The organism is Mycobacterium sp. NGS45, assembly GCF_059812645.1.
Map to the genome: position 1 here is coordinate 56,693 of NZ_JCALDB010000014.1, position 53,978 is coordinate 110,670.

Consider the following 53,978-nt stretch of genomic DNA (forward strand, 5'->3'; position numbering starts at 1 on the left):
CTCGTTGTGCTTCTCGTTGTAGGACACCAGATCGGCCAACGTGAAACCGTCATGGGCGGTGACGAAGTTGATCGAGGCCACTGGCCGCCGCGCGGTGTGCTCGTACAGATCGGCCGAACCGGTTATCCGGGACGCGAATTCGCCGAGACTGGCATCCTCGCCGCGCCAGAAGTCGCGCACCGTGTCGCGGTACTTGCCGTTCCACTCGGTCCACTGCGGCGGGAAGTTGCCGACCTGGTAGCCGCCGGGGCCGATGTCCCACGGTTCGGCGATCAGCTTGACCTGGCTGACCGTCGGATCCTGTTGCACCAGTTCGAAGAACGTGCTCAGTCGGTCCACATCGTAGAACTCGCGCGCCAGCGTGGCCGCCAGGTCGAAGCGGAAGCCGTCGACGTGCATCTCGGTGACCCAGTAGCGCAGTGAGTCCATGATCAGCTGCAGCGAATGCGGGTGCCGTACGTTGAAGCTGTTGCCGGTGCCGGTGTAGTCCATGTAGTACCGCTTGTCGTCGTCGACCAGGCGGTAGTAGGCCGGGTTGTCGATGCCGCGCATCGACACCGTCGGGCCCAGGTGGTTGCCCTCGGCGGTGTGGTTGTAGACCACGTCGAGGATCACCTCGATGCTGGCTTCGTGCAGTGCGCGCACCATGGTCTTGAATTCCTGCACCTGCGCACCCGGGGTGCTGTTGGAGGCGTACTTCGAGTCGGGCGCGAAGAAGCCGATCGTGTTGTAGCCCCAGTAGTTGGACAGGCCCTTGTCGATCAGGGTGGAGTCGTTGGCGAAGTGGTGCACCGGCATCAGTTCGATGGCGGTAACCCCCAGTGAGGTCAGGTGATCGATGATCGCCGGATGCGCGATCGCGGCGTAGGTGCCGCGGATCGACTCCGGGATGTCCGGGTGGGTTTGGGTCAGGCCCTTGACGTGCGCCTCGTAGATGACCGAGTCGGCGTACTCGTGCCGCGGTGGCCGATCCACACCCCAGTCGAAGTACGGGTTGATCACCACCGACTTCGGCATGCTTTCAGCGGAGTCGTCGTCGTTGCGGCCGTCGGGGTCGCCGAACGGGTAACCGAACAGTGACTGGTCCCAACCGAAGATGCCGTCGATGGCCTTCGAATACGGGTCGAGCAACAGTTTGTTCGGGTTGCAGCGCAAGCCGTTGGCCGGGTCGTGCGGGCCGTAGACGCGGTAACCGTAACGCTGGCCCGAAGCCACTCCGGGCAAGAAACCGTGCCAGACGAAACCATCGACTTCGGGTAGTTGGTAGCGGGTTTCGACTCCGTCGGCGTCGAACAGGCACAACTCCACCCGGTCGGCTACTTCGCTGAACACCGCGAAGTTGGTGCCCGACCCGTCGTAACTGGCACCCAGCGGATAGGCCTTGCCCGGCCAGACCTCGGTGGTCACCTCTGCTGAGCTGGTCACTGGCGGTCTTGGTTCCTTTCGTCGGGCCGCGTCCCGGGGGAACCGGCGTTGACTCACGGTAGCGACTTCCCGGCGGGGCCGCCCGCCACCGGCTGAATCCGCGCCAGTGAGTCACTCGGCTGTCCGCTGCGGCGGGGCGGCCACGCAGGGTCGGCCGTCCGACGTGTTTGACAACGGCGTCAAATGTGCATGCATGGCAACAGCAATGGGCGCACGATCGAGGGATCGTCGAGCACGAAGGTGGAGCAGGTGAGCGATCCGGAGATTTCGAAGTGGGATCCGGACTTCATCAAGAGGGTGATCTCCGGGCTCGATCCGGTGGTGCGCAGGTGGCACCGGCCCGAGGTCCGCGGCATCGAAAACATCCCGGCCGACGGTCCCGCACTGATGGTGGCGAACCACTCCGGTGGGATGTGGACCCCGGACGTCTTGGTGCTGGCGCCGGCGTACTACCGGCGGTTCGGTTACCGGCGGCCGCTGCTGACCCTCGCGCATTACGGCGTGTTGATGGGTCCGATGTCATCGATCATGAACCGGCTGGGTGTCATCGAAGCCCATCCGGACAGCGCGGCCGAGGCGCTGGCCGACGGGGCCGTGGTGTTGGTGTTCCCGGGCGGGGACTACGACGCCTACCGGCCCACGGCCGAGGCCAACACCATCGACTTCAACGGCCGCACCGGCTATGTCCGAACGGCGCTGCGTGCCGGTGTGCCGATCGTGCCGAGCGTGTCGATCGGCGGCCAGGAGACCCAACTGTTCTTGAGCCGCGGGCATCGGCTGGCCACATCGCTGGGGCTGAAGAAGATTCGGATGGAGATCTTGCCGGTCAGTGTGGGCTGGCCGTTCGGGGTCAGCATGTTGATCCCGCCGAACGTGCCGCTGCCCGCCAAGGTGGTCACCGAGGTGCTCGAGCCGATCTATCCCGAGGCGCAGTTCGGTCCGGATCCCGACGTCGACGAGGTCGACTTCTACGTCCGCTCGGTCATGCAGACCGCGCTGGACCGGTTGGCGCGGCAACGCCGGTTCCCGGTCTTGGGTTGATGACCGAACTACGGCTGCCGACCATCCCGCTGCGGCAGCGCGACGGACGTAGCTGCGGTCCCAGCGTGGCCATCGTCGGCGCCGCGCTGCTGGACCCGGACTACCGCGCGGCTCTGACCGACGCCGACTGGTTCGACGACGAGCAGACCCGGCTGCATCGGCGGCTCAACCGGATCTGGCCGCGTGCCCTGGGCACCACGCCGTGGGGCATGGTGCGGGCCTTGTCGCGGCACAGCGCGGTGGGCTACCGGTGGCGGCGGGCGGCCTGCCGCGGTGACCGATTGCTCGACGTGCGCGAGGCCGTGCTGTTGGGGTATCCGGTGGCAATGTTGGTGGGCCGCGTCATTCCGCGGCACTGGGTGCTGCTGATCGGCGTCCAGAACGCCGAATTCAGCTGCTATGAGCCATCTTCCGGGCAGCGGCGCCGGGTTTCGACGGCCGCGCTGCGCCGGGCCGAGCTGACCGGGGTGGGATTTCCACGCGCGTTCGGGTTCGTGCTGCCCAAGCTGCCCGGACCGCGGCGCTGAGCTGGTCTCGGTCGGACTCAGTCGGGTACCGGGCCGCTGCCGGTGATCAGGCCGATGCAGGCGGCGATCGCGGTATCGGTGATCTCGGCGATCTCTTCGCCGTCCTCCATGGTGTGCGCGGTGAGTTCGCGCAAACCGCCGAGCAGGATCAACGCGGTCGGCCGGGACACCGTGGTCAGGTTGGCGCGGCGGAAACCGGGGCTCGATGTGATGTCGACCAGCAGGTCGGTGAACCGGGCCATGCCGCGGCGCTGCACCGGCCGGGCCGCATAACCGAGCGCCGGAAACTCCCGGATCCAGGTCAAGGTGATGGCCGGCCTCGCGGCGATGGCGGCGACATAGGCCTGTACGGCCCGCTCGATCTGGGTGCGCCAATCGTCGTCGGGGTCGACCGCGGCCCGGATCGCCGAGATCATCCGCTGATTGTCCAGATCCAGCAGTTCCAGCAGGCAGTCGTCCTTGCTGGTGAAATGCGCATAGAAGGTCCGTTTGGAGGTCTTGGCCTGCCGAACGATGTCGGCGACGGTGGTGTCGCGATACCCGCGTTCGCTGATCGCCGCGGCCAGGCCGTCGAGCAACCGGGTCCGGTACGGATCTCGTGGCAGCGCCGGTTGCGCTGCCTCCGCGGTGCGGGCCGGGACCGCCATGGCACCTCCTCATCCACCCTTGCCAGCTGCTGGTACCGAGGAGTACCGTACTCCGCATGCGGTGGTACGTGCTGGTACCACCTTGCCGGAGTGATGGAGGCCTGCCCATGACTGAAACCGACCTCCCTCGGACCGAGCCCGCCGCGGCGCCGTCGGCACCCGCGCTGCGCATCCCGCCGTCGCCGCGGCTGCCCGCCCTGGTGCAGGGCATCGGGTATGCGCTGTGGCGACGGCAGATCGTGGGCCGGATGACCGCGCGCTACGGCGAGACCTTCATCTTGAGGGTTCCGGTGTTCGGTCGGATGGTCGTGGTCACCAGTCCGACCCTGGCCAAGCAGGTGTTCACCGCCAGCACCGACGACCTGGGCAACATCCAGCCCAACCTGAGCCGGATGTTCGGCCCGGGCTCGGTGTTCGCGTTGGAAGGCAACGAGCATCGGCGGCGACGCAAGTTGCTGACGCCGCCGTTCCACGGCAAGGCCATGCAGAAGTACGAGCAGATCGTCGAAGAGGAGGCGCTGCGCGAGATGGCGTCCTGGCCGGAAGGCCGGGAATTCGAAACCCTCGAGCCGATGATGCGGATCACGCTCAACATCATCTTGCGGGCCATCTTCGGCGCCGACGGTGCCGAGTTCGCGACGCTGCGCCGGATCCTGCCGCCCTGGGTGACCCTGGGCTCCCGGCTGGCCGTGTTGCCGTCGGCGCCGCGTCGGTTGGAGAACCGGGGGCCGTGGGGACGGCTGGCGCGCTACCGCAGCGAGTACGACGAAGTGGTCGGCACGCTGATCGACACCGCGCGCGCCGATCCGCATCTCGACCAGCGCACCGACGTGCTGGCGCTGCTGCTGCGCAGCACCTACGAAGACGGAACACCGATGTCGCGCAGCGAGATCGGTGACGAGTTGCTCACTCTGCTCGCGGCCGGACACGAGACCACGGCGTCCACCCTGGCGTGGGCGTTCGAGCGGATCTCGCGCCATCCCGAGGTGTTGGCGCGGTTGGCCGCTGAGGCCGACACCGACGGCAACGAGTACCGCGCCGCGACGATTCTGGAGGTGCAGCGCAACCGCACGGTGATCGACTTCGCCGGCCGACACGTGCTGGCGCCGGTGTTCGAGTTGGGCAAGTGGCAGATCCCGCGTGGCTACTCGCTGACCGTGGCGATCGGCCAGGTGCACCAGAACGCCGAGGAGTTCGTCGACCCGCAGCGGTTCGACCCGCAGCGTTTCATCGGCACCCGGCCCAATGTGTATGGCTGGATCCCGTTCGGCGGCGGCACCCGCCGCTGCGTCGGTGCCGCCTTCGCCAACATGGAGATGGACGTCGTCCTGCGCACCGTGTTGCGGCACTTCACGATCCAGACCACCGACGCACCCGGGGAGAAGTGGCACTCCCGAGGTGTGGCGTTCACGCCCAAGCGCGGCGGCCGGATCACGGTGCGGCGGCGCAAATAGCCCGTGGCAGGATCGACGTCGTGACCGATTCGATCCTGGCCATGATGAACGAGCGCATGGCGACCACCATCCCGACCGCGCACCAGATGGGGGTGCGGATCGTCGAAGCTCGCCCCGGTTTCGCCGCGGCCACCGTGCCCGTGGAAGGCAACGGCAACCACTTCGGCGTGATCTACGCCGGCGTGCAGTTCACCGTCGCCGAGATCCTGGGCGGCATCATCGCGCTGTCATCCTTCGATGCCGGCAAGTACTTCCCGTTGGTCAAGAAACTCGACATCAAGTTCGTCGGGATGGCGACCACCGAGTTGCGCTCGGAAGCCACGCTGGACGACGAGTCGATCGCCCGAGTGGCCGCCGAGGCCGCCGAGCGCGGCAAGGCCGACTACGAACTCGACGCCGTGGTGACCGACGCCAACGGCCAGGTGGTGGCCACCACGCACGGCCTCTATCAGTTGCGCGCCCACCCGAAGTAGACCGGCTGGCGCTCAGCTGGTTTCGGTGAGCAACCGGTCGAGCTTGGCGTAGCCCTGGCACACGCCGTCCTCCATGCCGGAGGCCAGCCAGGCGTCGCGGCCCTCGAAGCTGTCGACCAAGGATTGGGCGTGCAGACGGGTGCGCCCGTCGCCGAGGTCTTCAAACCAGAGAGTCTCCAGCGCTACATCGTCGGGCATGCCCTCGAAGGTGAAGGTCTGCACGATCTTGTCCTCGCCGACGGTGTGGAAGCAGCCGCGGAAGCTGTAGTCCTCGCCGTCGCGGCTGGCCACATACCGCCAGGATCCGCCGTTGCGGACATCCCATTCCAGGATCTTGGTGTCCATGCCGTCGGGTCCGACCCAACGGGCGAACAACTCCGGATCGGTGTGGGCGCGCAGCACTTGTGCTGGCGTGGCTGCGAAGTCGCGGCTGATCCGGATGATCGGCAGTTTCTCGTCGGCGACGATCACGGCTTCGGATGCGGGGGTGGAGGTCATGACGCTTGTTCCCTTCCGGTTGACGTGGTGCGGGTCTCGGTTTCATTCAGTTCAGCCAGAACGGCGTCCAAACGGCGGTAGCGGTCCTCGGCCTGGCGGCGGTAGCGCTCAATCCATTTCGTCATCAGGTCGAAGACCTCGGCCCGTAGGTGCACCGGGCGGGTCTGGGCCTCGCGGCTGCGGGTCACCAGGCCGGCGTCCTCGAGCACCTTGAGGTGCTTGGACACTGCCTGGAGGCTGACGTCATAGGGCTCGGCCAGCTGGCTCACCGTGGCGTCGGCCGCCGTGAGGCGGGCGACGATGTCGCGGCGGATCGGATCGCCGAGGGCGGCGAACACCTTCGACAACTGGTCGTCCATCAGACTCCTCAACCGTTCGGTTGAATACAGCCTGCGCGCCAGCGGACATCGTTGTCAACCCTTTGGTTGAATTCGTGCCAACTGCTGCCGCTCTTCGGCCACTTACCCGCTCTGCGGGCCCGAAGATCGGAAAGGAGACGGCAGAGCGAAGACGGGCGCGGGTGGGAGATGGTAGAGCGGGAACCGTTTCGAGGGGAGGCCGTCGAGCGAAGACGGGCGCGGCCCGGCAGGCTCAGGCGCTGGCGCGCTTGGGCAGCTTCCAGTTCGGCCGCGGGTAGTGGCAGGTGTAGCCGTTGGGGATGCGCTCCAGATAGTCCTGGTGCTCGGGCTCCGCTTCCCAGAAATCGGTGGCCGGGGTGACCTCGGTGACCACCTTGCCCGGCCACAGTCCGGAGGCGTCGACGTCGGCGATGGTGTCCAGTGCGACGCGCTTTTGCTCCTCGTCGAGGTAGAAGATCGCCGAGCGGTACGAACTGCCGATGTCGTTGCCCTGCCGGTCCGTGGTGCTCGGATCGTGGATCTGGAAGAAGAACTCCAGGATGGCCCGGTAGTCGGTTTGACTTGGGTCGTAGTGGATTTCGATGGCCTCGGCGTGACCCGGGTGGTTGCGGTAGGTGGGATGGTCGTTGCTGCCGCCGGTGTAGCCGACGCGGGTCGAGATCACGCCGGGTTGCTTGCGGATCAGGTCCTGCATACCCCAGAAGCAGCCGCCGGCCAGGATCGCGGTGTGGCTCTCGGTCATCTGCACATCCCTTCCGCTGAACTTCTCTTCAGGTGCCGTGTTCCATTGTGCACGCCGGGCGCGGGGCCCCGGGGTCGCACAGACCTGAGACATGCTCGACAACACCTTTAGAACGTGTTCTAGTTTCAGGATGGGTACCGGGCACTTCAGCCGCGATGAATTGGCCGCGGCATTTGAGCAGTTCGAGGCGACCGTCGATCGGGCGGCCCGCGCCAAGGACTGGGACATCTGGGTCGAGCACTACACCGATGACGTGCTCTACATCGAACACGCGGCCGGCACCATGCGTGGCCGCGACGAGGTCCGGCCCTGGATCCAGCGCACCATGTCGACGTTTCCGGGCAGCCACATGACGGCGTTCCCGTCGCTGTGGCATGTGATCGACGAATCCACCGCCCGGGTGATCTGCGAACTGGACAACCCGATGCGCGACCCGGGTGACGGCACCATCATCAGCGCCACCAACATCTCCATCCTCAGCTACGCGGGTGACGGCAAATGGTGTCGGCAGGAAGACGTCTACAACCCGCTGCGGTTCGCCTCGGCCGCGGTCAAGTGGTGCCGCAAGGCCGCCGAGCTCGGCACCCTCGACGACGCCGCCGCGACCTGGCTGTCCAATTACGGAGCCGCCAAATGAGTCCGGTGCTGGTGTTGGGCGGCAACGGTTTCCTGGGTTCACACGTCACCCGGCAGCTGGTGGCGGCCGGCCACGACGTCCGGGTGATGGTGCGTGCCACTGCCGACACCACCAGCATCGACGACCTGGACGTAACCCGGTTCGTCGGCGACATCTTCGACCTGGACACCGTGCGCAAGGCGATGGCCGACTGCGACGTCGTCTACTACTGCGTGGTCGACACCCGGGCCTGGCTGCGCGACCCGGCCCCGCTGTTCCACACCAACGTCGAGGGTTTGCGCGGTGTGCTCGACGTGGCCGTCGAGGCGGCCCAGACGGGCGCGTTGCGCAAGTTCGTGTTCACCAGCAGCTACTCGACCGTCGGGCGCAAACGGGGCCGCGTCGCCACCGAAGACGACGTCGTCGACCCCCGCGGTTTGACCGCCTACGTCCGCTCCCGGGTGCAAGCCGAGGAGCTGGTGCTGCGCTACGCGCGTGAGCGCGGACTGCCCGCGGTCGCGATGTGCATCTCCACCACCTATGGCCGCGGCGACTACGGCATGACGCCGCACGGCGCCCTGATCGCCGGCACGGTGTTCGGCAAGCTGCCGTTCATGCTGGACCGGATCGAGTTGGAAGCCGTCGGGGTCGAGGACGCCGCCCGCGCGATGCTGCTGGCCGCCGAGCACGGCCGGAATGGGGAGCGCTACCTGATCTCGGAGCGAATGATCAGCAACCGCGAGGTGATCCAGATTGCTGCCGACGAGGTCGGTGTGCCGGCGCCGCGGCGCGCCATCCCGGTCCCGGTGCTGTACGCGATGGGCGCGTTCGGCTCGCTGCGGGCCCGGCTGCGCCGCACCGATGAACACCTGACCCTGCCGTCGGTGCGGTTGATGCGCGCCGAGGCGCCGGTCGACTGCAGCAAGGCGCGTCGGGAACTGGGTTGGCAGCCGCGCCCGGTCGAGGAGTCCGTGCGGGAAGCGGCCCAGTTCTGGTCGGCGCGCCGACGGGCGCGCAAACAGAAGTAGGTCAGTGCGCCTCGGCGCGGGCCTTCAGATTGGCCAAGGTGGCGGCCATGTGTTCGGCGTTGGCGGCATCCCGGTCCGGGACTCCGGTCAACAGGTGACCGATCTTGCGTAGCCACCACGGTCGCCGGTCCCACATGCTTTCGGTGACCTGGCAGCCGGTATCGGTCGGCGAGATCTCATAGCGCCAGTGCGCAATTGGGACCACCGTGCTGCTGACGTCCCAGGCGAACACCCGGCCCGGCTGCGCTTCGGTCACGGTGCAGGTCGTGGTCCAGGTCTTGGTGCCGTTGCGGTTGTCGCCCTTGAACACCGCGCCGGGCCGGGCGGTATCGCCCTTGGACCAGCGCATCGCGAAGGTCTCCGCGGCCAACTCGGCCAAGGTGGGCAGGTCGGTGATCAGCCCATAGACGGTGTCCGGGCTGGCAGCGATGTCGACTCCGGCCGACGTGGTCGGCGACGTTTGAGAGGCCATCAGGGCATCGTAGGGAATGCCCGGCTCGGTCCGCTGTTGCACCTCTCATGACCGAGCGTCCAGTACGGGAGCCTTCCGCCGAACATCCGATCACCGTCACGCCCACCGCAGGCCGGGTCGTGGTCACCGTGGCCGGTACCACCGTCGCCGACACCGTCGCTGCCTTGACCCTGCAGGAAGCGAGTTATCCAGCGGTGCAGTACGTTCCGCTCACCGACGTGCGGCGCGAAGTGATCACGCCGTCGTCGACCAGCAGCTACTGCCCGTACAAGGGTGAAGCCGGCTACTACTCGGTGCTGAGCGAATCCGCGACGGTGCCGGACGCCGCCTGGTTCTACGCCCAGCCCTACCCCGCGGTGGCCGCAATCGCCGGCCACCTGGCGTTCTACCCGGACAAAGCGCAGATCGAGGTCATCACGGAGTAGGCCCGAACGCCTCGGCCACCAGTCTGGTGTCGCCGTATTCGCGTAGCGACGTGATCAGCCCATCGCGGGTTTCGAACACGAACGCGATCGGGGTGTCATAGCGCACGCCCTCGGCCGTGACGCCGTCCGGGCGGGCTTCGATGATGACGTTCTCGCCCTCGTTGGTGCAGTGGATCAGGTCGAAGGTCAGGGTGATCCGCTCTTTGAGCCACTCGCTGAGCCGACGCAATTCGGCCTTGTTGCAGGTGCGACGGGACCAGTTGTTCCAGTAGGTGAAGTCGTCGCTGAGCAACTCGAAGCCCTCGTCGAGGTCGCCGTCGACGGTGAGGTTCTGCAGGAACATCCACCCAAGCTCGGACTGGGGATCGTCGAACGGCGTCGTCACGTATCCCATCCTGTCCCGACCGCAGAGCAAACGTCAACGAGGCGCGTCGGTGCCGGCCGCTAGCGTGGCACGGGTAGACACCACCGAACCGCTCACCCGCACCGTCACGTTCAGCGGGCCCGCCAGCCCGGGCGTGACGTTGGCCCCGCTGCGCCGCGGTCCGGGCGATCCCACCTTTCAGATCACCGCGGACCGCGCGATCTGGCGCACCAGTCTGCTCGACTCCGGACCCGTCACCGCTCGCATCGTGCGCGCCGGTCCGGCCGAGGTGCTGGTGCAGGCCTGGGGTAGCGGGGCGGGCGAGTTCGTCGAGGCCGCGCCCGCGCTGCTCGGGGTCGACGACGACTGGTCGGATTTCGCCCCGGCGGATCCGACGGTGGCTGTCGCCGCGCGCCGGGCCGCGCATCTGCGGTTGGGCCGCACCGGTCGGGTGCTGGAGGCGTTGATACCCGCCGTGATCGAGCAGCGAGTACCAGGTGCCGACGCGTTCCGGTCCTGGCGGCGGTTGGTCGGCACATACGGGTCGCCGGCTCCCGGCCCGGCGCCCGAACGAATGCGGGTGTTTCCGTCCGCGCAGACCTGGCTGCGCATCCCGTCCTGGGAGTTCCACCGCGCCAACGTCGATCCGGGCCGGGCCCGGACCGTGCTGGTGTGCGCGCGCCGAGCGCAGTCCCTGGAAAGACTCGTCGAGCGGGGCTCGGCGCAGGCCCAATCCGCGTTGACGGCGCTGCCGGGGGTGGGCGTCTGGACGGCGGCCGAGGTGGCCCAGCGGGCGTTCGGGGACCCCGATGCGCTCTCGGTCGGCGACTACCACGTTTCCACGATGATCGGCTGGACGCTGCTGGGCCACCCGGTCGACGACGCCGAGATGGTGCGGCTGCTCGAACCCATGCGGCCGCACCGGCACCGGGTGGTGCGGCTGCTCTACGTCAGCGGCCTGGCTCGTGAGCCGCGCCGCGGGCCGAGGCTGCCGGTGCAGGACATCGGCGCCAGGTAGCGGCCGCGGCGGCGGCACAGACCGCCCCGGGCCACATTGCCGTCCGGGAGTGACCTTCACCCCAGGCGTCGGCCGAGGAGTTTCGGGTGCCGATCGCTGGGTACACACCCCAGCATGTCCACCAATCACTACACGATTCCCGGCCTGACCGACAAGCAGAGTGCGCAGGCGGCTGAACTGCTGCAGCACCAGCTCAGCACGTACAACGACCTGCATCTGACGCTCAAACACATACACTGGAACGTGGTCGGCGCGAACTTCATCGGTGTGCACGAGATGATCGACCCGCAGGTCGAACTGGTCCGTGGCTACGCCGACGAGGTAGCCGAACGCATTGCCACACTGGGCTTCTCACCGGAAGGAACCCCCGGCGCGATCGTCCGCGACCGCGACTGGGACGACTATTCGGTGGGTCGAGACACCGTGCAAGCACATCTGGCGGCGCTGGACCTGGTCTACACCGGCGTCATCGAAGACGTGCGGCGCGGCATTTCGGACACCGAGGAACTCGATCCGGTCACCCAGGACATGCTGATCGGGCACGCCGCCGAACTGGAGAAGTTCCAGTGGTTCGTGCGCGCGCACCTGGAGAACAAGGGCGGCCAGCTCAAGCATGCGGGGAAGAAGACCGAGAAGTCCGCGGCCAGCAAGGCTCGCTAGGCCCTTGAGGTTCGCAGTACCCTGACCGCCGCAGCCCCGCTGTGGCGGTCAGGGTGTCTGGCGGTGTCCAGCTCGTCGCGCACCGCAGGCTCAATCCGTCGGTTTAGCGTTACAGCCAGCCCACCTGCAAGGAGGATTCGGATGCGGATACCTGATCGCGCGGCCGCAGCCGGCGCCTGGCTGCTGGAGAACGGCCACCGCGCCCTGCTCGCGCTCACCGGCGGCCGCTATCCACGCACCGTGATGGGCATGCTGACGTTGGAGTTGCACACGGTCGGCCGCAAGTCCGGCAAGCCGTACGCCAACCTGCTGACCAGCCCGGTGCACGACGAACACCGGATCGTGGTGGTCGCGTCCAAGGGTGGGCATCAAGACAATCCGGATTGGTACCAGAACGCGGTGGCCAACCCGGAGGTCACGGTGACCATCGACGGCGTCGAGCGGCCCGCTCGCGCGCGCACCGCCACGCCGGCCGAGCGGGCCGAACTGTGGCCGCAGGTGGTCGCCGCCTATTCGGGCTACGCGGGCTACCAGCGCAACACCGACCGCGAGATCCCGCTGCTGATCTGCGAGCTCTAAGGCGAGCTATTCGGCGTCCAGGTCCTGTTCCACCAGCGCTGCCACGGTGTCGACAGCACCGGCGTCGTCGGAGGAGACCGTGACCTGGGCGCCCTTGCCGGCGCCGAGGGTCATGATCATCAGCGCCGAGCCGGCGTCCACCGGGTCGCCGCCATCCATCGCCAAGGTGACTTCGGCTCCGGAGTTCTCCACCGCCTCGGCGATGATGGCCGCTGGACGAGCGTGCAGACCGACGGCCGAGCCGACGGTCACGGTCTTGCTGGGCATTACTCGAGTTCTCCTTGGCTGTCGCGGACGGTTGGGTGAAATTGCTGGCATCTAGATGTCTACTCGATCTGGAAGGCCCAAACCTTGGTTTGGGCCAGGTCGAGATCCTCGGGGTGCGGGAGTGCGGACCCGGGCAGGGCCGCGGCCGCGCTGCCGTAAGCCACCGCCATCTGCAGCCGTTCGGCGGGGTCCGCGCCGCCGATCTCGGCGCGCAGATAGCCGGCCAGCGAGGAATCCCCGGCACCGACTGTGCTCTTGGGCACGATCGGCGGCGGCGTCGCCAGCCACGCCCCGGTCGCGTCGACCAGCGCAGCCCCGGCCGCACCCAGGGTGACCAGCACGCTGTTGACGCCGCGGCGGACCAACTCGCCGGCGGCTTCCAGTACTGGACCCGGATCACCTTGCGCGAACGCATCTTCCAGCGCGGCCGCGGAAGCGCCGACCAGGCCGGCCAGCTCATCGGAGTTCGGTTTCATCAGATCGGGTGCCGCGGTGTCGAACCCGGCGGCCAACGCGGCCAGTGGGCCCTCGGAGGTGTCCACCGCAACCCGGCAGTCCAAGTCGGCCAGGTGTGCTACCAAGTCGGCGTAGAAACTCACCGGCAGACCGGGGGGCAGCGAACCGGAGAGCACCACCCACGCGGCGGACCTGGCCCGCTCGGTGAGGGCCGCGGTCAGATCAGCCAGTGCCGTGGCATCCAGCTCGGTTCCGGGCTCATTGAGTTTGGTTGTGGTGCCGTCTATTTCGGTGATTGCGAGGTTGGTGCGAACCTTGCCCCGGACGGCTACCGGCGCGGTGGGCACTCCGGACAGCACGGTCAGGAACGGGTCGTCGGGACTCACCGGCAGCACCGCCAGTGCCGGCACCCCGGCCCAGGTCAGGGCCCGCGCGACGTTGACGCCCTTGCCGCCGGCCTCGTCGGTCACCGAGGCGACCCGATGTACGGCGCCGCGGGTGAGCGGTGCGGTCAGCGTCACGGTGCGGTCGATGCTGGGGTTGGGCGTGAGGGTGACGATCATGCCAGCACCACTTCGACGCCGCCGTCGCGCAGGGCCCGGTGATCGGCGTCGCTGATCTCGGCGTCGGTGACCAGCGCGTCGACCTGCTCGATGCTGGCGAAGCTGACCAGATCCTCGCGGCCGATCTTCGACGAGTCAGCGACCACCACAACATAATTGGCACACGCTGCCATGGCGCGCTTGACCGCAGCTTCCTCGACGTCGGGGGTGGACAGACCGTGCCGCAAACTCAGTCCGTTGGTGCCCAGGAATGCGACGTCGAGCCGCAGCGTGCCCAACTCGCGCAGCGCCGACTCGCCGACCACGGCCTGGGTCAGACCCCGCACCCGCCCGCCGAGCACATGCAACGTCACAGACGGCAGCGCGGCCAACCGTGCTGCGATCGGCACCGCGTTGGTGACCACGACCAGCTCGCGATCGCCGGGCAGCGCAGCGGCCACCCGGGCCGTGGTGGTGCCGGCGTCGAACAACACGCTGGCGCCGGAGAGCGGGAGGAATTCCAACGCGGCCCGGGCGATGGCGTCCTTGGCGGCCGACCGGGTGCCCTCCCGTTCGGCGATGCCGGGCTCGACGCCCGGCAGGGCGCGGGCCGGGACCGCACCGCCGTGCACGCGACGCAGCACGCCACTGCGGTCGAGCACCGCCAGGTCGCGGCGGACCGTCTCGGTGGTGACCGCGAAGGCCTCGGCGAGCTCGGTCACCGAGGCCCGGCCGCGGGACAGCACCAACTCCGCAATGGCTTGCTGACGCTCTTCGGGATACATCGGACTCCGGTCGGGTGGCATCCCACAGCGGGAATGTTGATATGTGTGGTTTTACGCTTGAACGTGTTGCGTTGTCAAGGATTCGTTGTAATGTTCCTCACATGACCTCTCCTGCCGGAAACCCCTCGCTGACCGCGCTGACCGGGGTGCCGGTGGTGCCCGGCGTGGGCTACGGCCCGGTGATCCGACCGGGCCGCGCACCCGCGCTCGACGGTCTCGACGCGCTGCCGGAGATCGCCGAACCGGACCGGGACGCCGAGTCCGCCCGCTTCGACACCGCGGCCGGAAAGGTTGCGCAACGGCTGCGGGACCGCTCCGGAGCCGCGCACGGCGTGGCCGCCGAGGTGCTGGCCGCCACCGCCCAACTGGCGCAGGACAAGGCCTGGCTGGGGGCTGCACGCAAGCGGATCGGGCAGGGTCAACCCGCGGTGCGGGCCACCGTCGAGGCTGTTGAGCAGTTCGTCGAGATGTTCACCAAGATGGGCGGTTTGATGGCCGAGCGGGTGACCGACCTGCGCGACATCCGCGATCGGGTGGTGGCGGAACTGACCGGCGCACCGGAGCCGGGGGTTCCGGTGCCCGACGTCCCGTCCATCCTGTGCGCCGAGGATCTGGCCCCGGCCGACACCGCGGGCCTGGATCCGGCGCTGATCGTCGGTCTGGCCACCACCCTGGGCGGTCCCACCAGCCACACCGCGATCATCGCCCGGCAGCTGGCGATCCCGTGCGTGGTCGCCGTCGAGGGTCTGACCGACGTCGCGGCCGGCGCCACGGTGCTGATCGACGGCACCCGCGGCACCGTGACGGTGGACCCGGACCCGGCGCAGGCCGCCGCCGCGGTGGAACGGGCCAAGGCGGACGCCATCGCGACCGCCAACTGGGCCGGCCCGGGCGCCACCGCCGACGGTCATCCGGTGGCGGTGCTGGCCAATGTGCAAGACGGTGCCGCGGCCCGGGCGGCCCGGCAGACACCGGCGGAGGGCATCGGTCTGTTCCGCACCGAACTGTGTTTCTTGAACACCGACAGCGAGCCCACGGTCGAGGAACAGGCCCGGATCTACGCCGAGGTGCTCGACGCGTTCGCCGGACACAAGGTGGTGGTGCGAACCCTGGACGCCGGGTCGGACAAACCGCTGAAGTTCGCCAACAGTCCCGATGAGGCCAACCCGGCGCTCGGTGTGCGCGGTATCCGGACCTCGTTCCACAACCCGGGGCTACTCGAGCATCAGCTGGCCGGTATCGCCGCGGCGGCCGCGCAGACCGGCACCGCACCGTGGGTGATGGCGCCGATGATCGCCACGCCGGACGAGGCTCGCGACTTCGCCGCCCAGACCCGCGCCCACGGTTTGGTGCCCGGCGTGATGATCGAGGTGCCGGCGGCCGCGCTGCTGGCCGAACGGATCCTGGAACACGTCGACTTTCTGTCGATCGGCACCAACGACTTGGCCCAGTACACGATGGCCGCCGACCGGATGTCGGCCGAACTGGCCACGCTCACCGACCCGTGGCAGCCCGGGGTGCTGGCCCTGGTTGCCTTGACCGCCAAAGCCGGTGTGGCGGTGGACAAACCGGTCGGTGTCTGCGGTGAGGCGGCGGCCGATCCGCTGCTGGCCTGCGTGCTGGTGGGGATGGGCATCACGTCGTTGTCGGCCGCGGCCGCCGCGATCAGCGGGGTGGGGGCCAAGCTGGCTTCGGTCAGCCTGGCGCAGTGCCAGGAAGCGGCCGCGGCGGTGTTGCGCACCGCCGGTGCCGGCGAGGCGCGGGCGGCCGCACTGCAGATCCTGGACGGCTGACCGGCCTCACCGACCGGCGCTGTTGGCGGGCTCGGGATCGGGTGCCGGATAAAGGAATTCGAGCTCACCGAGCTGGGCGGCCGCAGTGACCAGCGGCAGCGCATCGGCCACCGGGTCGGGCGCCGACGCGGCTTCGGCGCGCAGCGCTGCGACGAACTGATCGGCGAGCAGCGCACCGGCCAGCGGCTCCTTGGTGCGCCCCGACATCCGATCGCACACCAACGCGGTGTGTGCGGCCAGCACATCGCGAATCCCCGGATAGGAACCCGGGGAGGGCAGCGTGGCGATGTCGGCCATCTGGTCGGCCGCGGCCCGCAGTCGCGCGGCCCGGTTGGCCCGCCGGATCACCGGGGCGCGCCGATCGATCGCCGCGACACTTTCGGAAAGGTATTGGCGCACCGCGTTGTCCAGGGTGCGAGCCGCCGTCAGCGCAGCATGGCTGCGCTGCTCGACCAGGGCCGCGCTGCCGCCACGGGTGAACCGGGCCAGCGCCGCATCCAGATAATCGACGCCGACCAGGAACGCGGCGCGGGTGGCCGCCGCGATGGCGTCGCCGGATCCGCGCGGCCACAGCAGCAGCGACACCACCAACCCCACGGCGCCGCCGACCACGATGTCCTCGATGCGGACCAAACCGACCTGCCAGCCGACCGGATCGTTGAGGTTGAACACGATCAAAACCAGCATGGTGAACGCGGCCTGGCCGGCCCAGAACGACGCCACCTCCGGGACGTAGGCAGCCACGAATGCCACGATCGGCAAGACGATCCACAGCACCACCGGATCCACCCCGAGCAGTTCGATCAGCACCGCTCCGATCAGAAAACCCAGCACCGTCCCGAGCACCGCGCGCAGCACCTTGGTCCCGGTGGTCAGTGCGCTGCTGCGCAGCACCGACATCGCCGCCAGCACCACCCAGAAGCCGTGCTCGACCGGAAACCACTCGGTGGTCGCGACCGCCAGGGCCAAACCCAGGCCGGTCCGCAGACTGTTGCGCACCACCACCGCGCGGGTGGCCAGATAGCCGGCCGGGAGCGCGGCCAGTGCCTGCCGCTCGGACAGCACCCGCGCGGCCGCCCCGGATTCCGGCAGATCGCGGCCCAGCACCCGCATCAGTACCGGCCGGGCGTCGGCTGCGGCCGCATCGGCGATGACCCGTCCGGTCACCCCGACCGTGGCACCGAACGTGCGTCGGCTCAGCAACCGCTCACCGGCCCGCAGTGCCGCGTCGTCGTCGGGCTCCTGCAAGATCTCGGCGATGTCTTCGCGGTAGCGCCCCTGCGCGACGGCGCGCAGTTCGGCCCGGGCCGCGTCGAGTTCGGCCCGCGCGACCGCTCGGTCGCCGACCGGTTCGGTGCGCAGCAGCCGTGCGTTGGCGCGCAGCACCCGCACCGCGGGATCGCGCATCACCCCCAGCATGGCGGCGGTGTCGTCGTCGACGCGGTCGCACAGCCAGCCCAAGTCGTCGACCACCCGCACCAAGGCGCGGCTGCCCGCGGTGAAACCGACTGGGCGGTAGTCACTTCCCAGATAGTGCGCGTAGAGCGCGTTCATCGCGGCATTGACTTCCTTGGCGGTGGCGACGCCGTCGAGCCGGCGGGCCAACGCGGCGCAGACCTGCCCGGCGTGCCGACGCAGATCGTCATGGTGGCGCGGCGGCAGGATGAACAACGCCGCCGGTACGCACACGCACAGCGCCACCAGCCACCCCAGCAGCCGCTCGTCGATCGGGCCGACCGGGGTGCAGGCCGGCAGCACGAACATCATCAGGGTGGCGCGGCGGGCCGCGGCGATCGCGGTGCTGAGCACCCCGGCGAAGGTCACCGTGACACCGAGCACGAACATCACCGTGACGGCGAGCACGGGCTGCAGCGACACCCAGGTGCCGAGTGCGATCAGGGCCGCGCCGATGACCCCCAGCCCGGCGTAGCCGACCGCGCGCCCGGCCCGGTTGCCGGGAAAGTCCACCACGATCAGCAGTGCGATTGCACCGAAGATGGCATACATCGGGGTCTGTGCTCCGCCGAAGGTGAAACCGATCGCGGCCGCCACCGGAATCATCAACCCGGCGCGGGCCGCTCGCCGCAGGGCGTCCAGCTCGGGGTCGCGGGATTCGACGACGTCGAGCAGGCGGCGCAGCATTACCGCGGGGCGGTGGTGAACAGTCCGGAGTCGAGGCCGTTGAGCATCTGATCACCGATCCAGGCCAGCACCTCCGGATCCCTGGGCAGTGTGCACTGCTCGTACCCGACCACTATGTACACCGCCCAGCTGGCGAACAGGTGCGCCTGGCGGTCGTCGCCCAGGATCTCCCGGGCCGCATCATGGAGCACCTCGTAGCGCTGTCGGTCGACCTCGATCTGCGCAGCGCGCACCGTGGCGTCAATTGAGCTCCAGGACCGGATCGCGGCCTCGGCGCCGTGCGGCAGGGTCAACGCGATTTGGGTGACCTTGGCGATCCGGGTGCGCGGATCGGGTTCGGTGCGCAGCCGCGGCACCCGCTCCTCGGTCACCCCTTTGACCCAGTTGGCGATCAGTTCATTGGTGAACGCCGACCAGCTGGGGAAGTAGTGATAGAAGGAGCCGGTCGTCACACCCAGTCTGCTGCAGACCTCGGCCAGCTTCAGACCTCCGTAACTGAGATCGGCGAGCACGTCGAGGCCAGTCTGGAAGTACGCCTCCCGTGATGCGACCGTGGCCATGACTTGGCACCCTAATTCGGTTGTGGGGCTGTCCGCATCTCCCTGTTGACATGCAAGATCGCTGGCAAATGCAACTGTTCGAGGTGGCAAACTTCCTTTTCGGATTAGTCGTTGTCTTGTCAACATTTCTGCCGGCGGCGGCAGCCTGCCGGGGCTGGGCGTCCGGCATGACGGTAGGCGCGAACGACGCGCATTCACCATGGTTATGAGTCCGACAGCGGCTGATCGCCGGCTGGGACCGTCGCCGCTCAATGCAGATCTGGGGTAATTTATGCGGCATTGGTGACGAAATTCGTAGTTGCTCGTGCAATCACGTGGGAGTTCGCTCGCAAATGTTCGGCGCGAGTGGACACTGCGTTGACCGGAGCCCCGGATGTGGCAGGATTGAACTGTGCCGCACACCGCCAAGAGGGGACCGGGTAGACCCCCGGCAGCCAAGGCGGCGGAAACCCGCGCACGGATCGTGCGCGCGGCTCGCGAAGTCTTCAGCGAACTCGGTTACGACGCGGCGACCTTCCAGGAGATCGCGGTGCGGGCGGATTTGACCCGGCCCGCGATCAACCATTACTTCGCCAACAAGCAGATCCTCTACCACGAGGTGGTGGCGCGCACCTACGCGTTGGTGGTGGCGGCCGGCGCCGAACAGGCGCAGCAGGCCACCACGCTGGTGGGACGGCTCCGCGCGTTCATCGCCGCCGCCGTGCAGGCCGACTCGGCCGATCGGTCAGCGGCCGCGTTCCTGGTCACCGCGATCATGGAGTCCCAGCGGCATCCCGAGCTGAGCCAGTCTCAGAACGATTCGCTGGAGGGCACCCGGCTGTTCGTCCGCTGGGCGGTGAACGAGGCCATCGAATCCGGCGAGCTGGTCGCCGACGGCGACGTCGATGCCCTGGTCGAGATGCTGGTGGCGATGCTGTGGGGGATGGGCTTCTACGCCGGTTTCGTCGGGGACCATCAGGACCTCGAACGCATCACCGATCAGTTCGAGCAGTTGCTCGAGCAGCGGTTGTGGCGGCTCGAGCGCAAGTAGCGCATAGCCTGCCTAATTGATTAGGTAGTATGTCTTACGAAATGACTGACGTAACTGACTGCGTGCGCAGTGCCGGAGACAACTGGGACATCACCGAGAGCGTTGGCAGTACCGCGCTGGGGGTAGCCGCCTGCCGAGCCATCGAAACCGCCCGGCCCGACCCCCTGATCCGCGATCAGTTCGCGCACGTCCTGGTGGCCTCGGCCGGCCCGGGTTGGGCCCGGATGGCCGACCCGAAGCTGGACTGGATCGACGACGAACTCGGCCGTCGCGAGTTCGAATCGGCGTGCGACTACCAGGCGGTGCGGACGCACTACTTCGACTCGTTCTGCCGAGATGCGGCCGCGGCCGGCGTGCGCCAGATCGTGATCCTGGCCTCCGGGCTGGACTCGCGGGCCTACCGGCTGGACTGGCCGGCGGCCACCGTGGTCTACGAGATCGACCAACCGCGGGTGCTGCAGTACAAGATGGACACCCTGGCCGGCCAGGGTGCCGCGCCCGCCGCCCGGCACCGCACGGTTGGCGTCGATCTGCGTGACGACTGGGCCGGTGCCCTGATCGCGGCCGGGTTCGATCCGACCGTGCCCACCGGGTGGCTGGTCGAGGGCCTGCTGCCGTACCTGCCCGCCGACGCCCAACAGCGACTGTTCGAGACGGTGACCCAGATCAGCGCACCGGGCAGCCGAATTGCCGTGGAGGCGTTCGCGTTTGGTGACGCCGCCCAGAGCGAGCAGCGCCGTCAGGCTCGGCGGGCCCGACGGGAACGCACCCAGGAACGGATCGGGGTCGGCGTCGACGTCGAAACCCTGGTCTACGCCGAACCCGACCGGGCCGCCGCCGACGAACTGCTGGCCGGCCACGGCTGGCAGGTCGAGGTCGTGCACAGCGACGAGCAGATGGCACGGTTGGGCCGACCGGTGGACCCCGACCTGGCCGCCGATCTGATGATCAGCCAGTTGATGAGTGCTATCCGTCCCGCGTAAGGAGACGACAACTATGGGCGCATTGCGCAGCGACAACGACACCTGGGACATCGCGACCAGCGTGGGCAGTACGGCAGCGCTGGTGGCTGCCGCCCGCGCCCGTGAGACCGAGCAACCCGAACCGCTGATCAGCGACCCCTACGCGCGGATCTTGGTGGAGCGGGCCGGCACCGGCATCTGGGAACGGATGCTCGACGACTCGGTACTCGAAGCGCTCGAAGAAATCGACGCCGAAGCTGCCCGGGTGTTCCAGCACATGGGCAATTACCAGGCGGTGCGGACGCACTTCTTCGACGCGTTCTTCGCCGACGCGACCGCGGCCGGAATCCGCCAGATCGTAATCCTGGCTTCGGGTTTGGACTCGCGGGCCTACCGGTTGGATTGGCCGGCCGGCACCCGGGTGTACGAGATCGATCAGCCCAAGGTGCTCGAGTACAAGTCCAAGATCTTGGCCGAGGAGGGCGCCCTGCCCCGGGCCGAGCGGTTCGAGGTCGCCGTCGACCTGCGCTACGACTGGCCGGCCGCGCTGGAAGCCGCCGGCTTTGACCGCACCCAGCGCACCGCCTGGCTGGCCGAAGGACTGCTGATGTACCTGCCGGCCGAGGCCCAGGACCGGCTGTTCGAGAACGTCGGCGCGCTCAGCGCGCCGGGTAGTCGGGTCTCGGCCGAAACCGCGGGCCAGCGCTCCGAGGAACGTCGCGAGGAGATGCGGCAGCGCTTCGAGCAGGTGTCGAAGAAGTTGGGATTCGACCAAACCACCGACATCGCCGACCTGGTGTACAACGACCCGGACCGCGCCGAGGTGGCCGATTGGCTCAATGCGAACGGTTGGACGGCCACCGGCGTGCACTCGATCGACGAGATGCAGCGGCTGGGCCGCTGGCTGGAGATCTCCCCCGAGCCGGAGCGCGCAGCCCTGGCGACCTTCGTCGTCGCCGAGCGCAACTGAGGCCGTCTCCGCCGCCCCGGCCGCGCCCTACCCCCCAACTGGATGGTTGACTACCATGGGCGCCCAGACAGGACTGTCCGCCGGGTCAGGAAGGGACATCTCGTGACCACCGAATTCACCCAAGCGTCGACGAACATCGCCGACATCCCCGCCATCGTTGCTGGCACCCGTAAGGCGTTCGCGTCCGGGCGCACCCGCGACATTGAATGGCGCAAGCGCCAGCTGAACGCGCTGGCCCGTCTCGTGACCGAGAACGAGACCGTGATCGCCGAGGCCCTGGCCAAGGACCTGGGCCGGTCGCCGTTCGAGGCCTGGCTGGCCGACATCGCGTCGACCGCCAACGAGGCCAAGGACGCCGCCAAGAACGTCGGCAAGTGGGCCAAGCGCCGCTACCGTTTGCTGGAGCGCTCGCAGCTGCCCGGCCGAGGCTGGATCGAATACGAGCCGTACGGCACGGTGCTGATCATCGGCGCCTGGAACTTTCCGATCGCGCTCACGCTGGGCCCGGCCGTCGGCGCCATCGCAGCCGGCAACGCCGTGGTGCTCAAGCCCTCCGAGGTGGCTCCGGCGTCCTCGGCGGTGATGGCCGATCTGGTGCCCAAGTATCTGGACCGGGAAGCCATCGTGGTGGTCGAGGGCGACGGCGCGGTCAGTCAGGAACTGATCGCCCAGGGCTTCGACCGGGTGTTCTTCACCGGCGGTACCGAGATCGGCCGCAAGGTCTACGAGAGCGCCGCCAGCCACCTCAGCCCGGTCACCCTGGAACTCGGTGGCAAGAGCCCGGTGATCGTGGCCGCCGACGCCGACGTCGACATCGCCGCCAAGCGGATCGCGTTCGCCAAGTTGATCAACTCCGGCCAGATCTGCATCGCGCCGGACTATGTGCTGGCCGACGCCAAGATCAGCAACCGGCTGGTGCAGAAGCTCAGCGAGGCGGTCAAGACCTTCGAAGCCGAGAACCCCGGCGGCAAGCGGATCGTCAACGAGCGGCACTTCGGCCGGCTCACCGCTGCGCTGGCGGCCACCAAGGGCGAGGTGGTGCTGGGCGGTGGGTCCAACGCCGAGGCGATCTCGATCGAACCCACCGTGGTGCTGAATCCGGCGGTCGACGAGCCGCTGATGACCGACGAGATCTTCGGGCCCATCCTGCCCGTCATCACGGTGCAATCCCTGGACGAGGCAATCGAATTCGTCAACTCGCGGCCCAAGCCGCTGGCCGCCTACCTGTTCACCAAGACCAAGGCGATCCGGGAACGCGTGGTCCGCGAGGTGCCGGCCGGCGGCATGCTGATCAACCAGCTGATCTTCCACTTCGCCACCGCCAAGCTGCCGTTCGGCGGGGTCGGCCCGTCCGGCACCGGCGCCTACCACGGCAAGTTCGGCTTCGAGGAATTCAGCCACCGCAAATCGGTGATGACCAAGCCCACCCGACCCGACTTAATGTCGATGATCTATCCCCCGTATACAGAGAAGGCGTGGAAACTGGCCCGACGGGTGTTCTGAGTCGGCTGGGGTCTGCAACTGATCAGCAAACCAGTAAAGGTAGGTAGCTAGATGCCCGGAGTTCAGGATCGCGTCGTCGTCGTCACCGGAGCCGGTGGCGGACTCGGTCGTGAGTACGCCCTGACGTTGGCCCGCGAAGGCGCCAGCGTCGTGGTGAACGACCTCGGCGGCGCCCGCGACGGCACCGGAGCCGGCCACAACATGGCCGATGCGGTGGTCGCCGAGATCAAGGAGGCCGGCGGCCGCGCCGTGGCCAACTACGACAGTGTGGCCGAGCCCGAGGGCGCCGAGAACATCGTCAAGACCGCGCTCGACGAGTTCGGCAAGATCGACGGTGTGGTCTCCAACGCGGGCATCCTGCGCGACGGCACGTTCCACAAGATGAGCTTCGAGAACTGGGATTCGGTGCTCAAGGTTCACCTGTACGGCGGCTACAACGTGATCCGGGCGGCCTGGCCGCACTTCCGCGAGCAGGGCTTCGGCCGCATCGTGGTGGCCACCTCCACCAGCGGGCTGTTCGGCAACTTCGGCCAGGCCAACTACGGTGCAGCCAAGCTGGGTCTGGTCGGGCTGATCAACACGCTGGCCCAGGAAGGCGCCAAGTACGACATCAAGGCCAACGCGGTAGCGCCGATCGCGGCGACCCGGATGACCGAGGACATCCTGCCGCCCGAGGTGCTCGCGAACCTCAAGCCGGAGTTCGTTGCGCCGGTGGTGGCCTACCTGTGCACCGAAGAGGTGCCCGACTCCGCATCGGTGTTCATCGTCGGCGGTGGCAAGGTGCAGCGCACCGCGCTGTTCCAGAACGAGGGCGTGACCTTCAGCAGTGCGCCGTCGGTGGACGACGTCGCGGCCCGCTGGTCGGAGATCGACGACCTCTCGGCGGCGACCGTGGCTTCCTTCAGCGTGCGCTGAGCTTCATGAAAGCCTGTGTAGTACAGGAGCTTTCCGGGCCGTCGGGCATGTCCTACCAGGACGTGCCCGACCTGGCTCCGGGACCGGATCAGGTGCTGGTGGACGTCCGTGCCGCTGGCGTGTGCTATCCGGACCTGTTGCTCACCAAGGGGGAGTACCAGCTGCGGCTGGAGCCCCCGTTCACGCCGGGTATGGAAGTCGCCGGTGTGGTGGCGGCCGCTCCGGCCGGCTCGGGATTTGCCGTGGGGGACCGGGTTACGGCCTCCTGCGGGATCGGCGGTTACGCCCAGCAGGTGGCGGTGCCGGTGTCCGTGGTGGCTCCGAGCGCGCCGGAACTCGATGACGCCGAAGCGGTTTCGCTGCTGGTCAACTACAACACCATGTACTTCGCCTACCGTTGGCGGGCCGCGCTACAAGCGGGTGAGACGGTGCTGGTGCTCGGCTCGGCCGGTGGCGTGGGTAGCGCTGCGATCCAGATCGGCAAGGCCATGGGTGCCCGGGTGATCGCCGCGGTGCACCGGGAAAGCGCCGTGGAGTTCGTATCCGGGCTCGGACCCGATGCCGTCATCCCGCTGACCGACGGCTGGGCGCGCGCGGTGCTGGACGCCACCGACGGGCAGGGTGTGGACGTGGTGGTCGACCCGGTCGGCGGCGCGCCGTTCGACGACGCCATCCGCACGCTGGCCACCGACGGCCGCCTGCTGGTGATCGGCTTCGCGGCCGGCGGGATTCCCACCGTCAAGGTGAACCGGCTGCTGCTGCGCAACGTCGGGGTGCTGGGCGTGGGCTATGGCGAGTACATCCGCCGTCGCCCCGAGACTGCCGCGCAGGTGGCCACCGGGTTGGCCGAGTTGGTCAGCGCCGGACTCAAACCTCCTGCACCGGTGCGTTACCCGCTGAGCGAGGCGCCGGCCGCGTTGCAGGCCCTCGACGACGGCGCGGTGTTCGGCAAGCTGGTGCTGGAGCCCTGAGGTGACCACCGGCGGGCTGATCCTGGTCGGATTGGCGATCGCGATCGGCCTGGTGGGCATCATCTTGCCGGTGTTGCCCGGCTCGCTGCTGGTGTTCGTCTCGATCGCGGTGTGGGCGTTCCTGGAACGCAGCACGGTCGGCTGGGTGACGCTGGGCATCGCGGCCGCGTTGTTCGTGACCGCCGAGGTGATCAAGTACACCTGGCCGGTCAAACGCATGCGGCAAGCCGACGTGCGCACCTCGACCTTGCTGATCGGTGCGCTCTGCGGCATCGTCGGATTCTTCGTGATACCGGTGATCGGCCTGCTGATCGGCTTCGTGCTCGGGGTGTTCGTCACCGAACTGGCAGTGCGCCAAGACGTGTCACGGGCCTGGGCTTCCACCGTGCACGCCGTCAAGGGCGCGGCGCTGTCGATCGGGGTGGAGTTCACCGGCGCGCTGCTGGCCGCTGCGGCCTGGCTGGCCGCCGTCGTGTTCTGGTGATTTCGGTGCGTTGGGGGGCGCTGAGCGCCCCCCAACGCACCGAAATCACCCGCGCAGTGCGGTGCGCAACCGGGCCAGGTCGTCGGCGGTCACACCGGCGGACTCGAGGTAGCCGTCGACCGAACCGAACTGCACTTCGATGGTGTTCAGCGCCGCGTGCAGATATTCCTCCCGCACGCCCAACACTTCGTCGGACAACCGGGTCTCGGTGAATTCCAGTGCCCCGTCCGGGATCTCGGCGCCCTCGAAGCGGCTCTTGATCCGCTCACTGATCTGGGCGCGCAGCGCCGGGACCGCAGCGTTGCTGGCCAGGTAGTCGGCCAACACCAAGTCCTGGGAAAGTCCGGCCGCCGTCAAGATGACCGCGACGGAAAAGCCGGTGCGGTCCTTGCCGGCAAAGCAGTGCGTCAACACGGTGGAACCGTCGGCGAGCAACCGGATGGTCTGCAGCACAGCGCGCTGGGCGCCGGGCGCGGCGGCAAAGCGCGTGTATTCCTCGGTCATGTACCGGTGCGCGGCACTCAAAACCGATTCGTCGTCCGGCTTTTCGGTCATCAACCGCTGGAAGGCGTGCTCGTGCGGAGCTTCATCACCCTCGACCGAGGCCACCACTTCCACGAACGGCAACAGATGCACCTCGACGCCGTCGGGCACCAGGTCGCTGCCGTGCCGCTGCACCTCCGGCGGACTGCGCAGATCGGCGACGTCGGTCAACCGCAGATCACGCAACCGATCGATGCCGTCGGTGTCGAGCTTGGTCAGTTCGCCGGCGCGGAACAGCACACCGGGGCGCAGCGCCCCGTCGGTCGAGGACGAGACGTCACGGAAGTTCCAGGCCCCGGGCAGCCCCGCGTCGTCGGTCATGCCGGCAGGACCGCCGCAGCCAGCGGGCTCTTCTCGGCGCCGAGCTCGCGGCGCGCGATGGTGCGCAGGTGCACCTCGTCGGGACCGTCGAAGATCCGCATGGCGCGCTGCCAGCCGTACATCCGGGCCAACACGGTGTCGTCGGAGACACCGGCCCCGCCGTGGGTTTGGATGGCCCGGTCGATGACGTTGCAGGCCATCAGCGGGGCGACCGCCTTGATCTGCGACACCAAACCGTGCGCGGCCTTGTTGCCCTGTTGGTCGATCACCCAGGCCGCCTTGTGGCACAGCATGCGGGCTTGGTCGATCTCGTTGCGGGACAGTGCGATCGCGTTCTGCACCATGCCCTGCTCGGCCAGCGGCTTACCGAATGCGATACGCCGGGAGACCCGGTCGACCATCAACGCCAGGGCGCGCTCGGCGACGCCGATTGCGCGCATGCAGTGGTGGATGCGGCCGGGGCCCAGTCGAGCTTGCGCGATGGCGAAGCCCATACCCTCTTCGGCCAGCAGGTTGGTCGCGGGCACCCGCACGTTGTCGTAGACGATTTCGGCGTGCCCGTGCTGATCCTGCCAGCCGAACACCGAGGTGGAACGCAGGATGTTCACGCCGGGGGTGTCGGTCGGCACCAGGATCATCGACTGCTGCTGATGGCTGGCGGCATCCGGGTTGGTACGGCCCATCACGATCAGGATCTTGCAGCGCGGGTCGTTGGCGCCCGAGGTCCACCACTTGCGGCCGTTGATCACGTAGTGATCGCCGTCGCGCACGATCTCGGTCTGGATGTTGCGGGCATCACTGGAGGCCACGGCCGGTTCGGTCATCGAGAACGCTGACCGGATCTCACCGGCCAGCAGCGGTTCGAGCCACTGCTTGCGCTGCTGCTCGGTGGCGAACAGGTGCAGGGTCTCCATGTTGCCGGTGTCCGGTGCGGCGCAGTTGATGGCCTCCGGGGCGATCTCGGTGCTCCACCCTGAGATCTCGGCCAGCGGTGCGTACTCGACGTTGGTCAGGCCGGATTCCGAGGGCAGGAACAGGTTCCACAGTCCCTGTTTGCGGGCCAGCACCTTGAGCTCTTCGACCACCGGTGGGACGGTGAAATCCTTCGGGCCCTTCTCGGCCCGGTACTCGTCGTAGGCCGCCTCGGCCGGGAAGACGTGCTCGACCATGAACGCGGTGAGCTTGTCGTGGTAGTCCTGTGCCTTGGCAGACATCGCGAAGTCCATGCGGCCACGATATGGCACGCGCGGAAATCAGTTGACGGGTGTCCAGCCAACGCCGGTAGGGTCAGCCGCCGTGAAACTCAAAGTCGCAGTCGTCGTCATCGCACTGGCCGTGGTCGGGCTGCTGATCAACGCCGTTTCCACCGACCGCCAGGCGCGCCCCGCCGAACCGTTCGGGGGCGGGCGGGTGTTGGAGCTGGCCGGCCCGGACCTCAACGTGCGTGAGTACGGTCCATCCGGTGACCGCGCGATCGTGCTGTTGCACGGCTACACCGGCTCGGTCGAATGGTGGGATCGGGTGGCGCCGCAACTGGCCGACGGGGACCGCCGGGTGATCGCCATCGACTTGGTCGGCCACGGCGGGTCGGAGGCACCACGGGAGGCCCACCCGTATGGCGCTGCAGGCCAGTCCGAAGCCGTCCGGCAGGCGCTGGACGCGCTCGGGGTGCAGCATGCCGTCCTGGTCGGACACTCGATGGGCGGTGCGGTGGCCGCGGCGGTCGCCGAGGACGACCCGGACCGGGTGGACGCCGTCGTCGTGGCCGACACCCCGGGAGACCACGACATGGCGGCCCTGCCGCTGCTCGGTCGGGCGATCTGCTGGCCGGTGATCGGCCCGGCGCTGGACCGGTTCCGGGCGCTGCGGGCGCTGAACGAGAGCTCACTGCAGACCGGCTTCGCGGCCGATTACCCGGTGCCGGACTTCGCCTTTCGCTCCCTGCAGCGGATGACGCACACCGGCATGTGTGACTCCGACGTGATCGACGACCTCAACGCCGAACGTTCGGTCGCCGACCGGCTGGCCGGCCTCGAACAGCCGGTGCTGGTGCTGTGGGGCGAGCATGACGTGCTGACCCCGACCGGCGACAACGTGGCCAGCTACACCGCGGCCGGGCTGCCACCGCAGGTGATCGCCGGGTCGGGACACAGCCCGATGGTCGAGACCCCCGACGAGTTCCTGGCCGCGCTCGACGGGTTCGAGCCGCTGGCCCAGGCCACCGCAGCGCCGGCCTAATTACATGTGTGTAATTCATCCACACTGGGGATGACCGCTGTGGACAACTAGCTGTGCCCGAACGCCGTGAACCATGACTTGTGTACGCATATCCCCAGGTAGGGGTGTACACAAGTCACGGTTCACGGCACGGGTAAAGCTAGAGCGCAGCCAGGATGTGGCTGACCTGATCACGCGCATCGCCGAACAGCATCTGGGTGTTCTCCCGGAAGAACAGCGGGTTCTGCACGCCGGCGTAACCGGAGGCCATCGACCGTTTGAACACGATGACGTTGTCGGCGTTCCACACCGTGAGCACCGGCATGCCGGCGATCGGGCTGTTCGGGTCCTCGGCCGCCGACGGGTTGACCGTGTCGTTGGCGCCGATCACCAACACCACCGAGGTGCCGTCGAAGTCGTCGTTGATCTCATCCATCTCGAGCACGATGTCGTAGGGCACCTTGGCCTCGGCCAGCAGCACGTTCATGTGCCCGGGCAACCGGCCGGCCACCGGATGGATACCGAACCGCACGTTGACACCGCGCTCGCGCAGGGTGCGGGTCAGATCGGCGACGCCGTACTGCGCCTGCGCGACGGCCATGCCGTAGCCGGGCGTGATGATCACCGTGTCGGCTTGGCTGAGCAGGTCGGCGGCGCCCTCGGCGGTGATCTCGCGGTGCTCGCCGTAGTCCTTGTCCTCGGCCGGGCCGGCCTCCAGACCGAAGCCACCGGCGATCACCGAGATGAACGAGCGGTTCATCGCCTTGCACATGATGTAGGAGAGGTAGGCACCGGAGGAGCCGACCAACGCACCGGTGATGATCAGCAGATCGTTGCCGAGCAGGAAGCCGGACGCGGCCGCGGCCCAGCCCGAGTAGCTGTTGAGCATCGACACCACGACCGGCATGTCGCCGCCGCCGATCGAGGCGACCAGGTGCCAGCCGAGCAGCAGCGCGAGCACCGTGACCACCACCAGCAGCCACAGCTGCGGGTCGATCACGAACCACACCGTCAGCGCCGCGAACACCACCAGTGCGCCGACGTTGAGGAAGTTCTTGCCGGGCAGCATCAGTGGTGCCGACTTCATCCGGGCAGACAGCTTCAGGTTGGCCACGATCGAACCGGTGAAGGTCACCGCACCGATGAACACGCCGATGAACACCTCGGCCGAGTGGATCCCGAGCATGCCCTCGGCGGCGAGCTTGACCGCCTCTGCACCGCCGAGGTGGTGCTCGACGTGCAGGTAGCCGTTCCAGCCCACCAGCACCGCGGCCAGACCCACGAACGAGTGCAGCAGTGCGATCAGTTCGGGCATACCGGTCATCTCGACCACCCGCGCCCGCCACAGACCGATCGCGGCACCGACGATCATGGCGACGATCAGCAGCGCCAAGCCGAGCGGCTCGATCTTGCGTTCCAGCGCCAGGGCGATCGTCGCGGCCAGCGCGATGGCCATCCCGGCGATACCGAAAGTGTTTCCGGCCCTGGATGTCTCATGTTTGGACAGCCCGGCCAGAGCCAGGATGAACAGCAAGGCCGCGACGACGTAGGCCGCCGTGGCGGTGGTTTCTAGATTGAGCATGGAATCCGTTCCGAACTGTATGGGTGCGCCGCACGGGGCGGCGGGAGATTGTCGCCTGAACTAGCTGCGGGAGAACATGCTGAGCATGCGGCGGGTGACGGCAAAGCCGCCGAAGACGTTGATGCTGGCCAGCAGGATGGCCACGAAGGCCAACGCGGTGATCGGAACGTTGTCGTGCCCGATCTGCAGCAGCGCACCCACCACGATGATTCCGGAGATCGCGTTGGTCACCGACATCAGCGGGGTGTGCAACGCGTGGTGCACGTTGCCGATCACGTAGTAACCGATCACGATCGCCAGCGCGAACACCGTCAGGTGCACCTGCAGGGCGGCCGGGGAGATCGCGATCAACGCGAACAGCAGTGCGCCCACCGTGAACGTCACGCCCAGTCGGCGTCCGGTCGACATCGGCGGTTTTTCGGTGTGTACCACCGGCGCGGCTGCCGGTGCGGCCACCGGCGCGGCCGAGACCTGCACCGGCGGCGGCGGCCAGGTGGTCTCGCCGTCGCGCACCACGGTCATGGAGCGCTGCACGACGTCGTCGAAGTCCAGTACCAGCTGCCCGTCCTTTTCCGGGGTGAGCAGCTTGAGCAGGTTCACCAGGTTGGTGCCGTACAACTGCGAGGCTTGGGCGGGCAGCCGGCCGGCCAGGTCGGTGTAGCCGATGATCGTCACGCCGTTGGCGGTGACGACGGCCTGGTCCTTGACCGTGCCTTCGACGTTGCCGCCGTTGGCCGCGGCCATGTCCACGATCACGCTGCCGGGCTTCATCGAGGCCACCATGTCAGCGGTGATGATGCGCGGTGCGGGCTTACCGGGGATCAGCGCGGTGGTGATGATGATGTCGACGTCTTGGCACTGCTCGGCATACAGCGCGGCCTCGCGGGCCTTGTAGTCGTCGCCCATCTCCTTGGCGTAGCCGGTGGCCGACACCTCGGCTTCGGGGTCCTCGATCGACAGGTACTCACCGCCGAGCGAGGCGACCTGGTCAGCCACCTCGGGCCGCGGGTCGGTGGCCCGCACGATCGCACCCAGGCTGCCGGCCGCACCGATGGCGGCCAGTCCGGCCACACCGGCACCGACCACCAGCACCTTGGCCGGTGGCACCTTGCCGGCCGCGGTCACCTGACCGGTGAAGAACCGGCCGAAGCTGTGCGCGGCCTCGACCACGGCGCGGTAGCCGGCGATGTTGGCCATCGAGGACAGCACGTCCAGCGACTGCGCCCGCGAGATGCGCGGCACCGCATCCATGGCCAGCACCGTGATGGCGCGGGTGGACAAACGCTCGACGAGTTCGGGGTTGAGCGCGGGGGAGATCAGGCTGATCAGGGTGGCGCCGTCGCGCAGCGCCGCGATTTCCTCGTCATTGGGGGCGTTGACCTTGAGCACCACCTCGGAGCCCAGGGCCTGCTGCGCCGATCCGACCTCGGCGCCGGCCTCCACATAGGCGGCGTCGGCGAAGCTCGAGGCGGCGCCCGCGCCCGCCTCGACCAGCACGGAATAGCCGAGCTTGATCAACTGCGCGACGGTCGCTGGGGTGGCGGCGACGCGCGTTTCGCCAGGTAGCGACTCGCGGGGGATCCCGATGATCATCGATTTCGGTCCGATCTGGTGTGGTTCAGGGCGAGGATAAAGTTGTCAGTGTAGGAAACCCCGATGACCGGTTGTGCACCCCGTTGCCCCTGTACCGGTGCAGTCGAGTGAGGCCTATCTGAGTTCCATGACCTCGCGGGCCGCCCGTTCACCGGCCTCGATGGCGCCGTCGAGATAGCTCGGATGGTGATGGGCGGTCTCGGCGCCGGCCCAATGCACGACGCCGACGGGATCGGCCGGCATCGGCGGAAACCCTGCCGCGCCACCAGGATCCGGCAGGGCGATGTAACCGCCGCCCGCGTGCTCGTCGCGATGCCAGGACTTCTCGCGCCAGTCGGCCGGATCGAGCACCTCGGGGCCGTACAGGTCCGCGAGCGGGAAGAGCAGCAACCGGCGACGCGCGTCGGAGCTGAACCCGTCGAGTTCGCGGGCCTCCGGTCCGGCGATCAGGAAACACAGGTGCCCTGGCCCGCCCGGGGCGGTGGTGTCGAAGACCGCCCGGCTCGGTTTGTCCAGGACGATGGCGTCCCCGGCGCCGCGCGTCCGCCAGAACGGCATCGGGTTCACGGCCAGGGCCTTGTACACCGATCCCATGTAGGTGTCGCGCTCGAGCGCGATCCGCGCGGATGGCAGCGGGGGTTCGTGGGTGATGCGGCGGGCCAGCGGCGGCGGCACGGTGTCGTGTCGCATGGCGCGTCCCTCCGGCAGAAGCGGTCAGGTGTACTTGTAGAACCCCTCGCCGGACTCCATGCCCAGCTTGCCCTTGTCGATGTAGTTGGTCTTGAGCCAGGCCGCCAACTGCTGAGACTCGGCATCGCCGTGCGCCATGATGTTGTACGGCGTGTTCAGGCCGATGATGTCGTAGATCTGGAACGGCCCCAGGGGCGCACCGGTGCCGATCCGCCAGGTGGTGTCGACGTCGGCGGGGTCGGCGTAACCGCCGGCGGCCAGTTCCGCCGCGGCGTGCAGGAACGGCACCAGCAGCGAGTTGAGGACGTAACCGGCCTTCTCCTTGTGCAATTCGATGGGGACCATGCCGATGGCCTTGGCGAACTCGACGACTCGGGAGTACACCGCGGGGTCGGTGTCGGGGGTGCCCATGATCTCGGCGGTGTTGAGCTGCCAGACGCGATTGGCGAAGTGCAGGGCCAGGAATCGGTCGGGTCGGCCGGTCGAATCCTTGAGTTCGCTTGGCAGCAGGGTGGACGAGTTCGTCGCGATGATGGTTTTCGCGGGCGCGAGTTCTCCGACCTTCTCGAAGGTTTGTCGTTTCAGGTCGGCGACCTCCGGGATGGCCTCGATCACCAGGTCGGCGTCGCCGACCGCGGCGGCCAGATCGGAGGTCAGCGTCAACCGGGTCAGGGCGGCCTCGTTGGCGCCGTCCTTGGCGTCCGGCACCTCGCGCGCGTAGGTCTCGGAGAGCGTGGCGAAGCGTTTCCGGGCGGTGGCGAGCACGTCGTCGTTGATGTCGTAGGCGGTTACGGTGCAGCCCTTGAACGCACTCTGGTAGGCAATCTGCGAGCCGAGCACCCCGGTGCCCAGAACGGTGACATTGGTGATGGCAGCTGACATGGTGTGCAACTTTCTCTAGTCGGTTGACGGGTCGGTGGGGCGTTGTTCGCCGAGGCGCGCGGCGACCTCGAAGGCCAGGCAGAGCTCGGCAAGCTCGCGCGGACTGCTCAGTGACTTTCCGGTGTGTTCTTCGATGCGGCGAAGTCGGTTCCGCACCGTGTTGGGATGGCAGAACAGTGCTTCGGCGGCACCCTGGGTCGAGCCCTCGTGATCCAGCCACGCGGCGAAAGTGTCCAGCAGGGCCCATCTTTCATCCGCGGGAAGATCATGGAAGGCACCCAGGGTGAGCTCGGAGAGCTTGCGGGTGACCTCCGGGGCGCTGACGGCCGCGACGCCAAGGATTGAGTCGTCGAAGACGCCCACCGGGTCGTGAGCGGTCGGGGAGGCCATCGCCACCCGCGCATAGCGCAAGGACCGCGCGGTGTCGGCCAGGTCGGCGAACCCCGGGCTCACCCCGACGCGGGTGGTCGTCACTTGTCGCAGCAGTTCGACCATGTCGTCCAGGGCGGCCGGGGCGGCAATGTGGGCGATGCCGATCTGCAGGTCGGGTAGCAGCCGCCAGGCCGAGAAAATATCGATGTCGCGCAGCAACACCTCGATCCGCGGAAGTGCCTGTCGGCCGACCTGCGGCACTGCGGCGGCGACGACGACGTAGGGACCTTGGGCGGGAATCCCCAACAGCTGGGCGACATCCCACAGGCTGTGGTCGCCGAGTGGACGGCCCTGCAACAGGGCCTCGGTCAGCGCGGCTTGTTCGGCGGCGTCCTCGAGGACCTGATGGGTGGCCTGCTCGTGGTAGGCGGCGGTCATCGCGGCGGTGTAGCGATCCTGGCCCTCCCAGAATCGCTCGGTGGCGCGCAACAGCGCCGGGCCGCTGATCTCCGGATGATCGCCGGCGAACTCGACCATCAGGGTCCACGCGTGGTGGCTTGCCACGCGGAAGGCGTCCATCACCGGAGGCATGGGCACGCCGGCGGTGGCTCGCTTGCGGCCGGTCGTCGAGGCCGGGGTGGTGTCGAAGGTGGCGCCGTTCTGCAACGCCTGGAACACCAGGCGCAGATGGCCCGCCGCGGTCTCGAACAGATCGTCATCCGTGACGATGTCGTTGCTGCGGTAGAACGCGACCCCGGTCCGAACCGAATCGACGACGCTGCGGGCGATCTCGGAGACTCGGGACTCCAGCAGTCCACCAAGCTCGACGAGTTGGTTGTCGCCATCGACTGAGCTCACGCTCGAAGCATAGAAGGGTCGCGACCGCGTTGCCACAATTGTGGTCGGACACACCCCGATGTGCGAAATCGTGTTTGCCAGGACAGCAGAATAAAACGTGGATTCGACGTAAGATCCGAAATGTATACCGGCGCGGGCAACTTGCCCGTGCCGGACCTTTGCCCCTGATGCGCGATCGCGGGGCGGGGTGCCCGTTGTCAGAGGTAGTCGTCGGAGGAGAAGTATGTCGTTATCCGGGTCGCTGATCACCCCCCGTTTGTTGCGTGCGCTCTGGCAGACCGCATTGGCCTGGGGCGTTTTCGCCCTGGTCCTGGGCATCCTGCTGCTGGTTTGGCCCACGATCTCGATCGTGGTCGCCGCCGTGCTGTTCGGGGTGTACCTGCTGGTGTCCGGTATCGCTCAGGTGGTGGCGGCCTTCGGCGCCGACGAGTCGGCGGGCACCCGGGTGTTGTTCTTCATCACCGGCGCGCTGTCGGTGGTGCTGGCGGTCTTGGCATTTCGGAACTTCGGCGAAGGCCTCGGCGTGTTGTTCCTGGCGATCTGGATCGGTGTCGGGTTCATCTTCCAGGGCGTCTCCGAAACCGTCCTCGGCATCAGCTATCCGGATCTGCCTGGCCGCGGTTGGCAGATCTTCCTCGGCGTGATCACCGTCCTGGCCGGGATGATCGTCCTGGCTTCGCCGATAGATTCCATCGTCCTGCTGGCGATCGTGACCGGTATCTGCCTCATCGTCGTCGGTATCGGGCAGATCGTGAAGGCGCTGAAGTTGCGCAGCGGTATCGGCCGAGCCGCCCCAGCGGCATAGGCCACCGCCGACACTCGAGGCTGAAATCGACTGAACCACAGGAGAAACACGTGAACGAATCGACCCTCACCCGGACTGTCATCGCCGCCGCAGGCGCGGCTCTGCTCGTCGTCGTGCTGCGGCTGTTCGGCCGGAAACGGTCCACGGTCAAGGCGACGGCGGCGGACATCGAAGCCATGATCGCGGCGCTGGATCCGGTGTCCCGGGCGGCGGTGCTGGCCCGCCTGAGCCATGACGGCGTGGACGTGGTGAAGGAGCGCCTCGGTCGCTGAAACCACTGGGTTCGGGTGCGTATCGCGCTGTCTTCAGTCTCGGAGGAGTTTAGTCTTGGAATACACTGCAGGAAACTACTATTCGTTTGTCCAGTCCCGTGCGCCGGAGGGCGTCGAACGTAAGACGGCTTGGTTCGTCGGTGCCGGTTTGGCGTCGATGGCCTCCGCGGTCTTCATGATTCGCGACGGCAAGATGCGCGGTGATCAGATCACCATCCTGGAGCGGTTGAAGCTCCCCGGCGGGGCACTCGACGGAATCAAGATGCCCGAGAAGGGCTTTGTGATCCGCGGTGGCCGCGAGATGGAAGACCACATGGAGTGCCTGTGGGATCTGTTTCGGTCGATACCGTCGCTCGAGGTTGACGGTTACAGCGTGCTCGACGAGTTCTATTGGCTCAACAAGGATGATCCCAACTCCAGCCTCTGCCGGGTGACCGAGAAGCAGGGACGGGACGCTCACACCGACGGCAAGTTCGGCATCGGCGCCAAGGTGCAACACGAACTCCTGAAGGTGTTCCTCGCGACCCGCGAGGAGATGGAGAACAAGCGGATCGACGAGGTGTTCGGCCGGGACTTCCTGGACAGCAACTTCTGGTTGTACTGGCGCACCATGTTCGCCTTCGAGGAGTGGCACAGCGCGCTGGAGATGAAGCTGTACCTGCACCGCTTCATCCACCACATCAAGGGCTTGCCCGACATGTCGACGCTGAAGTTCACCAAGTACAACCAGTACGAGTCCTTGGTGTTGCCCATGTATAGGTGGCTGCTCGATCAGGGCGTGACCTTCCGGTTCGAGACCGAGGTCACCGATATCGATTTCGTCTTCGACGGTAATCGAAAGCAGGCCAGCAGGATTCACTGGATTTCCGAGGGCGTGGCCGGAGGTGTCGACCTCGGGGTCGACGATCTGGTGCTGACCACCATCGGGTCATTGACCGAGAACTCCGATGACGGCGACCATCACACTCCGGCCAAACTGAACACGGGTCCGGCGCCGGCCTGGGATCTGTGGCGGCGCATCGCGGAAAAGGACCCGTCGTTCGGGCATCCCGACGTGTTCGGTGCGCACATCCCGAAGACCAAATGGGAGTCCGCGACGGTGACCACCCTGGATCACCGTATCCCGGAGTACATCCGCAAGATCTGTAAGCGGGATCCGTTCTCCGGCCGGGTGGTTACCGGGGGGATCGTCACCGCGCGCGACTCGAGCTGGCTGATGAGCTGGACGGTGAACCGGCAGCCGCACTTCAAGCAGCAACCCAAGGATCAGATCGTGGTGTGGGTGTACGGCCTGTTCGTCGAGACCCCCGGCGACTACGTCAAGAAGCCCATGCAGGATTGCACCGGCGAGGAGATCACCCAGGAGTGGTTGTACCACATGGGAGTTCCCGAGGAGGAGATCCCGGAACTGGCAGCCACCGCGGCCAAAGCCGTGCCGGTGATGATGCCCTACGTCACGTCGTTCTTCATGCCCCGTAAGGCCGGTGACCGGCCGCAGGTGGTGCCCGACGGTGCGGTGAACTTCGCCTTCATCGGCCAGTTCGCGGAGACCACCCGCGACTGCATCTTCACCACCGAGTATTCGGTGCGCACCGGAATGGAAGCGGCCTACCGGCTACTTGGTGTCGAGCGGGGCGTGCCGGAGGTGTACGGGTCGACCTACGACGTTCGTAGCCTCCTCAACGCGACGCTGCATCTGCGCGATGGCAAGGAGGTCGACATTCCGGTTCCCGAGATCCTCCGGAAACGGATGATCGACAAGGTAACCGGCAATGAGGTCGGCGAACTGCTGGCAGAGTACGGGCTGGTGCCCGCGGCGGACTGACGCTTCAACCATGATGCTTGACCTTTTCGATGGACGGTCGGGTTGAAAAATGTTGTGTAACAACGACGAGAGGTACTGATATGGCACTGTCGGATCAACTCGCGAAGCTCAGCGAGCAGACCAAGTCGCTCGAGGATTCCGCGCGCGCTGCCGAACAGCGGGACAAGGAGTGGGTTGCCAAGCGCGAGGGTGAGGTGAAGGCTTCCCTGGAGCGGAGTCGCGCGGAGGCTGAGGCGCAGGTGCAGGCCGACGCCGACGACGTCGCCAAGGGATGGCACAAACTGCAGCGTTCGGTCTCTGACGATTTTGACTCGCTGCGGGAGAAAGCCGGAAAGCGGCATGCCGAGCATCAGGCCAAGCGCGCCGACCGGGCCGCCGACCGTGCTGAGGAAGACGCGGAGGATGCGATCGCGTTCGCGATCTACTCCCTGGAGCAGGCCGAGTACTACGTGCTGGCCGCGGCGCAGGCGCGCCTGGATGCCGTCGACGCCGAGTTGAACGCGGAAGTCAAGGCCGCCGAGTAGTTTTCGCGCACTTCGCGACCGACGCTCGGCCGGGTATTCCGGCCGAGCGTTTTGCGTGGGGAGCCGAGCTCAGACCAACTCGATGACGTTGGCGATCGACGGCAGTACCCGGCCGGGGCGGAACGGATAGCGGGCGATGTCGGCCTCGACGGTCGAACCCGTCAGCACCAGGATGGTGTCCAGGCCCGCCTCGATGCCGGCGACCACGTCGGTGTCCATCCGGTCGCCGATCATGGTGGTGCTCTCCGAGTGCGCGTCGATGCGGTTCATCGCGCTGGGGAACATCATCGGGTTGGGCTTGCCGACGAAGTAGGGCTCGTAGCCGGCGGCCTTGGTGATCATCGCAGCAACGGATCCGGTCGCCGGCAGCGGGCCCTCGGCAGACGGGCCGGTCACGTCGGGATTGGTGGCGATGAACCGGGCGCCCTTGCCGATCAGCCGGATGGCCTTGGTGATGGCCTCGAAGGAGTAGGTGCGGGTCTCGCCGAGGACGACGAAGTCCGGGTCGACGTCGGTCAGGGTGTAGCCGACCTCGTGCAGCGCGGTGGTCAGCCCGGCCTCGCCGATGACGTAGGCCGAGCCGCCGGGCAATTGGGCATCGAGGAAGGTCGCCGTCGCGAGCGCGGAGGTCCAGATGGACTCCTCGGGCACGTGCAGCCCGGAGCGGACCAGGCGCGCGGCCAGATCGCGCGGGGTGAAGATCGAATTGTTGGTCAGGACCAGAAAGGGCCGGGCCTTGTCGATGAGTGCCGCCAGAAATTCGGCGGCACCCGGCAACGCGTGCTCCTCACGGACAAGGACGCCGTCCATGTCGGTGAGCCAGCATTGCGATGTCGCGCGCACGCCGGCGATTTAGACCGGGGGGTAGGCCGGGGGCGGATAGTTGCCGCGCAGCGCCCAGGGCAGCCACGAGAAGAAGTACTCGATCTCGTCGCTGGCGTCGTAGTCGGGATTCGGATCCATGCGCGAAGTGTAGCCCGCAGCGAGTCCCGCGCAGCGGGGATCAGGCCCATTGCCTACACTGGCCAACTAGTTGATTGGTTACCCGGGGTTTCCCCGCCGTACGCAGAGAGTAGAGAATGCCGCCAGAGAACGGCCAGACCCGCCGCGAAGAGTTGCTGGCCGTAGCCACCAAACTGTTCGCCGCCCGCGGCTACCACGGCACCCGGATGGACGACGTCGCCGACGTGGTGGGCCTGAACAAGGCGACGGTCTATCACTATTACGCCAGCAAGTCGCTGATGCTGTTCGACATCTACCAGCGGGCCGGACAGCGCACGCTGGCCGCCGTGCACGACGACCCCTCCTGGTCCGCGCGCGAAGCCCTCTACCAGTACACCGTGCGACTGCTGGAGCAGATCGCCGAGAACCCCGAAGGCGCGGCGGTGTACTTCCAGGAGCAGCCCTACATCGCGGAGTGGTTCACCGAGGAGCAGGTCGCCGAGGTCCGGGCGACGGAGACCCAGGTCTACGAACACGTGCACGGATTGATCGACCGCGGCATCGCCAGCGGCGAGTTCTACCCGTGCGATTCGCACGTGCTGGCACTGGGCTACATCGGGATGACGCTGGGTGCCTACCGGTGGTTGCGGCCGCACGGCCGGCGCAGTGAGAAGGAGATTGCCGCCGAGTTCAGCACCGCGCTGCTGCGCGGACTGATCCGCGATGAGCACACCCGGGTGCACTCACCGCTGGGTTCCTGACCGCGGCCGCGCCGTCCGCAGGCCCAGGGGCGGGCCGTCGATGCGCGACCGGGTCGGCTGGATAGGATCGCCGCCATGCCGATCGTGAGCAAGACCGTCGAGGTCGCCGCCGACGCGGAACTGATCATGTCGATCGTTGCCGACTTCGAGGCCTACCCGCAGTGGAACGAAGAGGTCAAGGGCTGCTGGATCCTGGCTCGCTACAACGACGGCCGACCCAGTCAGCTGCGCCTCGACACCCTGGTGCAGGGCATGGCGGGCACCTACATCCAAGCGGTGTACTACCCGGGGCCCAATCAGATCCAGACGGTGCTGCAGCAGGGCGAGCACTTCTCCAAGCAGAACCAGGTGTTTTCGGTGGTGGCGATGGGGCCGGTCTCGCTGCTGACCGTCGACATGGACGTCGAACTGGACACGTCCATGCCGGTGCCCAAGGCGATGGTCAAGAAGGTCGTCGACGACGCGCTCGAGCATCTGGCCAACAACCTCAAGACCCGCGCCGAGGCGCTGGCCGCCGGCTGACCGGGCGTCGCCCGGACGGCGTGCAGCACCCAGATTTGGCGCGGTCCAACGCCCGCTGACCTCGGTAGAGTTCTCTTTGTGGCCACCGAGACGGCCACCGGAGTCGAGTGGGGCGTGGGCATCGTGCGCAGCAGTCGTCGAGCGCAATGGGCAGCGCTGCTGAGCGCTGGAACCCTGACTGTGGCTGGTTGCGTCGCGCAGCAGAACGAACCCGCCCCAGAGCCGGCGGTGGATCGGTTGGCCACGATGTTGGCCGGCGAAGCCGAGGTCAACCAGATCATGGGCACCACCGACCTCACCGGCGACACCGTGCTGCACCAGCCCCTGGACATCCCCGAGGACGAGCAGTACTCGCGGCCGGAATGTGTGGCCGTCGGCGGCAATGCCGTCACCTCGATCCTGGCCGGCAGCGGCTACCTACAGTTGCGCGAGTTGGTGGTGTCGGACCTCGGCGAGAGGCTGGAGGTCGACCAAGCTGTCATCGAATTCGAGAACCCTTCTTCAGCACAGGGATTCGTCGACCACACGCTGGATCTGTGGCACCAATGCGCGGGAGAGGTGCTGGTGATCACCCATGACACCGGATACGTGCACCGACACGCGATGGCCGATCCCGAGGTGATCGACGGAGTGCACGTGGTGCACCTGGAGGCCGGCCCGGGTGCCAGTTACTCCTCGGCGCACGGCATCCGGGCCGACGGGAACCTGGTCGTGGACGTCCGGGTGAGCACGGCCGGCGCGGCCGACCGTGCGGCCGCAGCCCGCATGGTGAACGCGATCATCAACCGAAACGCCCTGTGAGAGAGCAGGTTTTGCTTCCTACGGTGAACTCAGCTCCACATCCCGTTGGCGTCGAGCAGCGCGGTCAGACGCTGCGCGCCGTCGGTGAATTGCCAGCCGGTCACTTCGACGACGGCCTCGACGTCGCGGTTGCGCAGCGCGGCGATCAGTTCGCGGTGGTTGGCCACCGCGGCCGCGCCCCAGTCCGGATCGTTGGCGTAGACCAGTGGCGGCATGTAGCGCGTGGCGTGCAGCAGGAACCAGGCCAGCTTCAGTCGCTTGGCCGCCCTGTTGAAGGTGCGGTGAAAGGCGAACTCGCTGTGCATGATCTCGCTGACGTCGCGGCGCTGCACCGCGTCGGCCAAGGTGTCGTTGATGCGCGCCAGGTCGTCGATGTCCTCGTCGGTGATCAGCCGGCAGGCGGCAGCGGCCAACTCTTTGGCGATGGTGGCCTGCAGCCAGAAGATGTCCTCGACGTCGGTGCGACTCAGCGGCTGCACCACGTGGCCGCGATGCGGCTCCAACTGGACCATGCCCTCGCCGCGCAACGTCAGCAGCGCCTCGCGCACCGGGGTGATGCTGACCCCGAGTTGGGCGGCGGTTTCATCCAGCCGGATGAAGGTGCCGGGCCGCAGTGTCCCGGTCATGATGGCGGCCCGCAGGTGCGCGGCGACTTCCTCGGAGAGCTGTTCGCGACGCAACGCACGGCGCGGCGGCGTGGCCTCAGCCGGTGCGTTCACGGGATCCTTCCAGGGTCGACAGCGGGCTTTCAGCAATGTTTGATCAAATGTAAGATCTTCGCAAGTCGCCATGCAATAGAGGGGAACCGAGAGCGTTGACCGCACAGCTGATTGACTACGTGGCCCTCCAGACCTCGACCGAGCAGCCGTACGCGTCCCGGCGCCAGAACTGGACCACCCAGCTGGCCCGGCACGCCATGATGCAGCCTGCAGACACCGCGATCCGGTTCATGGGCAACACGATCACCTGGGTCCAGCTGCACGAACGGGTCGGCAAGCTGGCCGACGCACTGGCCCGCCGGGGCGTGCGCGCCGGGGACCGGGTGATGATCCTGATGCTCAACCGGCCCGAGTTCGTCGAGTCGTTCCTGGCCGCCAACCTGCTGGGCGCCATCGCGGTGCCGGTGAACTTCCGGCTCACCCCGCCGGAGATCGCATTCCTGGTCGCCGACTGTGAAGCCGCCGTCGTCATCACCGAGCCGGTGCTGGCCGCCGTGGCGACCGGCGTCCGGGAGATCGCGCCTGCGCTCGAGACCGTCATCGTCGCCGGCGACGGCGACCAGGACGGCGTGCTGGCCTATGAAGACCTGATCGCCGAAACCGGTGATCCGCACCCGGTCGCCGACATCCCCAGCGACTCCCCGGCGCTGATCATGTACACCTCGGGCACCACCGGACGGCCCAAGGGTGCGGTGCTGACCCACACCAACCTGATCGGTCAACTGATGACCGCGCTCTACACCAACGGTGCGGACATCAACCACGACGTCGGCTTCATCGGGGTTCCGCTGTTCCACATCGCCGGCGTCGGCAACATGTTGGGCGGACTGATGCTGGGTCGCCCCACCGTGATCCACCCGCTGGGCGCCTTCGAGCCCGGCCAGCTGCTCGACGTGCTGGAGGCCGAGAAGGTCACCGGCATCTTCCTGGTTCCGGCCCAGTGGCAGGCGGTGTGCGCTGCCCAGCAGGCCCAGCCGCGTGACCTGTGTCTGCGGGTGCTGTCCTGGGGTGCCGCACCGGCCTCGGACACCCTGCTCCGGCAGATGGCCGAGACCTTCCCGGACAGCAAGATCCTGGCCGCGTTCGGCCAGACCGAGATGTCCCCGGTGACGTGCATGTTGGTGGGCGAGGACGCCATTCGCAAGCTGGGTTCGGTCGGCAAGGTGATCCCCACGGTGGCGGCGCGGATCGTCGACGACAACATGAACGACGTGCCGATCGGCGAGGTCGGTGAGATCGTCTACCGCGCGCCGACGCTGATGGCCGGCTACTGGAACAACCCGAAGGCCACCGCCGAGGCGTTCGCCGGCGGCTGGTTCCACTCCGGCGACCTGGTGCGCCAGGACGAAGAAGGCTACATCTGGGTGGTCGACCGCAAGAAGGACATGATCATCTCCGGCGGTGAGAACATCTACTGCGCCGAAGTCGAGAACGTCCTGGCCGCGCACCCGCAGATCGTCGAGGTGGCGGTGATCGGTCGGCCGCACGAAAAGTGGGGCGAAGTTCCGATCGCGGTGGCGGCGGTCAGCGGCGACAGCCTCGAACTCGCCGAACTCGCCGAGTTCCTCGACGAGCGGCTGGCGCGCTACAAGCAGCCCAAGGGACTTGAGATCGTCGACGCGCTGCCGCGCAACCCGTCGGGCAAGGTGCTCAAGACCGAACTGCGGGAGCGGTTCGGCCAGGCCGCTGACTGAGCGCGGTGCGATACTAGGGGGGTGGCTGTCGCCTCCCCGGTGTCTGACCGTCTGACCACCACGGCCCTGTTGCTGCTGACGTTCGCGACGGGCCTGGTCGACGCGGTCAGCGTGCTGGTGCTCGGGCACGTCTTCGTCGCCAACATGACCGGCAACGTGATCTTCCTCGGGTTCTGGTTCGTCCCGCATTCCGGCGTGGACCTGACCGCAGCCGTGGTGGCGTTCGCCGGGTTCCTGGTCGGCACCGTGCTCGGCGGGCGCTTCGCCCGGCACCTCGGCCATCAGACTCGACTCTGGCTGACCGCCGCGCTGAGCTTCGAGGTGCTGGCGCTGGTGACGTTGGCGGTGCTGGCCGGTGCCGGAGTGCTGGATTATCAGGACAACACCAAGTTGGTCCTGATCGCCGGTCTGGCCGTGGTGTTCGGCAGTCAGAACGCCGCGGCCCGGCGGTTCGGGGTGCAGGAGTTGTCCACCACCGTGCTGACCTCGACGATCGTCGGCCTGGGCTATGACTCGCGGTTGGCCGGCGGCACCGGTGCCGGTGAAAGACTGCGCTACACCGTGGTTTTCACGATGCTCGGCGGTGCGGTAGTGGGGGCGACGATGACCAGATTCACGGTGGCCCCGGTGATCGCCCTGGCTGCTCTGGTGGTGGCCGCGGCACTGCTGATCTTCCGGCACGGGGGCGCGGCCGAGGTTTCCGACGCGGGGTAGCTGCGGATTCCGTGGTGACCCGCAGGATCTGGGCCCGCACCCGTCGTGGCCGGGCTTACCTTCGTGTGACCCGCCCCGGATCCGGGCCCGCACCCGTCGTGGCCGTGGAAACCGTCCCACCTCCGTCGTGAACCGTTAATTGTGAACGCATTTCCCGAGTGGAGGCGTTAACAATTCACGGTTCACGAACCGGGCGGGTCGATCTGACGGCGATGCGCAGGGTGATCAGCAGTTGCACACCGGTCAGCACGGCCAACGTGACCAGGATCGAGGATTCAAGCAGTTCGAGCAGGCGGTCAGGAACCATTTGGACGACGGGGCAACGCTTCACATCCATGGAACGTATCGAGGAGGCCCGCCGATACTGAACTACAATCCGAATACCGGCCTGGTGGTCGTACAACGGCCGAATTCTGGGCCGGGTGGCGCCTCGACCCCCGTCAAGTCTGGACGTTCTTCAACGAGGAGCATTGCGATGGCCAAGAGCGATCGTCACGTTGTATCCAAATTCCTTGTGCTGCTTGACAGATTCATCGCAGACGAGATCAGCGCGCCTGAGTTTCAGTCGCTTTACCTGTCCACCATGAAGCGCGACGACTACATGTTCGATGACGAACTGTTTGACGTTCTGCAAAGGATGTTCAGTGACGCCGATACCTATGTAAAGTATCCCGAACTAAGAGACCCGGGCGACTACGACGACGATCAACTCAAGGCACGCGCGGTGTGCGCGCGGCATGCGCTGTGGGATCGGGGGTATTGAAGGCACGCGCGGTGTGCGCGCGGCATGCGCTGTGGGATCGGGGGTATTGAGTGACGTGGCCGATGACTGCTGAGTCGTCCGAAGGGATGGAACCCCTGAACACCTACGTCGAAGGTAAGACGGTTCTCGACGTCTATGTGGGATACACCGTCCAGTTGTACCTCACCGACGATTACTTCATTCAAGTCGAGACGACGTGCACGTTGCAGAAGGGCGGTAAGGAGAACCGTTGGACGTCAGGCAGCGAAGACAATGTCGCACAGCCGTACCTCGACTTGGTCGGCGACACGATCGTCCACGCCACCATCACCGAGTCCAAGACATTCGACGTCTCATTCGTCAGCGGCGCTCGGTTCCATGTCGAACCGGACCCGGCGTACGAGTCGTGGTCGATCAATGGCCGCTACGGGGTATTGACCGTGTGCATGCCGGGCGGAGACTTGGCAACCTGGCCCGAGCGCCACGAACCCCCCGGTACGTCCGGAGACGTAGTGGTGTGACCCGATTGACCTTTGAAATTTGGAAGGTGTTGAACCAGCATGGGTTTCATTCGCGTGCGGGATTTGGGGAATTGAGTGACGCGGCCATTGACTGCTGAGGAGACCGCACTCATCGCGGCGGTCGTCACCGCCGCGACGGTGCCGGAGTCCGAGCGGCTGCTGGCCGATCTCGCGGCGGCGTCGACCCCGTCGGCATCGAGCACGACGTGGGTCATCGACATCGCGACCGCCAACCGGGGGCCCGGCGTCGACCTTCCGAATGGTCCGCTGCCGGTTCGGGCATTCGTGCCCGATCAGGTGCACTGCCAAGGCGAGGTCCTGGTCTGGGTGGAAGGGGGGCATCTGTCCGGACTGGAGTACGCCTGGGTGAGCGACGATCCTCCGACGCGGTGGCCGCGACCCGACGAAGTCGAAATCGTCCCCGGGTAGCCGCGGCACCGATCCCAGCCAAACCTGGCCGGGTGGGCGTGCATACTCATTAGGTGCGCACCTTCGTCAAACGCAGCTTGACCGCGCCGCCGGGATTCTTCGGCTGTGAAGCGGCTGGCCTGCAATGGCTTTCGGCAGCCGGCGGTGCACTGTGCGCCGAGTTGGTCGGGTGCGATGAGACCAGCCTGACCACCGTGCACCTGGACCGGGTGGCACCGACTCGGGAGGCCGCCGTCGACTTCGGCGCGGGGTTGGCCCGCACGCACGACGCCGGTGCGCCGCACTTCGGTGCCGGCCCACCGGACTGGGATGGGCCTGGCTACTTCGGGCCGCTGCAGAACCCGCTGCCGATGAGCTACGCGAGCTATGAGACCTGGGGCCGCTTCTACGCTGAACAGCGGCTGCAGCCGATGTTGGACCGGGCCCGCGACCAGCTCAGTGCGCAGGTGCTCGAGGACGTCGATGAGGTCGTCACCCGGTGCGCTGCCGGTCAGTTCGATGACGACGACGCTCCGTCGCGCATCCATGGCGACCTGTGGAACGGCAACCTGCTGTGGGCCACCGACGGGGCCACTTTGATCGACCCGGCCGCGCACGGTGGGCACCGGGAATCCGATCTCGCGATGCTCAGCCTGTTCGGCTGTCCGCACTACGACGCGATCATCGACGGCTACCAGAGTGTCCATCCGCTGCGCGACGGGTGGCGGGAGCGGCAGCCGCTGCACCAGCTCTTCCCGCTGCTGGCGCACGTCGCGCTGTTCGGTGTCGGCTACGTCCACCAAACCCACGCGGCCGCACACAAAGTCCTGGGTTTGACCCGGATCTGAGATCGTCGAGTTCGGCCGCGCAGCAGTGCGGAATTGGTGTCCGGTGGTTCGGGTTCGACCTAGGCTGGATTGCAGGTCGAACCCACCTCGGCTTCGATCGACAGGTCCCGAGTAGTTCGAGGAGGTTTGGGTGGCTGTTCATCCGGTGATACATGTCGACCTGCTGTCATCGCAGACGCTGGCCGACCGTGCCGACAGCTTGGAAGCGGAACTGGCCACCATCGTCTCCGGGTGGAACAACCTTCGTGCCACGGGGTCCGGCGTGGCAGCAATGTCGGACGACCTCAGTTGGTTCCAAGGGCAAGTATAAAGTGACCGCGCAGAGTCGAGAAGAAGTCGCTGCCATCTTGAGCGTCGTGCTGTCCAAGCGCGTCGACAGGATTCGGCGTATCTATTGCTCGTTCAAGGACAAGGTCGATGACCATGAAGGCCCGCTCGAGCTGACGTTCGATGATGGGTCCACCCTCAGGTTCGAAACTGCTTCAGACGGGGAAGGACTTGTCCTCGGACGGGGTCCATGGCTGGATCCTTTCGAGGGCAAGCTGTCCGATGTGAACCGTGATTACATTGAGCGTCACGGTAAGTGGACGGTATTCGACGTGACTGGTCAACACCCATACGACGCACTCCGGGGCGGCCGGATTCTCGACGGCCGCATCATTGATCTCGTCGAGCAGCAATCCGGTGCGGACGACGCTCCATCGGCACCGACCAGCGAACTCACCCGTCTTGACCTCGCGAAGACCGTCGGCGTAGTCCTCAGCATTGGTCGATGTGAAGTACGCGCTGAAACGGTCATGGACGAACTGCGGGTTACAGTGCAACTCGCCGCGTGAATCCTGAAGTCCCGACGACGACATAAGACGGACCAACAGGAGAGAATCCCGTTGCCGCAGGGGCTTTCGCTGATCGCGACGCTTCGCCGACGCCTTAGCTGAACGCCAACCAACTCGGCAGGGCGCGCTCCTTGGAGTCGCACAGCACCTGGCGGGTGTCGCAGGAGCCCTTCGGTACCCCCGCGCCGGCCCACATGCCGCCGGTGTCGCGGCGCAGCACGATCGCCGAGGAGCCGCCGCCGTCGAGCAGGATGGCGGTGTCAGATCCCAAGGCCCGGAACAGATCCTGGATCTGATCCGGGGTGTAGCTGCCGCCCTGGAAGACGTACATCTCGTCCTTGTCCCGGGAATAGGCCAACGCCGTCCGAGCAGCCGACGGGCCGCCGTCGTTGAGCTGTCCGGTGTCCCCGGGTGCCAGCAAGCCGATGCCGCTGACCGCGACGAACCGGACCCCCTTTCCCATCAGGTCCTGGATCACCGGGGTGGCGGCGTCGTAATCTTGAGGGCTCTTGGGCGGCACGACGAACGGCGCGCCGGCCACCGGCAAGATCATCGTGGTCAGCGCGGACCACACCTCGTTGCCGCCGGACAGGCCCTGCTTGCCGGCGTAGGCGATGGTCCCGGTGATCGGGACGTTGGCCTTGCCCTGCCCGCGGGTGTTGTCGACGTAGGCGCCCAGCGGCGAACTGCAGCCGGTCTGCTTCCAGGAGCCGCCCTTTTGGCCGCGCACATCGAAGAAGTTGGCGTTGATCGCGATCGTGGGTTGTCCCAACGCCTGCCAGGCGGCAACCGGAGGATAGATCTCGGACGCTTGATACAGGCCCTCGCCGGTGCGCGCACCCGGGGTCCGTTCGCAGCGCGCCTGGTAACCCTGGTGGGAGTCGACCAGCAGACGCGGGGTCAGCCGCTGCGAGGCGGCCTTGATGATCATCAGATGCCCGCCGTTGCTCAGCTCGTACCAGTTGCCGCCGGCATTGAGCATCGGGGCCGGAGCGCCGCCGCCGAAGTTGTACACCAGATACGAACCACGCGTGGTGGCAATGGCATTCGCCAGCAGCTCACGCCCGTCGGCGGCATGCGCGGTCGGTCCGGCCGCCAACGCAACGGCCGTTGCGGTGAACACTGCCAGCACGAGTGCGACGCTGCGGCGCACGGCGACTGCAAGGGTCTTCACGGCAGCCCTTTCTGCACCGACCAGCGAATACGATAAAGGAAACAATAATCACAGCCGCCACACTGTCAACATTGATAACAGTGCGATTTCGATTTGGCGGCGTCCGAATCACGTTCTGCGGGAGTAGGTTTGCCGAATCCGCGGGACCGAATTGCGCGCGGACAGCAAGTGTGTGGCTGTCAAATGCGCGCTGATTTCGCGAAAGCGTGCAAACTTCTGAGCCGAGCTGGTGACGGCGCTCGGTACCGGCCGTCCCCGAATCCGAGGACCGAGCAGATGTTTGCTAAGCCCCATCAGTAACAGTTGCCACATTGCTATCTCTGGCACCGTTGGTTTCGCATCTGGGGTAGTACGGCCGGAATAAGTGCACTTAACGACTGGTCAGAGCCGACTTTCAGGAGCGTCAAAATAATTGGGCCGAGACCTTTCCATATTTAGCCAGAGTGGGGCACAATGTTTGCTGTCACTGGGGGTGACGATCTGATCTAGGGGGGATCAAATGTCTGCTGCTATCCAAACCGTGTCGTGGGGCTTTCGGCCCGCCGTCGTGCGTGGCAAGAGGATGTGCGCGGCCGCGCTGGCGGTTCTCGGGCTGGCCGCCGGTTTGACGGCGGTCGCCGGCACCGTGAGCCCAACCGCCAATGCCTGCACCAACGCGATCAACGCATCCGGCGGTGCGCTGGGACACGGCGGCGGGGTGCGAGAGTCCTGCCTGCCCAACGGCGACAAGATGCGCTGCGAGACGGTGTATGTGTTCGGTATCGGTGGGGAGAACTGCTTCGTGGTTCCGAAGGGCGACCCGAGGAACCCGTGAGGCTTTTTCTCGCGTGGCGACGCTGATCAAGTCGGTGGGGCCACCCGATAGATGGCGTCGGCGTAGTCGTCGGTGACGTATATCGCGCCGTCCGGACCCGGCACCGCGGCCACTGGACGTCCCCAGCGAGACCCGTCGGCATTCTGGAACCCGCCGACCAAGGTTTGTGCGTCACTCAAAGTGCCGTCGCGCCAAGGGAAGAACGCAACCTCAGGCGGTCGCGGCGTTGTGCGATTCCACGAGCCATGCACGCCGATCAGCGCGCCGGCGCCGTAGGGTTCGGGAAGTTCGCCGAAGACCATGCCCAGCGGTGCTGCATGAGCGCCCAAGCTCTGCTCGATGGGCGGCAGTGCGGCACAGTGCATCTGGGTGCCGTCCGAGTTGGTCTGCATGTCGCGGATCAACACCAGGTTCGCCGGGCCGCCGTCGGGATTGCAGTACGGCCAGCCCAATTCGCGCCCCGGTGTCAACCGGGCAACCGATTCCGGCGGATGGTCGTCGACGTAGTCCATCCGGACCTCGCCGTCCGGATCGGCGACGTTGTCGCGGTTGTTCACCGCGGTCCACACCGCGCCGTCGGGCGCGATGGCCAGCCCGGTGCCGTTGCGCACCCCGGTGGCGAACGGCTCGGCCGGGCCGCCGCCGGGCGGCACCCGCATGATGGTCGCGCGCGGTGGATCGGCGTCCCGGTCCTCGGCCGAGATGTTGCCAGTCGAGCCGATCGAGAAGTAGACCGCTCCGTCGGCGCCGACCACCACGCTCTTGAGTGCATGTGAGTAGGCACCCTGCAGGTCGGGGCTCTTGGCGTTCGGCAGGTCGACGACCAGCACGCGCGGCGCTGCGGTGCGCCCGTCAGTGTAGGTGCGTACGTCGACCTGATCACTTTGGGCCAGGTAGAGCTGATCGCCGACGAAAGCCAACCCGTGTGGTTCGGTGAGGCCGTCGAGCAGCACCGCAACCGCACCGTCGGCGTCCAGGCGCAGCACCTGACCGGTCGAGGGCACCGAGACCAGTAGCGCGCCGTCCGGCGCCCACGCCGCCAGCCGGGGTTTCGGGGTGCGCGCCCACACCGACATCGACCATCCGGGCGGCACCTGCGCCTGCCGGGGACGGTCGAACGGAGGCTGCGCCAGTTCGTCGGGCACCTGCACGGTCACGGCGGTCAGGCCCGACGCCGGGGCGGGTTCGGCCGCCGACTCGCCCAGACCCGGTGCCGGTACCGGTACCGGTGCCGGTACCGGGTCGGGTGCACCGCCGCAACCCGTCGCGCCGAGGAGCGCGAGCAGGGCGGCGGCGCTGAGTGCGCGGACGCTAACCGGCCAGCCCGGCATGCATCTCCCAGATCAGGATCTCGGCGGCCTCGGTGGCGCGCACGCGCTGTCCGCCGGAGGCGGTGAACCGCGCCGCGTCGCCCTGTTGCAGGGCGCCGGCACCTTCCAGTTCGACCGCGCCGCGGGCCACGAACAGATGCAGATACGGCGCTTCGGGCAACGACACCGATTGGCCCGGCTGCAGCCGGGCGCCGTGCAGTGCGGCGTGCCGGTTGCCGATGCTGATCGCGGCCTGATCGGCATGCTCAGGCCGGCCCGAGGCGATGGTGACCAGGTTGCCGTCGAGCAGCGCCTCGTCGATCTCGAGTTGCTGATAGCCCGGATCGGTCCCGGACTCATCCGGGACCACCCACATCTGCACGAAATGCACTGGTTCGCTGTGGGTTTCATCGCCGGTCAGGTTCCACGAGTCGTTCTTCTCGGAGTGCAGGATGCCGCGACCGGCGGACATCCGCTGGGCCAGCCCCGGATAGATCACTCCCGAATTGCCGGTGGAGTCCTGATGGACCAGCGATCCGCGCAGCACCCAGGTGACGATCTCCATGTCGCGGTGCGGATGCGTGTCGAACCCGCTACCGGGCGCGACCACGTCGTCGTTGTTGACCAGCAGCAAACCGTGGTGGGTGTTGGCCGGGTCGTAATGATGGCTGAACGAGAACGAATGCTTGGAGTCCAGCCAGTCGATCCGGGTCTGGAACCGGTCCGCAGCACGCCGGACGTCGATCCTCGGCTCGAGCTTGGACGTCACTGAATCACTCCTTGGCTTGGTCCCGAGCCTACCGGCGCCGCACACCACACCAGGGTGCTGAACGCTCCCAACTAACCGGTTCGTAGGCTGTGCATCGTGGATATCAACGGAGCTAGCGCCATCGTCACCGGTGGCGCATCAGGTATCGGTGCGGCCACCGCTCGCAAGCTGGCCGACCGCGGTGCCAAGGTCGTCGTCGCCGACCTGCAGGCAGACAAGGGCGAGGAACTCGCCAAGGAGATCGGTGGCGCCTTCGTCAGCGTCGACGTCACCAACACCGATCAGATCATCGACGCGGTCAAGACCGCCGCTGACCTGGGCCCGCTGCGCGCCCTGGTGAACTCGGCCGGCATCGGCTGGGCCCAGCGCACCATCGGCAAGGACGGCGAGTTCGAGTCGGCGCACAACCTGGACGCCTACAAGAAGGTGCTCGCGATCAACCTGGTCGGCACCTTCGACTGCATCCGGTTGGCCGCAACCGAGATGAGCAAGCTGGATCTGACCGACACCGGTGAGCGCGGCGCGATCGTCAACATGACCAGTGTGGCGGCCTTCGACGGCCAGATCGGCCAGGCGGCCTACTCGTCGTCCAAGGGCGGCGTGGTCGGCATGACCCTGCCGGTGGCCCGGGATCTGTCTGCGGTCGGCATCCGGGTCAACACCGTGGCCCCGGGCCTGATCGACACCCCGATCTACGGCGAGGGCGAGGGCTCGGAAGCGTTCAAGGCCAAGCTGGGTGAGTCGGTGCTGTTCCCGCACCGGCTGGGCAAGCCCGAAGAGCTTGCCTCGATGGTGATCGAGTTGCTCACCAACTCCTACATGAACGCCGAAGTGGTCCGCGTCGACGGCGGCATCCGGATGCCACCGAAGTAACCCGAAGACGAACGTCTGCGAAACCGCCCGCTGCGATCAGCGGGCGGTTTCGTGTCTGGGTGACTTCGCCGTGCAGGATGTGCGAATCCGGCCATGATGGACACGTGACTGCGACACAGAGCGGCAAAGTCTCCATCATCGGCATGGGCAGCGTCGGTACCGCCATCGCCTACGCGTGCCTGATCCGCGGCTCGGCCTCCGCGCTGGGCCTCTACGACATCGTCGCCAAGAAGGTCCGGGCCGAGGTGCTCGACCTCAACCACGGCAGCCAGTTCGTGCCGCACTGCCGGGTCGACGGCGGCGACGACCTGGGCGTCACCGCCGGCTCGCAGATCATCGTGGTGACCGCGGGCGCCAAACAGAAGCCCGGGCAGACCCGACTGGAGTTGGCGGCCGGCAATGTCGCGATGGCCCAGGACCTGACGCCCAAACTCATCGAGCTCTCACCGGGTGCGGTGATCATCTTCGTCACCAACCCGGTCGATGTGGTCACCTATGCCGCAGTGCAATCCGTGGACGTGGCGCCGGGACACATCTTCGGGTCCGGCACCGTGCTGGACTCCAGCCGGTTCCGCTACCTGATCGCCGAACGCGCTGACCTGGCGGTGGGCAACGTGCACGGGTTCATCGTCGGTGAGCACGGCGATTCCGAGATCTCGCTGTGGTCCAGCGTGTCGATCGGCGGCGTGCCGGCCGCCGATTTCAGCGTCGACGGGCGGCCGCTGTTCGACGAACCGGCCCGCACCCAGATCTCGCACGACGTGGTGAACGCGGCCTACGAGATCATCGAGGGTAAGGGCGCCACCAACCTGGCGATCGGATTGTCGACCGCGCGCATCATCGAGGCGATCCGCGGACACCAACACCGGGTGCTGCCGGTGTCCACGCTGCAGACCGGCGCGTACGGCATCGACGACGTCTGCTTGTCGCTGCCCACCGTGGTCTCGGCCGACGGCGCCGGGCGGGTCCTGCAGATCCCGCTGTCTCCGGGCGAGGGCGACGGGCTGCAGGCCTCGGCGCAGACCTTGGCGCAGGCCTGGGCCACCCTGCCGCACTGAGGGCCCGCACTACAGGGCGTCGGGCAACCCGAACTTCGGGAAACACGACGTGTCCAGGAACGCCACCACATGTCCGACGCCGTCGGCGGTCATGTCCACCACGTGCAGCTGGAACGGCAGATGCCGGCCGGACTGCGGGTCGCGCATGTACATCGCCGCCGCAGGCTGGCCGTTGGCGGTCAGCGGCAGCAGCCGCATGTCGCCGGGGTGCTCGGCCGGGCAGTTGTGGTGGATCAACGCCGCGATCGAGGCCCGTCCCTGGAACCAGCCGGTGAACGGC

The 53,978-nt window shown here is 67.2% G+C and carries 64 protein-coding genes (2 of these 64 running past the window's edge); 37 read left to right on the forward strand and 27 right to left on the reverse strand.

Annotation, left to right across the window (positions count from 1 at the left end):
* Positions 1-1,425, reverse strand: partial view of a glycogen debranching protein GlgX gene (gene glgX / locus AC5Y3P_RS14380; RefSeq protein WP_500046582.1) — the 5' portion only. 741 nt of this gene lie to the left of the window's left edge; 1,425 of the gene's 2,166 nt are visible here — the first part of the coding sequence; the start codon lies at positions 1,423-1,425; its stop codon lies off the left edge, out of view.
* Positions 1,426-1,674: 249 nt separating this feature from the next.
* On the opposite strand from glgX, the gene AC5Y3P_RS14385 reads away from it, so the two are divergent.
* Both AC5Y3P_RS14385 and AC5Y3P_RS14390 read left to right on the forward strand, forming a co-directional pair.
* A complete protein-coding gene (locus AC5Y3P_RS14385) occupies positions 1,675-2,466 on the forward strand; it encodes a lysophospholipid acyltransferase family protein (RefSeq protein WP_500046583.1) in 792 nt (263 codons plus the stop codon).
* Positions 2,466-2,993 (forward strand): hypothetical protein, encoded by a 528-nt coding sequence (locus tag AC5Y3P_RS14390; protein WP_500046584.1) that lies wholly within the window; start codon positions 2,466-2,468, stop codon positions 2,991-2,993. The genes AC5Y3P_RS14385 and AC5Y3P_RS14390 overlap by 1 nt, the downstream gene beginning before the upstream one ends.
* A 17-nt stretch (positions 2,994-3,010) precedes the next feature.
* Here AC5Y3P_RS14390 and AC5Y3P_RS14395 read toward each other — a convergent pair whose 3' ends face one another.
* Entirely contained in the window at positions 3,011-3,640 is a 630-nt protein-coding gene (locus AC5Y3P_RS14395; RefSeq protein ID WP_500046585.1) for a TetR/AcrR family transcriptional regulator, read from the reverse strand.
* 107 nt (positions 3,641-3,747) lie between these two features.
* On the opposite strand from AC5Y3P_RS14395, the gene AC5Y3P_RS14400 reads away from it, so the two are divergent.
* Both AC5Y3P_RS14400 and AC5Y3P_RS14405 read left to right on the forward strand, forming a co-directional pair.
* Positions 3,748-5,094, forward strand: a complete 1,347-nt coding sequence (locus AC5Y3P_RS14400) for a cytochrome P450 (RefSeq protein ID WP_500046586.1) — start codon at positions 3,748-3,750, stop codon at positions 5,092-5,094.
* A gap of 20 nt (positions 5,095-5,114) precedes the next feature.
* Complete coding sequence (locus AC5Y3P_RS14405; RefSeq protein ID WP_500046587.1) at positions 5,115-5,567, forward strand: YiiD C-terminal domain-containing protein; 453 nt, start codon at positions 5,115-5,117, stop codon at positions 5,565-5,567.
* A 12-nt stretch (positions 5,568-5,579) separates the two neighbouring features.
* Here the strand turns inward: AC5Y3P_RS14405 and AC5Y3P_RS14410 are convergent, their stop codons facing one another.
* From AC5Y3P_RS14410 to msrA, 3 genes are all read right to left on the reverse strand, one after another.
* Positions 5,580-6,065, reverse strand: a complete 486-nt coding sequence (locus AC5Y3P_RS14410) for an SRPBCC family protein (RefSeq protein WP_500046588.1) — start codon at positions 6,063-6,065, stop codon at positions 5,580-5,582.
* Positions 6,062-6,424, reverse strand: coding sequence for an ArsR/SmtB family transcription factor (locus tag AC5Y3P_RS14415; protein ID WP_500046589.1), 363 nt, complete (start codon positions 6,422-6,424; stop codon positions 6,062-6,064). The genes AC5Y3P_RS14410 and AC5Y3P_RS14415 overlap by 4 nt, the downstream gene beginning before the upstream one ends.
* Positions 6,425-6,656: 232 nt before the next feature.
* Positions 6,657-7,166, reverse strand: coding sequence for a peptide-methionine (S)-S-oxide reductase MsrA (gene msrA / locus AC5Y3P_RS14420; RefSeq protein WP_500046590.1), 510 nt, complete (start codon positions 7,164-7,166; stop codon positions 6,657-6,659).
* A 130-nt stretch (positions 7,167-7,296) separates the two neighbouring features.
* On the opposite strand from msrA, the gene AC5Y3P_RS14425 reads away from it, so the two are divergent.
* Together AC5Y3P_RS14425 and AC5Y3P_RS14430 are read left to right on the forward strand one after the other, a co-directional pair.
* Positions 7,297-7,803, forward strand: coding sequence for a nuclear transport factor 2 family protein (locus AC5Y3P_RS14425; RefSeq protein WP_500046591.1), 507 nt, complete (start codon positions 7,297-7,299; stop codon positions 7,801-7,803).
* Positions 7,800-8,810 carry an NAD-dependent epimerase/dehydratase family protein gene (locus tag AC5Y3P_RS14430; protein WP_500046592.1) on the forward strand — a complete coding sequence of 337 codons (1,011 nt, stop codon included), beginning with the start codon at positions 7,800-7,802 and terminating at the stop codon, positions 8,808-8,810. Before AC5Y3P_RS14425 ends, AC5Y3P_RS14430 begins: the two co-directional genes overlap by 4 nt.
* Position 8,811: 1 nt before the next feature.
* On the opposite strand, the gene AC5Y3P_RS14435 is transcribed toward AC5Y3P_RS14430, so the two are convergent.
* Positions 8,812-9,282, reverse strand: a complete 471-nt coding sequence (locus AC5Y3P_RS14435) for an SRPBCC family protein (protein ID WP_500046593.1) — start codon at positions 9,280-9,282, stop codon at positions 8,812-8,814.
* Positions 9,283-9,329: 47 nt separating this feature from the next.
* Between AC5Y3P_RS14435 and AC5Y3P_RS14440 the strand changes: the two genes are divergently transcribed.
* Positions 9,330-9,707: a DUF427 domain-containing protein gene (locus AC5Y3P_RS14440; RefSeq protein WP_500046594.1), complete on the forward strand. Its 378-nt coding sequence runs from the start codon at positions 9,330-9,332 to the stop codon at positions 9,705-9,707.
* Here AC5Y3P_RS14440 and AC5Y3P_RS14445 read toward each other — a convergent pair.
* A complete protein-coding gene (locus AC5Y3P_RS14445) occupies positions 9,697-10,101 on the reverse strand; it encodes a nuclear transport factor 2 family protein (RefSeq protein ID WP_500046595.1) in 405 nt (134 codons plus the stop codon). The genes AC5Y3P_RS14440 and AC5Y3P_RS14445 overlap by 11 nt on opposite strands.
* A gap of 55 nt (positions 10,102-10,156) precedes the next feature.
* Here AC5Y3P_RS14445 and AC5Y3P_RS14450 point away from each other — a divergent pair, with 55 nt between their 5' ends.
* The 3 genes from AC5Y3P_RS14450 (at position 10,157) to AC5Y3P_RS14460 (ending at position 12,328) form a co-directional block, all read left to right on the forward strand.
* Positions 10,157-11,089 carry a DNA-3-methyladenine glycosylase family protein gene (locus AC5Y3P_RS14450; RefSeq protein WP_500046596.1) on the forward strand — a complete coding sequence of 311 codons (933 nt, stop codon included), beginning with the start codon at positions 10,157-10,159 and terminating at the stop codon, positions 11,087-11,089.
* Positions 11,090-11,203: 114 nt separating this feature from the next.
* On the forward strand, positions 11,204-11,749 hold the full coding sequence (locus tag AC5Y3P_RS14455; protein ID WP_500046597.1) for a Dps family protein: 546 nt from the start codon (positions 11,204-11,206) through the stop codon (positions 11,747-11,749).
* Between the two features lie 141 nt (positions 11,750-11,890).
* On the forward strand, positions 11,891-12,328 hold the full coding sequence (locus tag AC5Y3P_RS14460; protein WP_500046598.1) for a nitroreductase/quinone reductase family protein: 438 nt from the start codon (positions 11,891-11,893) through the stop codon (positions 12,326-12,328).
* 6 nt (positions 12,329-12,334) lie between these two features.
* On the opposite strand, the gene AC5Y3P_RS14465 is transcribed toward AC5Y3P_RS14460, so the two are convergent.
* From AC5Y3P_RS14465 to AC5Y3P_RS14475, 3 genes are read right to left on the reverse strand one after another with little or no spacing between them, the layout of a single operon-like run.
* Positions 12,335-12,595, reverse strand: a complete 261-nt coding sequence (locus AC5Y3P_RS14465; protein WP_500046599.1) for an HPr family phosphocarrier protein — start codon at positions 12,593-12,595, stop codon at positions 12,335-12,337.
* Between the two features lie 59 nt (positions 12,596-12,654).
* Positions 12,655-13,614 (reverse strand): 1-phosphofructokinase family hexose kinase, encoded by a 960-nt coding sequence (locus tag AC5Y3P_RS14470; protein WP_500046600.1) that lies wholly within the window; start codon positions 13,612-13,614, stop codon positions 12,655-12,657.
* On the reverse strand, positions 13,611-14,378 hold the full coding sequence (locus AC5Y3P_RS14475) for a DeoR/GlpR family DNA-binding transcription regulator (protein WP_500046601.1): 768 nt from the start codon (positions 14,376-14,378) through the stop codon (positions 13,611-13,613). The genes AC5Y3P_RS14470 and AC5Y3P_RS14475 overlap by 4 nt, the downstream gene beginning before the upstream one ends.
* 41 nt (positions 14,379-14,419) lie before the next feature.
* Between AC5Y3P_RS14475 and ptsP the strand changes: the two genes are divergently transcribed.
* Positions 14,420-16,171 carry a phosphoenolpyruvate--protein phosphotransferase gene (gene ptsP, locus AC5Y3P_RS14480; RefSeq protein WP_500046602.1) on the forward strand — a complete coding sequence of 584 codons (1,752 nt, stop codon included), beginning with the start codon at positions 14,420-14,422 and terminating at the stop codon, positions 16,169-16,171.
* 6 nt (positions 16,172-16,177) lie between these two features.
* Here the strand turns inward: ptsP and AC5Y3P_RS14485 are convergent, their stop codons facing one another.
* Complete coding sequence (locus tag AC5Y3P_RS14485; RefSeq protein WP_500046603.1) at positions 16,178-18,313, reverse strand: FUSC family protein; 2,136 nt, start codon at positions 18,311-18,313, stop codon at positions 16,178-16,180.
* The gene (locus AC5Y3P_RS14490; protein WP_500046604.1) at positions 18,313-18,873 is read right to left on the reverse strand and encodes a TetR/AcrR family transcriptional regulator; all 561 of its coding nucleotides are present in this window, start codon (positions 18,871-18,873) and stop codon (positions 18,313-18,315) included. Before AC5Y3P_RS14490 ends, AC5Y3P_RS14485 begins: the two co-directional genes overlap by 1 nt.
* Positions 18,874-19,264: 391 nt before the next feature.
* Between AC5Y3P_RS14490 and AC5Y3P_RS14495 the strand changes: the two genes are divergently transcribed.
* From AC5Y3P_RS14495 to AC5Y3P_RS14525, 7 genes are all read left to right on the forward strand, one after another.
* The gene (locus AC5Y3P_RS14495) at positions 19,265-19,903 is read left to right on the forward strand and encodes a TetR/AcrR family transcriptional regulator (RefSeq protein ID WP_500046605.1); all 639 of its coding nucleotides are present in this window, start codon (positions 19,265-19,267) and stop codon (positions 19,901-19,903) included.
* A gap of 41 nt (positions 19,904-19,944) precedes the next feature.
* A complete protein-coding gene (locus AC5Y3P_RS14500; protein ID WP_500046606.1) occupies positions 19,945-20,886 on the forward strand; it encodes a class I SAM-dependent methyltransferase in 942 nt (313 codons plus the stop codon).
* A 13-nt stretch (positions 20,887-20,899) separates the two neighbouring features.
* Positions 20,900-21,835: an SAM-dependent methyltransferase gene (locus AC5Y3P_RS14505; RefSeq protein ID WP_500046607.1), complete on the forward strand. Its 936-nt coding sequence runs from the start codon at positions 20,900-20,902 to the stop codon at positions 21,833-21,835.
* A 102-nt stretch (positions 21,836-21,937) separates the two neighbouring features.
* Positions 21,938-23,338 (forward strand): aldehyde dehydrogenase family protein, encoded by a 1,401-nt coding sequence (locus AC5Y3P_RS14510; RefSeq protein WP_500046608.1) that lies wholly within the window; start codon positions 21,938-21,940, stop codon positions 23,336-23,338.
* Positions 23,339-23,389: 51 nt separating this feature from the next.
* On the forward strand, positions 23,390-24,253 hold the full coding sequence (locus AC5Y3P_RS14515) for an SDR family oxidoreductase (RefSeq protein WP_500046609.1): 864 nt from the start codon (positions 23,390-23,392) through the stop codon (positions 24,251-24,253).
* Between the two features lie 5 nt (positions 24,254-24,258).
* Positions 24,259-25,224, forward strand: coding sequence for an NADPH:quinone oxidoreductase family protein (locus tag AC5Y3P_RS14520; RefSeq protein WP_500046610.1), 966 nt, complete (start codon positions 24,259-24,261; stop codon positions 25,222-25,224).
* A 1-nt stretch (position 25,225) separates the two neighbouring features.
* A complete protein-coding gene (locus AC5Y3P_RS14525) occupies positions 25,226-25,708 on the forward strand; it encodes a DUF456 domain-containing protein (protein WP_500046611.1) in 483 nt (160 codons plus the stop codon).
* Positions 25,709-25,753: 45 nt separating this feature from the next.
* Here AC5Y3P_RS14525 and AC5Y3P_RS14530 read toward each other — a convergent pair whose 3' ends face one another.
* Together AC5Y3P_RS14530 and AC5Y3P_RS14535 are read right to left on the reverse strand one after the other, a co-directional pair.
* Complete coding sequence (locus AC5Y3P_RS14530; protein WP_500046612.1) at positions 25,754-26,572, reverse strand: tyrosine-protein phosphatase; 819 nt, start codon at positions 26,570-26,572, stop codon at positions 25,754-25,756.
* A complete protein-coding gene (locus tag AC5Y3P_RS14535) occupies positions 26,569-27,786 on the reverse strand; it encodes an acyl-CoA dehydrogenase family protein (RefSeq protein ID WP_500046613.1) in 1,218 nt (405 codons plus the stop codon). The genes AC5Y3P_RS14530 and AC5Y3P_RS14535 overlap by 4 nt, the downstream gene beginning before the upstream one ends.
* A gap of 82 nt (positions 27,787-27,868) precedes the next feature.
* On the opposite strand from AC5Y3P_RS14535, the gene AC5Y3P_RS14540 reads away from it, so the two are divergent.
* The gene (locus AC5Y3P_RS14540; RefSeq protein ID WP_500046614.1) at positions 27,869-28,810 is read left to right on the forward strand and encodes an alpha/beta fold hydrolase; all 942 of its coding nucleotides are present in this window, start codon (positions 27,869-27,871) and stop codon (positions 28,808-28,810) included.
* Positions 28,811-28,949: 139 nt separating this feature from the next.
* On the opposite strand, the gene pntB is transcribed toward AC5Y3P_RS14540, so the two are convergent.
* From pntB to AC5Y3P_RS14565, 5 genes are all read right to left on the reverse strand, one after another.
* Complete coding sequence (pntB, locus tag AC5Y3P_RS14545; protein ID WP_500046615.1) at positions 28,950-30,371, reverse strand: Re/Si-specific NAD(P)(+) transhydrogenase subunit beta; 1,422 nt, start codon at positions 30,369-30,371, stop codon at positions 28,950-28,952.
* A 60-nt stretch (positions 30,372-30,431) separates the two neighbouring features.
* Positions 30,432-31,964 carry a Re/Si-specific NAD(P)(+) transhydrogenase subunit alpha gene (locus AC5Y3P_RS14550; protein WP_500046616.1) on the reverse strand — a complete coding sequence of 511 codons (1,533 nt, stop codon included), beginning with the start codon at positions 31,962-31,964 and terminating at the stop codon, positions 30,432-30,434.
* 114 nt (positions 31,965-32,078) lie between these two features.
* Complete coding sequence (locus AC5Y3P_RS14555; protein ID WP_500046617.1) at positions 32,079-32,654, reverse strand: flavin monoamine oxidase family protein; 576 nt, start codon at positions 32,652-32,654, stop codon at positions 32,079-32,081.
* Positions 32,655-32,678: 24 nt separating this feature from the next.
* Entirely contained in the window at positions 32,679-33,536 is an 858-nt protein-coding gene (locus tag AC5Y3P_RS14560) for a 3-hydroxyacyl-CoA dehydrogenase (protein ID WP_500046618.1), read from the reverse strand.
* 15 nt (positions 33,537-33,551) lie between these two features.
* Positions 33,552-34,766: a PucR family transcriptional regulator gene (locus AC5Y3P_RS14565; protein ID WP_500046619.1), complete on the reverse strand. Its 1,215-nt coding sequence runs from the start codon at positions 34,764-34,766 to the stop codon at positions 33,552-33,554.
* A 223-nt stretch (positions 34,767-34,989) separates the two neighbouring features.
* Here AC5Y3P_RS14565 and AC5Y3P_RS14570 point away from each other — a divergent pair, with 223 nt between their 5' ends.
* The 4 genes from AC5Y3P_RS14570 (at position 34,990) to AC5Y3P_RS14585 (ending at position 38,192) form a co-directional block, all read left to right on the forward strand.
* Positions 34,990-35,571: an HdeD family acid-resistance protein gene (locus AC5Y3P_RS14570; protein ID WP_126335781.1), complete on the forward strand. Its 582-nt coding sequence runs from the start codon at positions 34,990-34,992 to the stop codon at positions 35,569-35,571.
* A gap of 50 nt (positions 35,572-35,621) precedes the next feature.
* On the forward strand, positions 35,622-35,843 hold the full coding sequence (locus AC5Y3P_RS14575; protein ID WP_126335780.1) for a hypothetical protein: 222 nt from the start codon (positions 35,622-35,624) through the stop codon (positions 35,841-35,843).
* 55 nt (positions 35,844-35,898) lie between these two features.
* Positions 35,899-37,668 (forward strand): oleate hydratase, encoded by a 1,770-nt coding sequence (locus AC5Y3P_RS14580; protein ID WP_500046620.1) that lies wholly within the window; start codon positions 35,899-35,901, stop codon positions 37,666-37,668.
* Between the two features lie 80 nt (positions 37,669-37,748).
* Positions 37,749-38,192: a hypothetical protein gene (locus AC5Y3P_RS14585; RefSeq protein ID WP_500046621.1), complete on the forward strand. Its 444-nt coding sequence runs from the start codon at positions 37,749-37,751 to the stop codon at positions 38,190-38,192.
* A gap of 69 nt (positions 38,193-38,261) precedes the next feature.
* On the opposite strand, the gene AC5Y3P_RS14590 is transcribed toward AC5Y3P_RS14585, so the two are convergent.
* A complete protein-coding gene (locus AC5Y3P_RS14590; protein ID WP_500046622.1) occupies positions 38,262-39,002 on the reverse strand; it encodes an HAD-IIA family hydrolase in 741 nt (246 codons plus the stop codon).
* 42 nt (positions 39,003-39,044) lie between these two features.
* Positions 39,045-39,155: a hypothetical protein gene (locus AC5Y3P_RS14595; RefSeq protein WP_126335776.1), complete on the reverse strand. Its 111-nt coding sequence runs from the start codon at positions 39,153-39,155 to the stop codon at positions 39,045-39,047.
* Between the two features lie 116 nt (positions 39,156-39,271).
* Here AC5Y3P_RS14595 and AC5Y3P_RS14600 point away from each other — a divergent pair, with 116 nt between their 5' ends.
* From AC5Y3P_RS14600 to AC5Y3P_RS14610, 3 genes are all read left to right on the forward strand, one after another.
* The gene (locus AC5Y3P_RS14600) at positions 39,272-39,895 is read left to right on the forward strand and encodes a TetR/AcrR family transcriptional regulator (protein ID WP_500046623.1); all 624 of its coding nucleotides are present in this window, start codon (positions 39,272-39,274) and stop codon (positions 39,893-39,895) included.
* A gap of 75 nt (positions 39,896-39,970) precedes the next feature.
* The gene (locus AC5Y3P_RS14605) at positions 39,971-40,417 is read left to right on the forward strand and encodes an SRPBCC family protein (RefSeq protein ID WP_500046624.1); all 447 of its coding nucleotides are present in this window, start codon (positions 39,971-39,973) and stop codon (positions 40,415-40,417) included.
* A gap of 78 nt (positions 40,418-40,495) precedes the next feature.
* A complete protein-coding gene (locus tag AC5Y3P_RS14610) occupies positions 40,496-41,218 on the forward strand; it encodes a sensor domain-containing protein (RefSeq protein ID WP_500046625.1) in 723 nt (240 codons plus the stop codon).
* 29 nt (positions 41,219-41,247) lie between these two features.
* Here the strand turns inward: AC5Y3P_RS14610 and AC5Y3P_RS14615 are convergent, their stop codons facing one another.
* Positions 41,248-41,937: a GntR family transcriptional regulator gene (locus tag AC5Y3P_RS14615; protein ID WP_500046626.1), complete on the reverse strand. Its 690-nt coding sequence runs from the start codon at positions 41,935-41,937 to the stop codon at positions 41,248-41,250.
* 95 nt (positions 41,938-42,032) lie between these two features.
* Here AC5Y3P_RS14615 and fadD5 point away from each other — a divergent pair, with 95 nt between their 5' ends.
* Both fadD5 and AC5Y3P_RS14625 read left to right on the forward strand, forming a co-directional pair.
* The gene (gene fadD5, locus AC5Y3P_RS14620) at positions 42,033-43,631 is read left to right on the forward strand and encodes a fatty-acid--CoA ligase FadD5 (protein WP_500046627.1); all 1,599 of its coding nucleotides are present in this window, start codon (positions 42,033-42,035) and stop codon (positions 43,629-43,631) included.
* Between the two features lie 21 nt (positions 43,632-43,652).
* Complete coding sequence (locus AC5Y3P_RS14625; protein WP_500046628.1) at positions 43,653-44,345, forward strand: YoaK family protein; 693 nt, start codon at positions 43,653-43,655, stop codon at positions 44,343-44,345.
* A gap of 175 nt (positions 44,346-44,520) precedes the next feature.
* Here the strand turns inward: AC5Y3P_RS14625 and AC5Y3P_RS14630 are convergent, their stop codons facing one another.
* Complete coding sequence (locus AC5Y3P_RS14630) at positions 44,521-44,652, reverse strand: hypothetical protein (protein WP_500046629.1); 132 nt, start codon at positions 44,650-44,652, stop codon at positions 44,521-44,523.
* A 168-nt stretch (positions 44,653-44,820) separates the two neighbouring features.
* On the opposite strand from AC5Y3P_RS14630, the gene AC5Y3P_RS14635 reads away from it, so the two are divergent.
* From AC5Y3P_RS14635 to AC5Y3P_RS14660, 6 genes are all read left to right on the forward strand, one after another.
* On the forward strand, positions 44,821-45,108 hold the full coding sequence (locus AC5Y3P_RS14635) for a colicin immunity domain-containing protein (protein ID WP_500046652.1): 288 nt from the start codon (positions 44,821-44,823) through the stop codon (positions 45,106-45,108).
* Positions 45,109-45,170: 62 nt separating this feature from the next.
* Positions 45,171-45,608 carry a DUF6188 family protein gene (locus tag AC5Y3P_RS14640; protein ID WP_500046630.1) on the forward strand — a complete coding sequence of 146 codons (438 nt, stop codon included), beginning with the start codon at positions 45,171-45,173 and terminating at the stop codon, positions 45,606-45,608.
* Positions 45,609-45,683: 75 nt separating this feature from the next.
* Complete coding sequence (locus AC5Y3P_RS14645; protein ID WP_500046631.1) at positions 45,684-46,037, forward strand: hypothetical protein; 354 nt, start codon at positions 45,684-45,686, stop codon at positions 46,035-46,037.
* 53 nt (positions 46,038-46,090) lie between these two features.
* Positions 46,091-46,864, forward strand: coding sequence for a fructosamine kinase family protein (locus AC5Y3P_RS14650; RefSeq protein ID WP_500046632.1), 774 nt, complete (start codon positions 46,091-46,093; stop codon positions 46,862-46,864).
* A gap of 130 nt (positions 46,865-46,994) precedes the next feature.
* Positions 46,995-47,174 (forward strand): hypothetical protein, encoded by a 180-nt coding sequence (locus tag AC5Y3P_RS14655; protein WP_500046633.1) that lies wholly within the window; start codon positions 46,995-46,997, stop codon positions 47,172-47,174.
* A gap of 37 nt (positions 47,175-47,211) precedes the next feature.
* A complete protein-coding gene (locus tag AC5Y3P_RS14660; RefSeq protein WP_500046634.1) occupies positions 47,212-47,700 on the forward strand; it encodes a hypothetical protein in 489 nt (162 codons plus the stop codon).
* Positions 47,701-47,794: 94 nt separating this feature from the next.
* Here the strand turns inward: AC5Y3P_RS14660 and AC5Y3P_RS14665 are convergent, their stop codons facing one another.
* Positions 47,795-48,832 (reverse strand): phosphodiester glycosidase family protein, encoded by a 1,038-nt coding sequence (locus tag AC5Y3P_RS14665; protein ID WP_500046653.1) that lies wholly within the window; start codon positions 48,830-48,832, stop codon positions 47,795-47,797.
* 541 nt (positions 48,833-49,373) lie between these two features.
* On the opposite strand from AC5Y3P_RS14665, the gene AC5Y3P_RS14670 reads away from it, so the two are divergent.
* Complete coding sequence (locus AC5Y3P_RS14670) at positions 49,374-49,688, forward strand: CDGP domain-containing protein (RefSeq protein WP_500046635.1); 315 nt, start codon at positions 49,374-49,376, stop codon at positions 49,686-49,688.
* 26 nt (positions 49,689-49,714) lie between these two features.
* On the opposite strand, the gene AC5Y3P_RS14675 is transcribed toward AC5Y3P_RS14670, so the two are convergent.
* Together AC5Y3P_RS14675 and AC5Y3P_RS14680 are read right to left on the reverse strand one after the other, a co-directional pair.
* A complete protein-coding gene (locus AC5Y3P_RS14675) occupies positions 49,715-51,019 on the reverse strand; it encodes a PQQ-dependent sugar dehydrogenase (protein ID WP_500046636.1) in 1,305 nt (434 codons plus the stop codon).
* Positions 51,000-51,767, reverse strand: a complete 768-nt coding sequence (locus AC5Y3P_RS14680; protein ID WP_500046637.1) for a pirin family protein — start codon at positions 51,765-51,767, stop codon at positions 51,000-51,002. Before AC5Y3P_RS14680 ends, AC5Y3P_RS14675 begins: the two co-directional genes overlap by 20 nt.
* A gap of 96 nt (positions 51,768-51,863) precedes the next feature.
* Between AC5Y3P_RS14680 and AC5Y3P_RS14685 the strand changes: the two genes are divergently transcribed.
* A complete protein-coding gene (locus AC5Y3P_RS14685; protein ID WP_500046638.1) occupies positions 51,864-52,640 on the forward strand; it encodes an SDR family NAD(P)-dependent oxidoreductase in 777 nt (258 codons plus the stop codon).
* Positions 52,641-52,783: 143 nt separating this feature from the next.
* Positions 52,784-53,698, forward strand: a complete 915-nt coding sequence (locus tag AC5Y3P_RS14690; RefSeq protein ID WP_500046654.1) for a lactate/malate family dehydrogenase — start codon at positions 52,784-52,786, stop codon at positions 53,696-53,698.
* A gap of 9 nt (positions 53,699-53,707) precedes the next feature.
* Here AC5Y3P_RS14690 and AC5Y3P_RS14695 read toward each other — a convergent pair whose 3' ends face one another.
* Positions 53,708-53,978: the final stretch of a sigma-70 family RNA polymerase sigma factor gene (locus tag AC5Y3P_RS14695; protein ID WP_500046639.1), read on the reverse strand. The gene runs 698 nt beyond the window's last position; 271 of the gene's 969 nt are visible here — the last part of the coding sequence; its start codon lies off the right edge, out of view; the stop codon is at positions 53,708-53,710.

Coding starts and splice junctions, on each gene's coding strand:
- AC5Y3P_RS14535 (WP_500046613.1), bottom strand. CDS start 27,786: ATGTCTGCCAAGGCACAGGACTACCACGACAAGCTCACCGCGTTCATG.
- AC5Y3P_RS14475 (WP_500046601.1), bottom strand. CDS start 14,378: ATGTATCCCGAAGAGCGTCAGCAAGCCATTGCGGAGTTGGTGCTGTCC.
- AC5Y3P_RS14515 (WP_500046609.1), top strand. CDS start 23,390: ATGCCCGGAGTTCAGGATCGCGTCGTCGTCGTCACCGGAGCCGGTGGC.
- AC5Y3P_RS14670 (WP_500046635.1), top strand. CDS start 49,374: ATGTCTGCTGCTATCCAAACCGTGTCGTGGGGCTTTCGGCCCGCCGTC.
- AC5Y3P_RS14530 (WP_500046612.1), bottom strand. CDS start 26,572: ATGACCGACGACGCGGGGCTGCCCGGGGCCTGGAACTTCCGTGACGTC.
- AC5Y3P_RS14490 (WP_500046604.1), bottom strand. CDS start 18,873: ATGGCCACGGTCGCATCACGGGAGGCGTACTTCCAGACTGGCCTCGAC.
- AC5Y3P_RS14435 (WP_500046593.1), bottom strand. CDS start 9,282: ATGGCCTCTCAAACGTCGCCGACCACGTCGGCCGGAGTCGACATCGCT.
- AC5Y3P_RS14630 (WP_500046629.1), bottom strand. CDS start 44,652: ATGGTTCCTGACCGCCTGCTCGAACTGCTTGAATCCTCGATCCTGGTC.
- AC5Y3P_RS14595 (WP_126335776.1), bottom strand. CDS start 39,155: ATGGATCCGAATCCCGACTACGACGCCAGCGACGAGATCGAGTACTTC.
- AC5Y3P_RS14520 (WP_500046610.1), top strand. CDS start 24,259: ATGAAAGCCTGTGTAGTACAGGAGCTTTCCGGGCCGTCGGGCATGTCC.
- AC5Y3P_RS14470 (WP_500046600.1), bottom strand. CDS start 13,614: ATGATCGTCACCCTCACGCCCAACCCCAGCATCGACCGCACCGTGACG.
- AC5Y3P_RS14505 (WP_500046607.1), top strand. CDS start 20,900: ATGGGCGCATTGCGCAGCGACAACGACACCTGGGACATCGCGACCAGC.
- msrA (WP_500046590.1), bottom strand. CDS start 7,166: ATGACCGAGAGCCACACCGCGATCCTGGCCGGCGGCTGCTTCTGGGGT.
- AC5Y3P_RS14415 (WP_500046589.1), bottom strand. CDS start 6,424: ATGGACGACCAGTTGTCGAAGGTGTTCGCCGCCCTCGGCGATCCGATC.
- AC5Y3P_RS14400 (WP_500046586.1), top strand. CDS start 3,748: ATGACTGAAACCGACCTCCCTCGGACCGAGCCCGCCGCGGCGCCGTCG.
- AC5Y3P_RS14585 (WP_500046621.1), top strand. CDS start 37,749: ATGGCACTGTCGGATCAACTCGCGAAGCTCAGCGAGCAGACCAAGTCG.
- AC5Y3P_RS14410 (WP_500046588.1), bottom strand. CDS start 6,065: ATGACCTCCACCCCCGCATCCGAAGCCGTGATCGTCGCCGACGAGAAA.
- AC5Y3P_RS14550 (WP_500046616.1), bottom strand. CDS start 31,964: ATGATCATCGGGATCCCCCGCGAGTCGCTACCTGGCGAAACGCGCGTC.
- AC5Y3P_RS14635 (WP_500046652.1), top strand. CDS start 44,821: ATGGCCAAGAGCGATCGTCACGTTGTATCCAAATTCCTTGTGCTGCTT.
- AC5Y3P_RS14570 (WP_126335781.1), top strand. CDS start 34,990: ATGTCGTTATCCGGGTCGCTGATCACCCCCCGTTTGTTGCGTGCGCTC.
- AC5Y3P_RS14395 (WP_500046585.1), bottom strand. CDS start 3,640: ATGGCGGTCCCGGCCCGCACCGCGGAGGCAGCGCAACCGGCGCTGCCA.
- AC5Y3P_RS14500 (WP_500046606.1), top strand. CDS start 19,945: ATGACTGACGTAACTGACTGCGTGCGCAGTGCCGGAGACAACTGGGAC.
- pntB (WP_500046615.1), bottom strand. CDS start 30,371: ATGCTCAATCTAGAAACCACCGCCACGGCGGCCTACGTCGTCGCGGCC.
- AC5Y3P_RS14675 (WP_500046636.1), bottom strand. CDS start 51,019: ATGCCGGGCTGGCCGGTTAGCGTCCGCGCACTCAGCGCCGCCGCCCTG.
- AC5Y3P_RS14600 (WP_500046623.1), top strand. CDS start 39,272: ATGCCGCCAGAGAACGGCCAGACCCGCCGCGAAGAGTTGCTGGCCGTA.
- AC5Y3P_RS14440 (WP_500046594.1), top strand. CDS start 9,330: ATGACCGAGCGTCCAGTACGGGAGCCTTCCGCCGAACATCCGATCACC.
- ptsP (WP_500046602.1), top strand. CDS start 14,420: ATGTGTGGTTTTACGCTTGAACGTGTTGCGTTGTCAAGGATTCGTTGT.
- AC5Y3P_RS14605 (WP_500046624.1), top strand. CDS start 39,971: ATGCCGATCGTGAGCAAGACCGTCGAGGTCGCCGCCGACGCGGAACTG.
- AC5Y3P_RS14465 (WP_500046599.1), bottom strand. CDS start 12,595: ATGCCCAGCAAGACCGTGACCGTCGGCTCGGCCGTCGGTCTGCACGCT.
- AC5Y3P_RS14430 (WP_500046592.1), top strand. CDS start 7,800: ATGAGTCCGGTGCTGGTGTTGGGCGGCAACGGTTTCCTGGGTTCACAC.
- AC5Y3P_RS14455 (WP_500046597.1), top strand. CDS start 11,204: ATGTCCACCAATCACTACACGATTCCCGGCCTGACCGACAAGCAGAGT.
- AC5Y3P_RS14445 (WP_500046595.1), bottom strand. CDS start 10,101: ATGGGATACGTGACGACGCCGTTCGACGATCCCCAGTCCGAGCTTGGG.
- AC5Y3P_RS14640 (WP_500046630.1), top strand. CDS start 45,171: ATGACTGCTGAGTCGTCCGAAGGGATGGAACCCCTGAACACCTACGTC.
- AC5Y3P_RS14690 (WP_500046654.1), top strand. CDS start 52,784: ATGGGCAGCGTCGGTACCGCCATCGCCTACGCGTGCCTGATCCGCGGC.
- AC5Y3P_RS14485 (WP_500046603.1), bottom strand. CDS start 18,313: ATGCTGCGCCGCCTGCTCGACGTCGTCGAATCCCGCGACCCCGAGCTG.
- AC5Y3P_RS14425 (WP_500046591.1), top strand. CDS start 7,297: ATGGGTACCGGGCACTTCAGCCGCGATGAATTGGCCGCGGCATTTGAG.
- AC5Y3P_RS14555 (WP_500046617.1), bottom strand. CDS start 32,654: ATGCGACACGACACCGTGCCGCCGCCGCTGGCCCGCCGCATCACCCAC.
- AC5Y3P_RS14590 (WP_500046622.1), bottom strand. CDS start 39,002: ATGGACGGCGTCCTTGTCCGTGAGGAGCACGCGTTGCCGGGTGCCGCC.
- AC5Y3P_RS14390 (WP_500046584.1), top strand. CDS start 2,466: ATGACCGAACTACGGCTGCCGACCATCCCGCTGCGGCAGCGCGACGGA.
- AC5Y3P_RS14460 (WP_500046598.1), top strand. CDS start 11,891: ATGCGGATACCTGATCGCGCGGCCGCAGCCGGCGCCTGGCTGCTGGAG.
- AC5Y3P_RS14560 (WP_500046618.1), bottom strand. CDS start 33,536: ATGTCAGCTGCCATCACCAATGTCACCGTTCTGGGCACCGGGGTGCTC.